This is a genomic window from Planococcus ruber, from assembly GCF_022819085.1.
GTDB lineage: Bacteria > Bacillota > Bacilli > Bacillales_A > Planococcaceae > Planococcus > Planococcus ruber.
The window spans coordinates 433,750-490,976 of the sequence record NZ_JALHAG010000001.1 but is presented as its reverse complement, the minus strand read 5'-3'; the positions used below and the strand labels follow the sequence as shown (position 1 = coordinate 490,976).

Annotated in this window: 61 protein-coding genes and 1 other RNA gene (2 of these 62 only partly in view); 5 read left to right on the top strand and 57 right to left on the bottom strand. The window is 46.3% G+C overall.

The annotated features are described in order from the left end of the window. From MTR82_RS02405 to MTR82_RS02355, 11 genes are all read right to left on the bottom strand, one after another. A protein-coding gene (locus tag MTR82_RS02405) for a dynamin family protein (RefSeq protein WP_246807562.1) crosses the window boundary here: on the bottom strand, window positions 1-1,178 show its start. Its footprint begins 2,404 nt before the window's first position; the window shows 1,178 of its 3,582 coding nt (coding positions 1-1,178); its start codon is at window positions 1,176-1,178; its stop codon lies off the left edge, out of view. Window positions 1,179-1,293: 115 nt separating this feature from the next. After that, a complete protein-coding gene (locus MTR82_RS02400) occupies window positions 1,294-2,052 on the bottom strand; it encodes an SDR family NAD(P)-dependent oxidoreductase (protein ID WP_246807561.1) in 759 nt (252 codons plus the stop codon). A 98-nt stretch (window positions 2,053-2,150) separates the two neighbouring features. Next, the gene (locus tag MTR82_RS02395) at window positions 2,151-3,656 is read right to left on the bottom strand and encodes a carboxypeptidase M32 (protein WP_246807560.1); all 1,506 of its coding nucleotides are present in this window, start codon (window positions 3,654-3,656) and stop codon (window positions 2,151-2,153) included. Between the two features lie 54 nt (window positions 3,657-3,710). Then, a complete protein-coding gene (locus MTR82_RS02390; protein ID WP_246807559.1) occupies window positions 3,711-5,618 on the bottom strand; it encodes an ATP-dependent DNA helicase in 1,908 nt (635 codons plus the stop codon). A 50-nt stretch (window positions 5,619-5,668) separates the two neighbouring features. Next, window positions 5,669-6,805, bottom strand: a complete 1,137-nt coding sequence (locus MTR82_RS02385; protein ID WP_052651438.1) for a THUMP domain-containing class I SAM-dependent RNA methyltransferase — start codon at window positions 6,803-6,805, stop codon at window positions 5,669-5,671. Continuing rightward, entirely contained in the window at window positions 6,802-8,550 is a 1,749-nt protein-coding gene (locus MTR82_RS02380; RefSeq protein ID WP_246807558.1) for a putative bifunctional diguanylate cyclase/phosphodiesterase, read from the bottom strand. The genes MTR82_RS02385 and MTR82_RS02380 overlap by 4 nt, the downstream gene beginning before the upstream one ends. Before the next feature lie 79 nt (window positions 8,551-8,629). Then, window positions 8,630-9,008: RNase P RNA component class B (gene rnpB / locus MTR82_RS02375), an RNA gene on the bottom strand. Between the two features lie 48 nt (window positions 9,009-9,056). Then, a complete protein-coding gene (gene gpsB / locus MTR82_RS02370; protein ID WP_052651436.1) occupies window positions 9,057-9,350 on the bottom strand; it encodes a cell division regulator GpsB in 294 nt (97 codons plus the stop codon). A 65-nt stretch (window positions 9,351-9,415) separates the two neighbouring features. After that, window positions 9,416-10,663, bottom strand: coding sequence for a ribonuclease H-like domain-containing protein (locus MTR82_RS02365; RefSeq protein WP_246807557.1), 1,248 nt, complete (start codon window positions 10,661-10,663; stop codon window positions 9,416-9,418). Between the two features lie 7 nt (window positions 10,664-10,670). Continuing rightward, a complete protein-coding gene (locus tag MTR82_RS02360; RefSeq protein ID WP_052651434.1) occupies window positions 10,671-12,941 on the bottom strand; it encodes a DEAD/DEAH box helicase in 2,271 nt (756 codons plus the stop codon). Continuing rightward, on the bottom strand, window positions 12,934-13,302 hold the full coding sequence (locus MTR82_RS02355) for a YppE family protein (RefSeq protein ID WP_246807556.1): 369 nt from the start codon (window positions 13,300-13,302) through the stop codon (window positions 12,934-12,936). Before MTR82_RS02355 ends, MTR82_RS02360 begins: the two co-directional genes overlap by 8 nt. A gap of 191 nt (window positions 13,303-13,493) precedes the next feature. On the opposite strand from MTR82_RS02355, the gene recU reads away from it, so the two are divergent. After that, window positions 13,494-14,090 (top strand): Holliday junction resolvase RecU, encoded by a 597-nt coding sequence (gene recU, locus MTR82_RS02350; RefSeq protein WP_246807555.1) that lies wholly within the window; start codon window positions 13,494-13,496, stop codon window positions 14,088-14,090. 32 nt (window positions 14,091-14,122) lie between these two features. Then, window positions 14,123-16,867 carry a penicillin-binding protein 1A gene (locus tag MTR82_RS02345; protein WP_246807554.1) on the top strand — a complete coding sequence of 915 codons (2,745 nt, stop codon included), beginning with the start codon at window positions 14,123-14,125 and terminating at the stop codon, window positions 16,865-16,867. Window positions 16,868-16,977: 110 nt separating this feature from the next. Here MTR82_RS02345 and MTR82_RS02340 read toward each other — a convergent pair whose 3' ends face one another. After that, window positions 16,978-17,442, bottom strand: a complete 465-nt coding sequence (locus MTR82_RS02340) for a lysozyme inhibitor LprI family protein (protein WP_246807553.1) — start codon at window positions 17,440-17,442, stop codon at window positions 16,978-16,980. A gap of 154 nt (window positions 17,443-17,596) precedes the next feature. On the opposite strand from MTR82_RS02340, the gene MTR82_RS02335 reads away from it, so the two are divergent. After that, complete coding sequence (locus MTR82_RS02335; RefSeq protein ID WP_246807552.1) at window positions 17,597-17,821, top strand: RNA polymerase sigma factor; 225 nt, start codon at window positions 17,597-17,599, stop codon at window positions 17,819-17,821. Window positions 17,822-17,915: 94 nt separating this feature from the next. Beyond that, the gene (locus MTR82_RS02330; protein ID WP_246807551.1) at window positions 17,916-18,284 is read left to right on the top strand and encodes a hypothetical protein; all 369 of its coding nucleotides are present in this window, start codon (window positions 17,916-17,918) and stop codon (window positions 18,282-18,284) included. A 221-nt stretch (window positions 18,285-18,505) separates the two neighbouring features. Here MTR82_RS02330 and MTR82_RS02325 read toward each other — a convergent pair whose 3' ends face one another. The 20 genes from MTR82_RS02325 to MTR82_RS02230 all read right to left on the bottom strand — a co-directional run bounded on the left by MTR82_RS02325 (window position 18,506) and on the right by MTR82_RS02230 (window position 36,499). Then, the gene (locus MTR82_RS02325; RefSeq protein WP_246807550.1) at window positions 18,506-19,087 is read right to left on the bottom strand and encodes a class I SAM-dependent methyltransferase; all 582 of its coding nucleotides are present in this window, start codon (window positions 19,085-19,087) and stop codon (window positions 18,506-18,508) included. Next, a complete protein-coding gene (locus tag MTR82_RS02320) occupies window positions 19,077-20,009 on the bottom strand; it encodes an NAD(P)/FAD-dependent oxidoreductase (RefSeq protein WP_246807549.1) in 933 nt (310 codons plus the stop codon). The genes MTR82_RS02325 and MTR82_RS02320 overlap by 11 nt, the downstream gene beginning before the upstream one ends. A gap of 4 nt (window positions 20,010-20,013) precedes the next feature. After that, complete coding sequence (locus tag MTR82_RS02315; protein WP_246807548.1) at window positions 20,014-20,427, bottom strand: Rrf2 family transcriptional regulator; 414 nt, start codon at window positions 20,425-20,427, stop codon at window positions 20,014-20,016. A 310-nt stretch (window positions 20,428-20,737) separates the two neighbouring features. Next, a complete protein-coding gene (locus MTR82_RS02310; protein WP_246807547.1) occupies window positions 20,738-22,114 on the bottom strand; it encodes a M1 family metallopeptidase in 1,377 nt (458 codons plus the stop codon). 142 nt (window positions 22,115-22,256) lie between these two features. After that, window positions 22,257-22,577 (bottom strand): YpoC family protein, encoded by a 321-nt coding sequence (locus MTR82_RS02305; RefSeq protein WP_246807546.1) that lies wholly within the window; start codon window positions 22,575-22,577, stop codon window positions 22,257-22,259. Next, window positions 22,552-23,232, bottom strand: coding sequence for an endonuclease III (gene nth, locus MTR82_RS02300; RefSeq protein ID WP_246807545.1), 681 nt, complete (start codon window positions 23,230-23,232; stop codon window positions 22,552-22,554). Before nth ends, MTR82_RS02305 begins: the two co-directional genes overlap by 26 nt. Window positions 23,233-23,245: 13 nt before the next feature. Next, window positions 23,246-23,947, bottom strand: coding sequence for a DnaD domain-containing protein (locus tag MTR82_RS02295; RefSeq protein ID WP_052651422.1), 702 nt, complete (start codon window positions 23,945-23,947; stop codon window positions 23,246-23,248). 63 nt (window positions 23,948-24,010) lie between these two features. Beyond that, entirely contained in the window at window positions 24,011-25,306 is a 1,296-nt protein-coding gene (gene asnS, locus MTR82_RS02290) for an asparagine--tRNA ligase (RefSeq protein ID WP_052651421.1), read from the bottom strand. 35 nt (window positions 25,307-25,341) lie between these two features. Continuing rightward, the gene (locus MTR82_RS02285; protein ID WP_279576953.1) at window positions 25,342-26,532 is read right to left on the bottom strand and encodes a pyridoxal phosphate-dependent aminotransferase; all 1,191 of its coding nucleotides are present in this window, start codon (window positions 26,530-26,532) and stop codon (window positions 25,342-25,344) included. Window positions 26,533-26,547: 15 nt separating this feature from the next. Beyond that, on the bottom strand, window positions 26,548-27,024 hold the full coding sequence (locus MTR82_RS02280; protein ID WP_246807544.1) for a cell wall elongation regulator TseB-like domain-containing protein: 477 nt from the start codon (window positions 27,022-27,024) through the stop codon (window positions 26,548-26,550). Window positions 27,025-27,032: 8 nt separating this feature from the next. Then, a complete protein-coding gene (locus MTR82_RS02275; protein ID WP_110925597.1) occupies window positions 27,033-27,203 on the bottom strand; it encodes a YpmA family protein in 171 nt (56 codons plus the stop codon). Between the two features lie 74 nt (window positions 27,204-27,277). Then, window positions 27,278-30,040, bottom strand: coding sequence for an ATP-dependent DNA helicase DinG (gene dinG / locus MTR82_RS02270; RefSeq protein WP_246807543.1), 2,763 nt, complete (start codon window positions 30,038-30,040; stop codon window positions 27,278-27,280). A gap of 192 nt (window positions 30,041-30,232) precedes the next feature. Continuing rightward, window positions 30,233-30,616 (bottom strand): aspartate 1-decarboxylase, encoded by a 384-nt coding sequence (gene panD / locus MTR82_RS02265; RefSeq protein WP_052651417.1) that lies wholly within the window; start codon window positions 30,614-30,616, stop codon window positions 30,233-30,235. Window positions 30,617-30,618: 2 nt separating this feature from the next. Beyond that, on the bottom strand, window positions 30,619-31,455 hold the full coding sequence (gene panC, locus MTR82_RS02260) for a pantoate--beta-alanine ligase (protein WP_246807542.1): 837 nt from the start codon (window positions 31,453-31,455) through the stop codon (window positions 30,619-30,621). Between the two features lie 246 nt (window positions 31,456-31,701). Beyond that, window positions 31,702-32,685 carry a biotin--[acetyl-CoA-carboxylase] ligase gene (locus MTR82_RS02255; protein WP_246807541.1) on the bottom strand — a complete coding sequence of 328 codons (984 nt, stop codon included), beginning with the start codon at window positions 32,683-32,685 and terminating at the stop codon, window positions 31,702-31,704. Beyond that, window positions 32,663-33,796, bottom strand: coding sequence for a CCA tRNA nucleotidyltransferase (locus MTR82_RS02250; protein ID WP_246807540.1), 1,134 nt, complete (start codon window positions 33,794-33,796; stop codon window positions 32,663-32,665). The genes MTR82_RS02255 and MTR82_RS02250 overlap by 23 nt, the downstream gene beginning before the upstream one ends. Beyond that, a complete protein-coding gene (gene bshA, locus MTR82_RS02245; RefSeq protein ID WP_110925699.1) occupies window positions 33,793-34,926 on the bottom strand; it encodes an N-acetyl-alpha-D-glucosaminyl L-malate synthase BshA in 1,134 nt (377 codons plus the stop codon). The genes MTR82_RS02250 and bshA overlap by 4 nt, the downstream gene beginning before the upstream one ends. Before the next feature lie 21 nt (window positions 34,927-34,947). Next, window positions 34,948-35,352, bottom strand: a complete 405-nt coding sequence (mgsA, locus tag MTR82_RS02240; protein WP_246807539.1) for a methylglyoxal synthase — start codon at window positions 35,350-35,352, stop codon at window positions 34,948-34,950. A gap of 14 nt (window positions 35,353-35,366) precedes the next feature. Then, complete coding sequence (gene dapB, locus MTR82_RS02235) at window positions 35,367-36,164, bottom strand: 4-hydroxy-tetrahydrodipicolinate reductase (RefSeq protein WP_246807538.1); 798 nt, start codon at window positions 36,162-36,164, stop codon at window positions 35,367-35,369. Continuing rightward, on the bottom strand, window positions 36,164-36,499 hold the full coding sequence (locus MTR82_RS02230; protein ID WP_052651410.1) for a nucleotide pyrophosphohydrolase: 336 nt from the start codon (window positions 36,497-36,499) through the stop codon (window positions 36,164-36,166). Before MTR82_RS02230 ends, dapB begins: the two co-directional genes overlap by 1 nt. A gap of 110 nt (window positions 36,500-36,609) precedes the next feature. On the opposite strand from MTR82_RS02230, the gene MTR82_RS02225 reads away from it, so the two are divergent. Continuing rightward, the gene (locus MTR82_RS02225; protein WP_052651409.1) at window positions 36,610-37,476 is read left to right on the top strand and encodes a YitT family protein; all 867 of its coding nucleotides are present in this window, start codon (window positions 36,610-36,612) and stop codon (window positions 37,474-37,476) included. A gap of 45 nt (window positions 37,477-37,521) precedes the next feature. Here MTR82_RS02225 and MTR82_RS02220 read toward each other — a convergent pair whose 3' ends face one another. From MTR82_RS02220 to fni, 25 genes are all read right to left on the bottom strand, one after another. Next, the gene (locus tag MTR82_RS02220) at window positions 37,522-38,196 is read right to left on the bottom strand and encodes a zinc metallopeptidase (protein ID WP_246807537.1); all 675 of its coding nucleotides are present in this window, start codon (window positions 38,194-38,196) and stop codon (window positions 37,522-37,524) included. 52 nt (window positions 38,197-38,248) lie between these two features. Next, entirely contained in the window at window positions 38,249-38,860 is a 612-nt protein-coding gene (gene lhaT, locus MTR82_RS02215; RefSeq protein WP_246807536.1) for a lipoprotein heptaprenylglyceryl N-acetyltransferase LhaT, read from the bottom strand. Window positions 38,861-38,920: 60 nt separating this feature from the next. Further along, window positions 38,921-39,700: a menaquinol-cytochrome c reductase cytochrome b/c subunit gene (locus MTR82_RS02210; RefSeq protein ID WP_052651407.1), complete on the bottom strand. Its 780-nt coding sequence runs from the start codon at window positions 39,698-39,700 to the stop codon at window positions 38,921-38,923. Window positions 39,701-39,738: 38 nt separating this feature from the next. Beyond that, on the bottom strand, window positions 39,739-40,413 hold the full coding sequence (gene qcrB, locus MTR82_RS02205) for a menaquinol-cytochrome c reductase cytochrome b subunit (RefSeq protein WP_052651406.1): 675 nt from the start codon (window positions 40,411-40,413) through the stop codon (window positions 39,739-39,741). Window positions 40,414-40,434: 21 nt separating this feature from the next. Continuing rightward, window positions 40,435-40,938 carry a QcrA and Rieske domain-containing protein gene (locus MTR82_RS02200; protein WP_052651405.1) on the bottom strand — a complete coding sequence of 168 codons (504 nt, stop codon included), beginning with the start codon at window positions 40,936-40,938 and terminating at the stop codon, window positions 40,435-40,437. A gap of 141 nt (window positions 40,939-41,079) precedes the next feature. After that, a complete protein-coding gene (locus MTR82_RS02195) occupies window positions 41,080-41,532 on the bottom strand; it encodes a DUF2487 family protein (protein ID WP_052651404.1) in 453 nt (150 codons plus the stop codon). A 5-nt stretch (window positions 41,533-41,537) separates the two neighbouring features. Continuing rightward, a complete protein-coding gene (locus MTR82_RS02190; RefSeq protein WP_246807535.1) occupies window positions 41,538-42,101 on the bottom strand; it encodes a ReoY family proteolytic degradation factor in 564 nt (187 codons plus the stop codon). 14 nt (window positions 42,102-42,115) lie between these two features. Continuing rightward, window positions 42,116-43,369, bottom strand: coding sequence for a tetratricopeptide repeat protein (locus MTR82_RS02185; protein ID WP_052651402.1), 1,254 nt, complete (start codon window positions 43,367-43,369; stop codon window positions 42,116-42,118). A gap of 87 nt (window positions 43,370-43,456) precedes the next feature. After that, entirely contained in the window at window positions 43,457-44,743 is a 1,287-nt protein-coding gene (gene aroA / locus MTR82_RS02180; protein WP_246807534.1) for a 3-phosphoshikimate 1-carboxyvinyltransferase, read from the bottom strand. 14 nt (window positions 44,744-44,757) lie between these two features. Beyond that, entirely contained in the window at window positions 44,758-45,846 is a 1,089-nt protein-coding gene (locus tag MTR82_RS02175; protein WP_052651400.1) for a prephenate dehydrogenase, read from the bottom strand. Further along, window positions 45,843-46,226: a chorismate mutase gene (gene aroH / locus MTR82_RS02170; RefSeq protein ID WP_052651399.1), complete on the bottom strand. Its 384-nt coding sequence runs from the start codon at window positions 46,224-46,226 to the stop codon at window positions 45,843-45,845. The genes MTR82_RS02175 and aroH overlap by 4 nt, the downstream gene beginning before the upstream one ends. Beyond that, a complete protein-coding gene (aroB, locus tag MTR82_RS02165) occupies window positions 46,223-47,299 on the bottom strand; it encodes a 3-dehydroquinate synthase (RefSeq protein ID WP_246807533.1) in 1,077 nt (358 codons plus the stop codon). The genes aroH and aroB overlap by 4 nt, the downstream gene beginning before the upstream one ends. Window positions 47,300-47,301: 2 nt before the next feature. Next, a complete protein-coding gene (aroC, locus tag MTR82_RS02160; protein WP_246807532.1) occupies window positions 47,302-48,474 on the bottom strand; it encodes a chorismate synthase in 1,173 nt (390 codons plus the stop codon). Window positions 48,475-48,647: 173 nt separating this feature from the next. Beyond that, complete coding sequence (ndk, locus tag MTR82_RS02155) at window positions 48,648-49,094, bottom strand: nucleoside-diphosphate kinase (protein ID WP_246807531.1); 447 nt, start codon at window positions 49,092-49,094, stop codon at window positions 48,648-48,650. An 85-nt stretch (window positions 49,095-49,179) separates the two neighbouring features. Further along, the gene (gene hepT / locus MTR82_RS02150) at window positions 49,180-50,154 is read right to left on the bottom strand and encodes a heptaprenyl diphosphate synthase component II (protein WP_052651395.1); all 975 of its coding nucleotides are present in this window, start codon (window positions 50,152-50,154) and stop codon (window positions 49,180-49,182) included. A 17-nt stretch (window positions 50,155-50,171) separates the two neighbouring features. After that, window positions 50,172-50,876 (bottom strand): demethylmenaquinone methyltransferase, encoded by a 705-nt coding sequence (locus MTR82_RS02145; RefSeq protein WP_052651394.1) that lies wholly within the window; start codon window positions 50,874-50,876, stop codon window positions 50,172-50,174. Window positions 50,877-50,881: 5 nt separating this feature from the next. Beyond that, window positions 50,882-51,658 (bottom strand): heptaprenyl diphosphate synthase component 1, encoded by a 777-nt coding sequence (locus tag MTR82_RS02140; protein WP_052651393.1) that lies wholly within the window; start codon window positions 51,656-51,658, stop codon window positions 50,882-50,884. A gap of 77 nt (window positions 51,659-51,735) precedes the next feature. Further along, window positions 51,736-51,957, bottom strand: coding sequence for a trp RNA-binding attenuation protein MtrB (gene mtrB, locus MTR82_RS02135; RefSeq protein WP_052654470.1), 222 nt, complete (start codon window positions 51,955-51,957; stop codon window positions 51,736-51,738). A 26-nt stretch (window positions 51,958-51,983) separates the two neighbouring features. Further along, complete coding sequence (gene folE / locus MTR82_RS02130; RefSeq protein WP_110925595.1) at window positions 51,984-52,568, bottom strand: GTP cyclohydrolase I FolE; 585 nt, start codon at window positions 52,566-52,568, stop codon at window positions 51,984-51,986. Between the two features lie 243 nt (window positions 52,569-52,811). Further along, window positions 52,812-53,084, bottom strand: a complete 273-nt coding sequence (locus MTR82_RS02125) for an HU family DNA-binding protein (RefSeq protein ID WP_052651392.1) — start codon at window positions 53,082-53,084, stop codon at window positions 52,812-52,814. Window positions 53,085-53,257: 173 nt separating this feature from the next. Further along, window positions 53,258-53,968, bottom strand: coding sequence for a hypothetical protein (locus tag MTR82_RS02120; protein WP_052654466.1), 711 nt, complete (start codon window positions 53,966-53,968; stop codon window positions 53,258-53,260). A 10-nt stretch (window positions 53,969-53,978) separates the two neighbouring features. Further along, window positions 53,979-54,182, bottom strand: coding sequence for a DUF2768 domain-containing protein (locus tag MTR82_RS02115; RefSeq protein ID WP_052651391.1), 204 nt, complete (start codon window positions 54,180-54,182; stop codon window positions 53,979-53,981). A 198-nt stretch (window positions 54,183-54,380) separates the two neighbouring features. Further along, a complete protein-coding gene (locus MTR82_RS02110; protein ID WP_246807530.1) occupies window positions 54,381-55,400 on the bottom strand; it encodes an NAD(P)H-dependent glycerol-3-phosphate dehydrogenase in 1,020 nt (339 codons plus the stop codon). 23 nt (window positions 55,401-55,423) lie between these two features. Continuing rightward, complete coding sequence (der, locus tag MTR82_RS02105; RefSeq protein WP_052651389.1) at window positions 55,424-56,734, bottom strand: ribosome biogenesis GTPase Der; 1,311 nt, start codon at window positions 56,732-56,734, stop codon at window positions 55,424-55,426. Between the two features lie 93 nt (window positions 56,735-56,827). Further along, window positions 56,828-57,227, bottom strand: the final stretch of a protein-coding gene (gene fni / locus MTR82_RS02100) for a type 2 isopentenyl-diphosphate Delta-isomerase (protein ID WP_246807529.1). The gene runs 656 nt beyond the window's last position; only the last 400 of its 1,056 coding nucleotides appear in the window; its start codon lies beyond the right edge, outside the window; its stop codon occupies window positions 56,828-56,830.

The window sequence follows — 57,227 nt, the reverse complement described above, 5'->3', positions numbered from 1 at the left end:
GTATCGAGCCTTTCCACCACTTCTCTTTTCCGAAGCGCCCGCTCTTCTTCCGTTTTTTTGCCGCTGAACAATAACCCTACTTTGAAACCGGGCTGGACGGACTCGACGTAATTCGTTAGGGCATTGCGCAGTTCATACGGCATAATATTGGCGTTATCCACCAATTCTTTTCGGTCTTTTTCGAATTTAGCCTGCCATTTTTCAAAATCCAGGACCGATCGCCGATTCGCCACTTTTCTGTTTTCCTGTTTAATTTCTTCGCGGTTTTCCCATTCGTCTTCAGCCAGCACGGAAGAAAAAGCTTGCAGCCGCTCCTGCTGTTCCTCTTCCAGGAAACGGAGATGCTCATCTTTCAATTGCTGCAAAGCGGCATCGGTGGCTTCTCCTACGTGGCCGTGCCATCCTGCCATCGCAGAAGCCACCAATCCTTTTACCTGCTCGAAATCATTGCTGGGAAATCCAAAGTCTTTTAATGAGGTAAAGAAAATTCCTTTCGGTTCGACTCCCCATGCCGCAAATGAATCATATACCGATTTTTTAAAGTCTTCAAAAGGCAATTCACTTGCCTGGTGCTTGTCGATCTGATTGACAATTAAGTAGAGCTCCGTGTATTTCTGGAGTTCCCGTGTAAAATTGAAATTCAGCTCAGATTGGACATGGTTGTAATCCATGACGTAAAAGACCATATCTGCAACGTGCAGGGCAGATTCCGTAGACAGGCGGTGCGCATCGTCTGTCGAGTCAACTCCTGGAGTATCCATTACGGTAATGCCTTCCGGAAGCACCGAGTCTTGATGGCCGATGTCGACTTGGGTCACATCCCCGCTCTTGCAGAATGCCTTGACTACGTCGAAATCGTAATTTTCCGGAAAATAAACCGGTTTCTCGTTTTTGCGGTTGACGATCGCAAAATCAGCATCTGCTTTTTGCACATTTACGATATTGGCACTTGTCGGGATCGGGCTCGATGGCAATAACGTTTCTCCTGTCAGTGCATTGATCATCGACGATTTTCCCGAAGAAAAATGTCCGGCAAATCCAATAATGAAATTATTCTTTAATATCTTCTTTGCAAACAATTCCGCTTTTGAGGCGCGTTCTGTGTCTTCGTTGTCTGCAAATATTTTATAGAGCCTTGCTGTTTCAATTAAATCTTTTTGATGGTCATGTGCTGTCATTTGATAACCCCTTCTTCAGATACTGCTCCTATCATAACATTTTTTTACGCCCAACGAAAAAAGGAGTTGGCCCGTAAGTCTCTATCCGACTTATGGGCCAACCCCTTCAGACGGCTTACGAAAATCCGTGTATGGACATGCCGCCGTCCACAAACAATGTTTGGCCGGTAATATAGCTTGCCGCATCCGAAGCCAGGAAAACGACCGGCGTCGCCACTTCCGGCAGTTCGCCTACCCGCTTCATCGGAGTGACCGCCAGGATGGAATTCAAGTAGTCTTCATCCGCCAATATTTTTTCCGTCAACGGCGTTTTAAAGTACCAAGGGCCAATCGCATTGACGCGAATGTTTTTCGGGCCCCATTCCATCGCCATCACTTTGGTCATCTGGATGATCGCCGCTTTGGAAGCTGCGTAAACGACGCCTGTTTTCAGCGCACGTTCCCCGCCGACCGAGCTGATATTGATGATCGAGCCACCGGATTCCATTTGTTTGGCAGCTTCTTGTGAAAACATGAAAACGCTGTGCGCATTCGTATCCATGATCTTCTGCCATTCGCTGTCTGTCGCTTCCATTAAAGAAGATCGGATGTTCATGCCCGCATTATTCACAAGCACATCAATTCTCCCGAAACGGTCCACTGTTTTTTCCACCGCTTGCTGAATTTGTTCCCTCGAAGTAATGTCCGCAACGACATAATCGGTCCGGCCGTTATTGATTTCCTGCTTCACAGCAATCAAATCAGCCTCTGTCCGCGCAACGAGCATCACGTTTGCTCCCGCTTCTGCCACTGCAATTGCAATCGCTTTCCCGATCCCTTTTCCTGCTCCTGTCACGATCGCAGTCTTGCCTTCTAAACTGAATGATTTTAACATAAAATCCCTCCTGTATTTATTATAATCAAAATTCTTCGGAAATGGCTGAAGGAAAATAAAAAGCCCAAAAGCAACTGCTTTTGGGCTCCTATCACTACTTAATTCAGCTGATAAATCTCCGAATATTTCTCTTCCAGGTAAGCGGCCAGATAATCGGCGTTCAACCCTTCCCCTGTTGCATCTTCCAGGATTTCCAACGGCTTTTTCGACATGCCGTATTGATGCACGTTTTCGGTCAGCCATTCGCGGATCGGCGTGATATTGCCTTTAGCCAGCAACTCGTCAAAATTCGGCAAACTTTTCAGCATCGCATTTTTAAATTGGGCGGCGTACATATAGCCAAGCGCATAGGACGGGAAGTAGCCGAAGCTTCCGCCTGCCCAGTGCACATCCTGCAGCACGCCTTCTGCGTCAGTTGACGGGCGTACGCCTAAATATTCTTCGTATTTGTCGTTCCAGAGCTTCGGCAAATCTTTCACGGCTAAATCCCCGTTGAACAACCCTTTTTCAAGCTCATAGCGGATCATGATATGCAACGCATACGTCAGTTCATCCGCTTCAATCCGGATCAAGGAAGGTTTCGATTCATTAATGGCCCGCACGTAATCTTCGAGGCTTACCGCTTCAAATTGCTTTGGAGCGTATTTTTTCAATAAATCATAATTGCTTGTCCAAAAGTTTTTGTTGCGGCCGATGAAGTTCTCAAAGAAAAGCGACTGGGATTCATGGATTCCCATCGAAGCCCCGTCTTCAATCGCAAGGCCGGAAAGATCCGCCCCCAGGTTCTGGTCATAAAGGGCATGCCCGCCTTCGTGGATCGTCCCAAAGACTGCCGTACGGAAATCCTGTTCGTCGTATTTCGTCGTTACCCGAACGTCGCGGCGGTTGATCGTTGTCATGAACGGGTGGACTGTTTCATCCAAGCGTCCGGCTTCAAAGTCATAGCCCAATTGCTTCAGGATTTCAATGCTGAGATCCCGCTGCGCTTGTTTTGGAAAATGCTCATATAGGAAGCCCGTTTCCGGTTTGTTTTCCGAAGCTGCAATTTTTTGCACCAACGGCACGATGCGGCTCCGCAGTTTGCCGAAAACTTCATCCAGAATGTCAGTCGTCATGCCCGGCTCATATTGGTCAAGCAATGTGTTATAGGCGCTGCCGTTCTTTTCGCCCCAATAGCCGATCATTTTCTTCGTCATCGAAACGAGCTCTTCTAAGTAAGGCTCGAATAACGAAAAATCAGCAGCAGCTTTTGCATCTTCCCAAACCGACTCCGCTTTGGACTGCAAGATGACGTATTTCTTATATTCTTCAGGCGGAATTTTTTTGCTAAGGTCGTATTCTTTGCGCGACTCTTCAACAGAGCGCTGCATCACGCGGCTCAAGCCAGCGAGATCCGCTTCCAAATCCGTCAATAATTGGCCGAATTCATCGGATGTGGATAACGCGAACAATTCGGAAGATAATGTGCCAATCGTTTCAGAACGGAGATCCGTCCCTTTTTTGGGCGCTCCTGTACGGAGGTCCCAATACAATAAGGAAAGCGCCTCATTGTAGGCCTGCATTCTGCTCACATGGTCTTTGTACTGTTTTTCAAGTGTCAACATAATCCCCCCACATCTTCTTTGCCTAATAATTGTATCATAAGCAGGAAGAAGGGATTAGAAATTTTCAGCCGGCACCGGCAGAATTCCCTGCCATAAATGTTCGACAGCCAGCTCTTCTTCATTCAGCAGCAAATGGATTTCCCCGTAATCGTTTGACGTACGGATCAAGCGGCCGATTCCTTGCTGGATGCGCAGCTGCATAAACGGCAAATCAATTTCTTCCAGCGGATTGGAGCTGAAATTGCGCTTCGCTTCAAATACCGGATCTTTCGGCGGGAACGGCAAATCGACGATAATTACTTTTGTCAATGCTTCACCCGGCAAATCAAGTCCTTCCCATAGATGATATGAACACAATACCTGGAATTTGCCTTCCTGGAATTCTTTGACGACCGTCGATAATTCCCGGTCTCCTTCAAATTCGATCGCATATTGATGGCTGAGCGGCAAGGATTGCTTGAATTGCTCCATATCGATTTTCGATTTGAAAAGCACCAATGTCTGGTCCCCTGTAGAAAATAGATCATATACGCGTTCAAACTTATCCTCTTGTTGAAGCGGATGCTTGACGATTTTCATCACTTCTTCGTATTCAAAAGGCGAAGGCACTGAAAACGACTGGAAATCATCAATGCCTAGGCTGTCTGCGATGTAGGTAAAATCCTTCTGAACTGACAGGGTCGCAGATGAGAAGATGATCGGCGTTTTTCCGTCGAACAGTTTTTCATCTAAAATGTCGGTCACGAGACGCGGCATGATGACCAAAGTTTCGATTTCATCTTTCACTTCCAGCCAGTTGACGGCATCGCCTTCTTCCACAAATAAGCGCATGGAGAACGTATAAAGCTCGAAATATTCTTCTGCGATTTTCAAATCGTATTCCGGAATCGTGTAAAGCTCACTTTCAAACACGAACTCCTCCATCAAGTCATCAATCAAAGCGATCAATTCTTTTCCTAAGGAAAGGAGCAGAGCCGTTTTGCGGATGCCTTGGCGATCTTCATCGCTTGGAATCGCACAGTTTCGAAGTTCCCGGAAAAACTCATTGTGCAAATCGATGGTCCGCTCGATCATATTTAACGTTTTTTCACGGACGCCGTCGACCATAATGCGTTCGGTCACATTGAGCAGCGTCATTTCCTGCACTTCATACGTTAACGCCCGCTGCGCTGCAAATTCCAGTAGATGCCCTTCATCCAATACAATCAATGAAGTTTCCGGCAGGAGCGGCGTTTGCCCTTCGCGGACGCGCGTTTCTTTCGTCCAAATATGCTCCATTAAAAAGTCGTGCGAGCAAATGACCAGATCGGTCGCCTGGCGATAATGGTTGCGGTGAATCGTCTGCCCGCATTTATTGCGCAATTCGCAGGCTGCACAGTTTTGAATTGGATGGTAATTGACTTGCTGCCATTCCTCATCCGTCACTTCGGGATAGCTTGACCGTTCGCCGTAAGGATAGGTGTTTTGCATCGAATACGTTTTATTGACAAATTCCGGAAGACTGAACTCGATATCATCCAAAAAGTCAGCGTCGCTGCGCTTTTGAGCCCCTTCAAGTCGCTGAAGGCATAGATATTGGTCTCTCGACTTCGCTAGCCTAACGTCCATTTTCAAATCGAATAAGGAGTTCAGGCGGTCGATGTCGCCGCCTTTTTTTACGAGCTGCTCGATCAATGTCTCGTCTGCACAAGAAATGAGTGCCGGTTTGCCGGTATAGCGGGCGTAAGCAATGGCAGGGAGCAGATACGCGAGCGTTTTCCCGGTTCCGACGCCTGCTTCTGCAAACAACACCGATTTTTCTTTTAAGGCCTGCTCAATTTGGAAAGCCATGAAAATCTGCTCGTCCCGGAGATCAAAGCCTTTATCCGGCAATTCATCATAAAAGATATCCCCGATCCAATCATTCAATGACTCAAAGAATGTCTTCTCTTTCGATAATGGAAATGGTATAGGTTGTCTCATATATTCTCCTCACAGATAAACGGAAGGGCATGAGCCCTTCCGTTATCCTGTCATTTATTTTTTGGACGTTCGCCCCAGAACTGGAATAGATCTGTGCGGATAAATCCGTTGAATAATTTTCTTTTCTTAGTGGCCGGCTGCCCGTATAGCGTTTCAAAACGAGGCATTGACGACAGCATGTAAACAGACCATGACGGGTATTTGGCAAAAATCCGGCCCATGTCACCGATCATCTCTTCGATTTCTTCAATTTCTCCGATCCGCTCCCCATATGGTGGGTTGCCGACGACTACTCCGTTTTCACCGTGCGCTGTGAAATCTTTCAGCTGGCGCTGCTGGAATTGGATTAAGTCGCCGAAGCCTGCTTCCAGTGCATTTGCTTCTGCGATTTTGACCATTCGATGGTCGATGTCTGTGCCTAAAATATCGAGCGGCTGATCATAATTCGCCAGTTCCTCCGCTTCGTTGCGCACTTCTTCCCACATTTCTTCCTTCATCCATGGCCAATGTTCGCTGTCAAATTCGCGGTTATAGCCGGGTGCGATATTTTGTCCGATCATCGCTGCTTCAATCGCGATCGTTCCAGAACCGCAGAACGGATCGATAAACGGACGGTCCGGCGTCCACCGAGACAATTTCACAAGAGCAGCAGCCAAAGTTTCTTTAAGAGGCGCTTCCCCTTGGTCCAGCCGGTAGCCGCGCTTGTGGAGGCCAGCTCCGCTTGTGTCGATCGAAAGCTGCACTTTGTCTTTCAAAATGGAAACTTCAATTTTAAAGCGCGGACCCGATTCGTCCAGGAACGAATTGCGGTGATACGCCTTTTTTAGCCGTTCAACAATCGCCTTTTTCACAATGGACTGGCAGTCCGGTACACTGTAAAGTTTTGATTTCACCGATTTCCCTTGCACCGGGAAATTGGCATCAACCGGCAGGAATTTCTCCCATTCAATCGCTTTCGTGCGTTCGAACAATTCATCAAATGTATAGGCACTGAATTCACCCGCGATGATTTTTACCCGGTCAGCAGTACGCAGCCAAAGATTGGCTTTGGCGATATCGCGTTCTTCGCCTTCGAAGAACACTTTTCCGTTATCGGTTTTTGTTTCGTATCCTAATTCTTTTACTTCATCTGCTACAATCGATTCGAGCCCCATTGCAGCTGTAGCCAGTAATTTAAATGTGGTCATATTGACGCCCTTTCCTGTTGCTTGATATTCCAAATTTCGATAAATGCGGGCAATTCTTCTACCGCCATCGCCTTGCTGTAAATATAGCCTTGAATCATATCACAGCCGAGTTCTTCCAGCAGCTCCACTTGCTCAGTCGTTTCCACACCTTCAGCAACCACCGTCAGACGGAGGCTATGGGCCAAATTGATAATGGCATCCACGACGAATTCATTTTCTTTGATCGAGACAATCTCTTTCACAAAGCTGCCGTCCACTTTCAATTGATCAATCGGAAAGCGACTTAAATAGCTTAGCGACGAGTAGCCTGTCCCAAAATCATCGACGGCTATCGAAAACCCAAGGTCCCGCAATTCATGCAGTTTCACCGTAGTTTCTACAACATTTTCCATAATGGTATGTTCAGTCAATTCGAGTTCAAAAAAACTCGGTCGGCAATTCATTTTTTCAAAAATCGCCTTTAGCGAAGCGACGAAATTGGCCTGCTGAAAATGCAGGCTGGAAATATTGATCGAAATCGGGACATTTAAGCTGTTTTTAGAGTTCAGCTCAACAAAGTCCCGGCAAACTGATTCAATAATCGCTTCGCTTAGTGAAATAATCAGCCCGGTTTCTTCTGCAAACGGGATGAATTCAGCGGGCGACACCACGCCAAGCTTTTCGCTTTCCCAGCGGATCAGCGATTCGAAACCCGTCACTTGTTGTGTGCTGATATCGACTTTCGGCTGATAATGCATGTTGAACGAACGGTTTTCAATCGCTTTCCGCAACTCTGCTTCCATCAAAACGAGCCGTTTCGATGCCGTTTTCAGATCTTCGAAATAAAAACAATATTGATTGCGTCCATTCTGTTTCGCAAAGTACATCGCCTTATCGGCTTTTCTCAGCATGTCATCGAGTGTCATGCCGTCAATCGGATATAGGCTGATGCCGATGCTTGTCGAAATGTAAATTTCTTCTCCTGCCAGCTGGAAAGGCGTTTCCAGCACTTCAATGATTTTTTCCGCCATGTTGGCAGCTTCTCTCGGATGCTTGATGGCTGTCAAAGCTACGACAAATTCATCTCCGCCATAGCGCGCCAGAATGTCTTTGTTTTTCAGTAGGCCTTTGATGCGTTCTGCTACATTCATGAGCAGCAGATCGCCCATATCGTGTCCAAGAGAATCATTGATTTGCTTGAAGCGGTCCAGATCCAAAAACAGGAGAGCGTGGCTAAGTTCATATTTTTTCGAGGTTTTTATCAATTGCTGCATGCGTTCTGTAAAATCATAGCGATTCGAAGCGCCTGTCAGCGAATCCGTCAAAGCCATTTTCTTCAGTTCGTCTTCGGAAGATTTCCGGTCCGTCAGATCAGAGAAAATTCCGCAATAATTCCGGACCATGCCTTTGTCGTCAGTAATTGCGGTAATGTTCAGCCATTCCGGATAGATTTCGCCATTTTTTCGGCGATTCCATATTTCTCCGCTCCATTCGCCATCCGTATTCATTTTCGCCCACATCTTTTGATAAAAATCTTGTGCGTGAATACCCGATTGCAGAACTTTAGGAGAGAGCCCCAAAACTTCTTCCCGGTCGTATCCCGTCACAAGTTCAAAAGCCGGGTTGACATGCACGATTCTTTTTTGGAGGTCTGTCACCATTATGCCTTCAGACACTTTCGTAAAGACTTTCTCAGGCAAATCTTTTGGAAACTTCGAAATTGAAATTGCAGAGTTCTTGATGAAAGCTTGCTCGACCAAAACCATACACCACGATTCTAATAGTATAAGAAGAAAAGCTCCCCTTCCGGAGAGCTTTTAATAAGCAATTTAAAGCCAAAAGAAATTCTATAAGCCATGTTTTGTCTTCCACGTACTCGAACGGTTTGACCCTCGTACTAGTGGACGGCAACCATCTATCTGCAAACTGAACGCTTGCCTCTTCCTCAGTTCAATTCCTTTAGAAAAGTGCCCCTACCATAATTTGGGTTTCTCACTCGCGGGGTTTACCTCGTTCCACCTGCATAATTTCTTATGCAGCTCCGTCACTGTGGCACCTTCAGGGTATTTCGGCCATATCCGAAGACTTAGGCGTTCTACCCGCCGTCAGCTGTTAAGCTGCCTTAGCTTATTGTTTCGCTAAGCGCGATCACTACGGCCATCGCAGGTCCGTGTGAGCATGGACTTTCCTCTCCGGATAGGATCCGGAGCGATTGCCAGAATTTCAAATGGCTTTACTAGTATACGTTATTCCGGGAAAGATTACAATGAAATTACTCGTTATTCAATTTGTTGCCAAAAACATGGTTCTCCAAATGAGACAGCCGGCGAAGGATGTCAAAATTCGTCGTTCCGGGTGCTGGAGTCGCCTGTTTGCGCGGCATATCTTCCAATTCTGCTTTTAAGCGTTTGTTTTCATTTTGCAGTTGTTCGATTTTTTTTGCGAAAATTTCATAGTCTTGAATGATTTCATCCAGGAAATGATCGACTTCGTCTTGGTTATAACCGCGCATTCCAGTTTTAAAATCTTTTTCTAAGATATCTTTAGCTGTAAATTTATTGTCCATTTTAATCGTCCTTCCGTAAAAAGCCTGCCATACGCTAAGTATAGCATAAGGCAGGTTATAGGTCTTTATATCTTCTTCACTTCAGAACGTTTTTTTCGAATTTTTTCTTCGAGGCGGGCTTGTCTTTTCACAATATCACTCACAAGGGAAAGCCGCACTTGCGTGTGTTCGCTAGCTTCCTTTGCAAATCCGGCCATGATTGCCGCTTGCTTCAAATCTTTCAGCTGATGCTCATATAATTTCGAAGCATGGATCCAGGCTTCTACTTCGACCGTCCCTCTTAGATGCGGCGCCGCTTCCTTGAATAAGCGGAGGGCCTCTTTGTGCAAACCGGCCCTTTTTTTCTGGATTGCCAGCAGGTACCGTGCCATCGCAGCAGAACTCCCGCGCTCCAGGGCAACATGCTCCAAATAAGCCGCACTTTGGTCATACTGCTTTAAGTCTGCGTACCATTTGCCGATATTGGTATAGGCACCGCTCGTTTCCGTCTCCAAATCTTCCATCAACAGATCCGATGACAGGACATATAAAGAAACCAACGACAAAATATCCAATTCATTATGGAAAAGAACTTTTGCAAGCCCATCCGGATAGCCGCTTTTCACAGCATCCAAATAAATCGGCGGAATCAGATAGCCCGGCACATCGCCTTCCCTCGCAAAGCCCAATTTCTCTTCTTCGATTGTGCTCAGTTTCAATCGTTCCAATTCATTTCTCCAAATCCGTTTCGTGCCATGGAACAGGTCGATCTGGACCGGCGTCGGCAGCTTCGGCAAAATCTGGCGATGCATCGTCCAGCGCGACATCAGCTGCGGCCAGTCAAAACTTTTCCCGTTATAGGAAAAAATGATTGGCTGCTCTTCTTTCCATAGGCCTGTTTCATAAAGAAAAGCCGCTTCATTGGAAGGGTCGGGCATGATGTATTGAACCATTTCGAAACTGCTTTCATGTTTGACCAGCAAACCGATCAGGAAAATATAGGCGCCTGTTCCGCTGAGTCCGGTTGTCTCCGTATCAAAAAATACAATTTTATCATCCGTCTTCAATTTAAACGGATGATCGAAGGAAACTTCTTGCCATGCTGCCAGCACACGGTCGAGTTCGTTGAGCTTCACTTTCCCGTGCCTGGTGTCCAAAGGGTAGGTGATCTTTTTTTCATAAACAAATCCGAATTTATTTTCTTTCAGCTCGAGTCCGATGCTCTTCCATTTTTCTTCGTGCACCGGACGCTCATTTGCTTTCGGCTGTTTCTTTTTCACGGGCTGCTTTTTCAGCATGCCTTTCATCTGAAGTAGTTTGCTTTCAAATGACATTCGCTGCTCACCTCTCTTTGCGGAGCTCGCTCAGTAAATCGATGACGTGGCTTTTCATGCTGATCGCCGCTTCCTGGGCTCCGATGCATGCCGGACAGCCGTCAAGGCAAGGGCATTCTTCCACATGCTGCTGCGCTTTGTCGAGCAGGGGCTGCCAGAGATCGTAGATGCGTTCACTGATGCCAATGCCGCCGGGGTAGGAATCATGGATAAAAAATGACGGCATGCCGTTATGCGGCGATTTTACTTGCGGCACAACATGGACATCTCTCCGGTCGCATTGGACAAAGATCGGGATGAACGATTCAATCGCATAAGCGGCGCCTGTCATCGTATCCGATAGCTCAGAGTCTGAAAAATCTTCCGGCTTTTCGAAGCTTAGCCATGTCGAAGAAGTGTGCAACTCTTCTGCTGGCAGCGAAATCGGGCCGGAACCGATGTTGTCGTGGCTGTCGAACCGGATCTTCTTGAAAATCGTCGGCATCGCAAGAACGGCTATATCCCCAAACTGGACATCTGATGTATTCAGCTTGCGCGTCTTGTCTTCGCTCATCACTTTCAGTTCGACCGCTAAATTCGCATCGGTAAAATAATCCACATCCACTTCGCGTACGTACGCTTTCTTTTCTTCCCAATCCAAAATTTCCACTTGAAATTGGGTTCCTTGATGAAGGTAAATTGCTTCTTCATGCAGCAAAGTCATGGCGCTGAAGCGGTCCATTTCCCCGATGACTTTCGTGTTCGCCGGAATCGATTGGTCGATGATGACCACGTTTTCCTGAGAAGCCGACCGCAGTGAAATGTCATGTGCAGGAAAACGGTCGCTCATCCAATGCCAACGGTCAGAAGTCCGGACAAGCACCCCTTCTTCCTGCAAATATTCCAGCAATTCCTGGACGTCAAATTCCCCGTACTGATCGTCCGTTGAAAACGGCAATTCAAAAGAAGCGCATTTCAAATGATCCATAAGTATGATGATATTCTCCGGGTGGATTCTCGCTTCTTCCGGCGTCTGGTCCAGCAGATATTCCGGATGGTTGATGATGTATTGGTCGAGCGCCGTGGATTGCGCCACATAGACCACCAACGATTCATCCTGCCTTCTTCCTGCCCGGCCCGCTTGCTGCCAAGCGCTTGCGATATTTCCCGGATAACCGGTCATGATGCACGCTTGAAGCTGCCCGATGTCTACTCCGAGTTCAAGCGCATTCGTTGAGACAACACATTTGATCGTCCCGTCGCGCAGCCCTTTTTCGATGGCTCTCCGCTCCGTCGGCAAATAGCCGCCCCGGTAGCCTTTAATGGATTCGTCCTGAAGCTTCGTTTTCGTGATGGCTTTTAAGTAGGTGACGAGCATTTCCACCCGCACCCGGCTCTTTGCAAAAACGATCGTCTGGATATTCTGTTTGACGAGATGCGTCGCCAAGTCCCGGACTTCAAGCACCGCACTTCTTCTCACGCCGAATGTCGGATGGATGATGGGCGGGTTGTAGAAAACGATGTGCTTTTTGCCGGACGGCGCTCCGTTCTGGTCAATCAAAACATGCTCGGTGTTTGTCAGATTCTCCGCCAGTTCTTTCGGATTTGCTATCGTTGCCGATGTGCAGATAAACACCGGATCGCTGCCGTAGAATGCACAGATGCGCTTTAAGCGCCGTATCACATGTGCTACATGCGTGCCGAATACCCCTTTATACGTATGAAGTTCGTCTATGACTATATAATGAAGGTTTTCGAATAATGAAACCCATTTTGTATGATGGGGCAAGATAGCGGAATGAAGCATATCCGGATTCGTGATGACAATTTGGCCCGCTTTTCTGACTTTCGTCCGTATCGCCGGTGCCGTATCGCCGTCGTACGTATACGACAAAATATCCTGCTCCATCTTTTCGATCAAATCATGAAGATCGCTTTTTTGATCCTGCGCAAGCGCTTTTGTCGGGAATAGATAGAGCGCGCGTGCCCCTGGATCGCTTAAAATTTTGTGGATCACCGGCAAATGGTAGCAATACGATTTGCCGGAAGCCGTCGGTGTCACGGCGGTAAACGATTTGCCACTCACAGCGAGGTCAAACGCTTCGCGTTGATGGGTATATAATTTATCCACCCCTTTTTTCTTAAGCGCTTGTTTTAAGCTATCGTGCATTCCTTCTGGAAATTCTGCATACATCGCCGGCTTTTCCTCTTTCGTATGCCAATGGACGATGCGTTCCATCATATCGGGTTCCGTTTTCCACTCTTCCATCAGTTCGGGAAGTTTTTTTCGTTTAATCATCGCTTTCGCTCTTTTCGTCTATCGCCCGGATGAATGTCTGCAAAGTATACTGGGCAGCCTGTATTGTTTGGATAAAGCGCTTTTTGCTGGTATCTTTGTAAAAGCTTTGGACAAAAAATTGCGTCATTCCTTCAGCAGCCGTATCGATCTGCGGTTTGTGCACATGCTTTGGCCGCTGCTGCTGTATATAGAGCAGCGACTCCCGCTGCCATTCATTTATCAGTTCATGCCAATGATCGGCATATGGTTTCACATCATTGTAAAAATCCGGTTCGGCATCGCGCTCGCGCATGTCAAAAAACCGGTCCTGGCATTTCCCGCATTCATCGAATAGCGTGGAAGAAAGTTCTCTTACTGTCATAAATCTGCCACCTCCGTTGCCAATAGTTTATCATATTCCTAATAGGCAGACGAATATTATCGAACAGACATTCTTTTCAGTTGGCATTTGGAAGCCATTCCGCTATTATAAGTCTAGCAATTTTTGAAACCTTTCCACAACGGCGTCGTCTAAATCCGTGTGATATGATAGATGGAGTGAGGTGTATCACGATGGCAATAAATTATCCAAACGGAAAAAAGTTCATTCCTTCGAAAGAAAAGCCCGTTGCCAAAAAGAAAAAGGATTTTTCTTTCAGCAACCGGGGTAAGACATTAGAGGATGAATTGAACGAAACGAATGATTATTATTTGCAAATGGGTCTAGCCGTCATCCATAAAAAGCCGGTGCCAGTCCAAATCGTAAAAGTGGAATATCCGTCGAGGAGTGCAGCGGTTATTCGAGAGGCTTATTTCAGAGCCCCTTCTACCACTGACTACAATGGTGTATGGAACGGCAAATACATTGATTTCGAAGCAAAGGAAACTGAAAATAAAACCTCCTTTCCTTTGAAAAACATCCATGACCACCAAATTCATCATATGGCCCAAGTCGTTAAACAAAAGGGTGTGGCCTTCATGATCATCCGTTTTTCTTCCTTGGAACGCTATTTCATCATCCGCTTTGAAGATCTCGAAGTTTTTTGGAACCGGATGATAATGGGCGGAAGAAAGTCCATCGCCTTGAATGAATTGGAAGCAACTGCAATAGAAGTGAAGCCAGGCGCTTTCCCGCGCTTAGACTACCTGCCTATTCTGCAAAATCTTTAAATGCAAGCATTTACGAAAGTGAGGAACCGATTGTGAGCGAAAAACCAGTTTCGCGTGAACAACGCAGAAAAGCACTCGAACAACAAAAGAAAACAGCACGGAAAAAGCCGGGCCAGAAGAAAAAGAAAGCCTCTTCCGGCGCAAGCTGGATCAAACGGATTGTTTTGGCCGTCGTCTTGATCGGCGTCGTCGGATTGCTGTCCGGACTCGGATTATTCGCATATTACGCGAGCAGCGCCCCGGATCTCGATGAAGAATTGCTGCGGGATCCGATCAGCCCTAAATTTTTAGCCGCTGACGGCAAAACGGAAATACCATTTATGACCGTGGAAGACCGGACCTACGTCAATTACGAAGACATTCCAAAAGAAATGGAAGCCGCCATTCTGGCTACTGAAGATAACCGTTTCTATGAACACTCCGGAATTGATGTTATCCGTTTAGGCGGAGCGGTCTTAGCAAATATCACCGGCGGTTTCGGGTCGCAAGGTGCCAGTACCATTACCCAGCAAGTGATCAAAAACTCGTTTTTATCCAACGAAAAAACGTTAAAGCGAAAAGCCCAGGAAGCGTACCTTGCCTATAAACTGGAACAGGAGTACACGAAAGAAGAAATTTTTGAAATGTATTTCAACAAAATCCTGATGTCCGGCAATACGTACGGCTTCGGCACTGCGGCAGAACATTTTTACGGCAAACCCCTTTCTGAATTAGGATTGCCTGAAATGGCCCTGCTTGCCGGCATGCCGCAAAGCCCGAACAATTACAACCCTTTCAACCATCCGGAAGCTGCCGAAAAGCGCCGAAACATCGTGCTTAGCTTGATGGAACAGCACGAGAAAATTACCACTGCCCAAAAAGAAGAAGCCCAAGCGGCACCGATTACGGAATTGCTGCTGGCTGAAGAAAACCGCCCGAAAGCGCCAACGGGAGAATACACGGCGTTCATGGAAATGGTGCAAAGCGAATTGGAATCTTTGAGCGGCGATTACTCGCTTGATGAAGGATTGACCATCTATACAACGCTTGAACCGGATGTCCAAAAAGCAGTCAATGAAACGATGTCGTCTGATTTGTTCTTTGATGACAAAGTCGAATCCGCGATGACGATCGTCGATACCCAAACAGGGGCAATCCGAGCTATCGGAGCTGGCCGCGACTATTCCGGCGATGTCCGCATCAATTACGCAACATCCCGCGACCGCGTTGTCGGATCGACGATCAAACCGTTGGTGGCTTATGGCCCGGCAATCGAATACTTGGATTGGTCGACCGGCCAGCCGATCGTCGATGAACCTTACTCTTATGAAGGCGGTCAGCAAGTCCGCAACGTCGACGGCAATTTCCTTGGCGGAATGACGATCCGCGAAGCGCTTTACCGCTCACGCAACATCCCGGCGGTGAAAACTTTGAAAGAAGTCGGCGCTGAAGACGCCAAAGATTTCGTCCGCAAACTTGGACTGGATATCGATGTTTTTGAATCGACTGCCCTAGGATCTACTGGCATTTCGACAGTCGATCTAGCCGGTGCATTTGCAGCATTCGGAAATGACGGCATCTACACTAAACCGCATACGATCACGAAACTGGTGTTCCGCGACGGCACAACCGAAGAAGTGGTAAAACCGGAATCGGTTCCGGCAATGAAAGACAGCACCGCTTACATGGTCACAGATATGCTACGCGATGTTGTCGACTTGAATGTGCCGGGTGCAACCGGCAAAGAAGCGGCTCTTAGCGGATTAGACCTTGCCGGCAAAACCGGTACATCCAATTACACACAAGAAGACTTAGCGAAATATGGACTTGACTCTTCTTCCGCACCGGACGTGTGGTTTGCAGGTTATACAAGCAAATATTCCGTTTCGGTATGGAGCGGCTACCCTACTCGTGAAATTGGAATCGATACCGCTTCAAACGAGCGTTTATTGGCGCAGCGGTTGTTCGCGAACGCCATGTCGAAAATTTCTTCGAGCGCCGATACGGATAATTTCAAAAAGCCGGAATCCGTGGTCGAGCTGGAAATTGAAGCAGGAAGTTCACCATTGCGATTGGCCAGTGCGTTTACACCTTATAATTTAAGATCTACTGAATTGTTCGTACGCGGCACAGAGCCGACGAAAGTATCCGAAGAATTCGTCCAGGAAGAATTGGATGCCCCGTCCGGCCTCCGCGCTTCTGTAGACGGCCAAACGGCGAATCTGACTTGGAATTACGATATTACGGAAGGCGTCGCATTCGAAGTCGCTGTTGAAGTGGATGGCAATAGTTCCGTATTGACCACAACCGGCGACCGGGCTTATTCCTTCAGCGGCTTGGAAGAAGGCAAAACTTATACGTTCCGCGTTACAGCGGTCAGCGATGACCTCCGAAGCGACCCTGCCTCTGTCGCAGTAGAAGTCGCAGGAGCTCCTGAAGAGGAAATCGAGGAAGAGCCGGTTGAAGAAGAGGAACCGGTTGAAGAGCCTGAGGAGCCAGTAGAAACGCCGGAAGATGAAAATCCGGACGGCAATGACAATGGCAATAGCGATAATGGCAATAGCGATAATGGCAATTCAAACGATAACGGCAACAATAATGGCAATGGCCAAAATAATGGCGATAATGGAAACAATGGAAACGGCGGGAATAATGGCAACGGAAATAGCGGCAATGGCGGCGGCAATGGCAATGGCGAAACGCCTCCTCCACCACCTGAAGACAGTGAAGGCGAAGGCGATGCCAATCCAGCCTCTGTTCCAGATGCAACCCCACCGGAAGAAAATGACCAGCCATAAAAATCAAATCAAAAAGACCGGCCCATCTGATTACCAGATGGGCCGGTCTTTTATTATTGCACAATTCATCGGTACGCATTCAACTTATGTAAATCATTTTAAAAAACGCCTCAAATTGCATCTTCTTTTAAGTACGTATTTACAAGGAAAAAACATCTTTCTTTCGTCAATTCGCGCACTGAAATCCAATCCAATTGTTTAAGCCGCAGCTCTTCCATTTCTTCTGAACTCAATTGGCTTCGAATTACGCTGTATATTTCATTTAAGGCTTTGTCCCATCGTCTGAGCGATTCTGCCTCACCTGCCTTCAATGCAGCGGTCGAACCATTCTTATACGAATTTTCGAGTTTTGCAAGGGCCAGATCGATTCGTTCCAGTTCCAGCAAATAATAAGCTTTCGGGTTTTCCTCCACGGTTTCCCGCTCCATCGATTGATTTTCCGGAAGCGAAGGCGCGGACTCCTCTTCTGCCAACTCCGCTGTTTCTGCCGGCGGCTCTTCTTCGCTTGGCACAGCTTCTTTTCCAATAGTGGTGCAGCCGCTCAGCAATCCTGCAGCGACAAACAGATAAATCATTTTTTCATAACGGCCTCCAACAATACATCATTCCTTTAGTACTGCTTATTCCTAATGAATCAAATATATACAGTTTCCATCAATTTAGCAATTCCATAAAAAACGATACTTTTTTTCTCATCATCGTCTATTATGTACACGGGGAGTAAAATGTATGGAAGAAGAAATTGAACAACTATACCTGGATCACAGCGACCGGGTGTACCGCTATATTTTTCTGCTGATCAGACAGAAAGAAAATGCAGAAGATTTAACGCAAGAAACATTTTATAAAGCGTTTAAAAACTTAAAGTCATTCAACCACCAATCCTCTGTTTCCACTTGGCTATTGAAAATTGCGCGAAATGTTACGTATGATTTTTTGAGAAGAAAAAGATGATCCGTTTTTTCAGCATGGAAAACGAAGAGGATCATGCTAGCAGCCTTCCCGCTCTTGAAGAAATGGTTGCGCAAAAAGAACAAACGAGCGAATATTGGGGAAAGGCTCCGCATCTAGCGAAGATTCTGAAGCCGTTTATCTTTATGAATTTCTTGAAAAAACGTATGGACCTTATTTCACAGCAAGCGGTTTTGATCAGTTCGTGCCTTACGCTTATTTCTACCATTTGGGCGAGGAGTCTTCTTCTTACCAATTCCGGCTAGGAGCCGTTGAAATCGAAAAAACCCAGGACGCACCGTCCCAATATGAGCTTGAATTTCAAGTTGAATTTACAAATAGCTTCGGCGTTTCCGAGAGCTTCCCGATGACGGGCATGGCTAAATTTGGAGATGGCGGGAAACTTCAGAACATTGAATTTGAAGATCCACAAGGCTTGAGTGTAACGATATTAGAGAACATCTGAAATTTTCCCGCCGTATTCAAGTGTTTTTCTGCTTCTTGCAAGCAGCCGTAAGCTTGGCGTAACGAGCTGCTCAATCGGTCGAGGCATTTCAGCCAGGTAAATTTGGCAGAACAAGAAGTGCAGCTAGCTTTTACAAAACCGCCCTCCATTGTAAAGGCGGTTTTTCAAGCATCATAAAATCTATTAAAGGTTCGTAATGTCTATAATAGAACCAAATTTTTTTATTGGTTTTCGGCAATCATCAAGTAGAGGTCATCCGTCAGAAATTGTTTTTTGATGATTCTCATCCCACTGCCTTCCAGTTTTCTTTCCAATTCTGCATATGTGATGCGAGGAGCTTTTTCATTTGCTGCTCTTTTTGGTTCAAGCTCAAGGCAGACAAGAGAACCGCCTATTTTCAAAACGTTCCTGAATTGCTGCAAGGTCTCCTCTAGCGGATGTATCTCATGAAGCACTAAAGACGCTACGATATGATCAATCGAAGCATTCGGCAACGGGATGCGATTGCTCTCCCCCTGAATGAGCTGGATATTCGGGATTTGCTGCTCCTCGGCTTTGGTGCGGATCATTTCAAGCATCGCGCCATCGATATCGAGCGCATAAACCGTCCCTTCCAGCTTTTTAGCGAGCGGCAGCGTGAAATAGCCGGTTCCGGCTCCGAAATCCAGCACGTTGTCTGTTTTCCGTAGCGGCATCCGGTCCAACAATTGAGCCGGCGAAAACTCAGCCCTTCTAGCCGCACTTTCCAAATAAGCGACTTTTCCATTATGATGATGCGTGTGCTTTGCAAAATTATTTTCCATTAATGCCATCTCCTTCTTTTTCAGCGTACTTTTCTTCTATAAAATCAGCATTTACGCTGAAAGCTGCCTGGCTGCCCTCCGAAGCGGCAATCATCAATTGTGCCGGTCCCTCGGTCGCTGAATCTCCACAGGCAAAAACACCTTCAATTGTCGTGCGTTTCGAAGCATCTACTTTGATTCCCCCACGGTCATTTAATTCGCAGCCAAGTATTTGTCCGATCGAAGAAGCTTGCTGCCAATCAGGCGTGATGAATCCGCCTGTCCGCTGAACTTTTTCTCCTCCGGCAAATTCGATTTCTTCCAGCTTGCCTGATGTTCCGTGCAACGATTTGATTTTTTCATCCCGGATGGTGATGCCCCGGCTGTTCAAGATCCTTCTTTCTTCACCTGTCAGCATCGCTTTTCCGTTTGTGCAAACGATGAGGTCACTCGACCAATTCGAAACGAGCTTCGCCATATGGAAAGCCCATTGATTTTCAGAAATGACAGCAAGCGGCTGATCTTTCAGTTCCCATCCGTCACAATAGGGGCAGCTGAATAGGCTTGTTCCGTAAAACTCTTCTATCCGTTCTACAGCCGGCAGAATTTCCTTCATTCCTGTTGCCAATATCAGCTTACGGGATTGAAAACCGTCTCCGTTTTCCGTTGTTAGTTGAAATAGCCCATTTACCTTTTTGACTTCCTTAACGCGCTGCTTTTCAATCTGTATACTTGGATAACGGCCCAATTCGTGCTGGGCAATTCGTTTCAATTCCTGCGGATCGATGCCATCTCTCGTCAAAAAGCCATGGGCTTCATCCGTCACACTATTTCTAGGCTTGTTGTCATCAAAAAGAATAGCTTTTCTGCGGGACCGGCCAAGGATCAGCGATGCACTCAACCCGGCCGGCCCTCCTCCAACGACTGCGCAATCCAATATCATCTCATCATCTCCTCTGTGCTTTTTTATGCTGCTCAACTTCCTTTATAAGATCCGACAAGCGTTTTCCCTGTAGCTCCCGTTTCATATTTTCTTCCGCTTGCCGCATCGTTTTCTCAATCAGACAGCCTTCATGATGGATCGTGCAATCAAACAAATTCGCCTCTCCTTCAATTGCTTTGATCACATCATAAAAAGAAGGGTCGTTTTGATTTCTTGCCAGCTTGTACCCGCCTTTTGCGCCGGGAGCCGATTCAATCAGCCCAGCTTTTGTCAGCTTGGTCAAAATCTTCGAAAGGTACGTTGGCGACAGCTTCTGCATTTCTGCCAATTCCTGCACCCCTACCGCATTTTCATTAGGCTCCCGCATTAAATGGAGCATCGTATGGAGCGCATAATTGGTAGCATTTGAATACTTCATTCCTGATCCCTCCGATTGATAAAAGATATTAAAGACTCTTGTTGTCTTTAATTAAAATAACACTTCCGTTTAGAATTGTCAAAGCCGTTCTTTTCGTTTTTGTAGATTATGTGTCTAATTGGAAGCATAAGTATTTCGATAAAACTGAATCCCCCGTGGACTTGTCTTGCCAGGGAACTCTTCGTCGTCGGATCGATTGCTTTTAACGGCAGATTTATCCTACGGCGTCCGCAGCAACGTTAAAATCCATAGTACGAAAAAGACGACTGGAATACTTTTCCGGTCGTCTTTTACTATCATCTTATATTTTTTATTTCAGCCAGCTGTCCAGAAACTCACTTTGATCTTCTTCGAAGTACCCCTCAAAAAATTGTTTGAATGCTCCGCTGTCGACTTGCTCGTATTGAAATTCGTTATAATAGGCCGATAAAAACTCAAATGCCGCTTCCGCTCCTCCGTTTGCTTCAAAAAACTCCTTGAGAAGCATCGGGATTTTGCCATAAATAGTGGAATAATAAGCCGTCTCCTCAAAATCGTCCAATGGAATATTGGCGTATCTTTCTGTCGGATAGGCCTCTTCTGCAAACGCAGCATCGCGAAATCCGCTGTCAGCATCCCCGTTCTGATCGCTGATGTACAGTGCGCTGGTGAACTCCGTCAGGCTTTCATCAAGCCAAGCCTCCCTGAAAGGGTCATTGCCCACGAGGAAATAAAACCATTGATGGGCTATTTCATGGATCAGCACCGACTCCATCGCTTCTCGCTCTGACGCCACTTCAATAACGTTCGGATATTCCATATAGCCGTCATTTGCGATAATATCCAATTCCCGGTTCGGATTATCGCCAATCCGTTCTTCAAAGTAACTATAGGCGTCCGCCGCCATTTCCGCCGTCGTCTCAAGGATTTCCGAGCCAGTTGGCACAAACACCCGCAGCTCTGTGTCATCGGCTTGGATCGTTTCTGTTTCCCATTCCTCCGGATCCAGGAGGGCCATATAGAAATCCTTGATGTTTTCGCCTTCTACTGTGCCGGAATCGGCTGGGGCAATTTGGCCGTCTTCTGCAGAAGTGGCGACCAAATATTCTTCCGGCATCCGGTAGCTCACTTTATACTTTCCATATCCCGTATCATAGGATTCCCCTTTTGGATCATAATCTTCGATCACCCAGCCATCTTTATAAATCCCAAGCATCGGGTACCAATGGGCCAAATAATAATTATTTTCCACTTGAGATAACCGCATGCCGTACTCTGGCAGACGCATTCTGTAATTGATTTCCACTTCGGCGGTCGATTGCGGTCCCAGGCTTTCTTCCAAATCTACCAGCAATTCGTTGTTGTCTAATTGATAGTCCGCTTTTTCTCCATTAACTGAAACCGAAGAAATCTTAAGCGCTGCATCCCCGTATTCATAGAATGGGGTCTCTGCTGAATTCATCGCATGGGGCACCAAATAAAAGCCGACATCCTTTAAAGATTTTTCAGATGAATTGGCCACAGTGATCGCGGCATTGACATTGATTGTGTCTTTTTTGTCCATCACCAGTTTCAGTTCATAGTCAGCACCAATCTTTTCAGGCTTTCCTTGTTTATGGCAGCCGCTTAGGCACCATCCATTGGCTGCAAACAACAGCATACTTCCTGCAACTATAATAGCTGCTGCAACTCCTATCCATTTCTTCATGCCATTTCTCCATTCGTCTCTATTGCTCCATTCAGTCTATCATGAACGATTCAAAATCGGACCATTCAATCTTAATATTTCCCACAAGTAAATATCGAATCATCTAAAAAAGACCTGCTGAATTTTCAGCAGGCCTTCCATTTTAGGACCCGTTTTTCAATCGAATCCTCTTCGAAGCTATTTTCTTATTCATTTCAGAAAACAATTCATCCAGTTGCCGAAAAGCGGCATAATTGTTTGGCCGCTGTTCGATAAACTGGATCCGTTCTTTGCCATTCATCGGGATGACTTCGCCGTTGCAATGGGCAAGCAACTCTTTCAACAGGTCCAATCCTTGCAGCATCAACGGAGCTGTCCCGCTGCTGCGCTTTTGGTGCAGGCTTGAAAGTTCTTCGGCTAAGGCAGCCCATTGGTCGAAATACGGCGAAACGGATTCTTTAGTTAACTTCTGTGATAATTTCACGCTTGACCAATCCTTTGTTTTCCCGTTTCTTCCCTTCTCTGCAGCGTTCGAACAACGGGCAGATATGGCAGCCGGGGTTTTGGGATTTGCAATGGTAGCGGCCAAAAAAGATGATTTGATGATGGGTTTTCGACCAATCTTCGGCGGGCGTCTTTTTCATGATCGTTTCTTCCACTTGAAGCGGGTTGTCTTTCCAACGGTTCAGTCCCAGCCTTTTCGCGACGCGTTCGACATGGGTATCGACCGCTAATGCGGGTATGCCAAAAGCAACCGACACGACCACATTGGCCGTTTTGCGACCGACTCCCGGCAGCGTCATCAGCAAGTCTCGGTCTGGCGGAACTTCACTCCCGTACTCATCGATGAGGATCCGGCTGAGGGCTTGGATATTTTTCGCCTTGTTCCGGAAAAGGCCGATGGAGCGGATGTCCTGTTGAAGCTCTTCTAACGGAACGGCTGCATAATCTTCCGGCGTTTCGTATTTCTGAAAAAGCGTCGCTGTGACTTTATTGACCAGCTTATCGGTGCACTGGGCAGACAAAAGCGTCGCAATCAGGAGATCGAACGGATTCCGGTGAATCAATTCGCAATGCGCATCCGGGAACATCCGATCCATTTCTTCCAGGCAAAGGAGCCATTCTTTTTTCGTCATCAATTGCATTCACCTACTAATTCCGTTCCTCCAACCAATTGTAGAATTGAACTTTTTTGGTGGTGCTGGCTGCTGGCTGAAGCTGGATATTTTTCTCTCTGAATGATGTTGCATGGCGTGACACTTCCATCGACGTTTTGATGTTTTTCTTTTTCCATTCAAACAGAATGCGGTCCACATAGCGAAGGCTGATCTTTTGGGAAATGACCGCTTCTTTTAACGCCATGCGGATAATCGCAGGGCTATGGCCGTCCTGGTCCATCCACATCGAAATCGTTTCAATTTCCATCGGCGAAAGAAAGCGGCCGAATTCCTGTTCAAACAACTGGAATACTTCGCCTTCCAATGCCTTTTGGGAAAGTTCTTTTTCTTCCTGTTTTTCTTTATAGACGCAGTCCAATAAACGTTCCCATAGAGGCTGCAAGGAAATATGCTCCGTAATCAATTCTTTGTCATTGTCCTGTTCAATGGCTAAATAGCCTTGCTGCATCAACTTTTGAATCATTGTGGTTACGTGGTTTTGAGAAGTCATCATGCGGCTGCCAATTTCATCCGGCGTCGGAAATGGATTTCCGGCTTCCAGAAAAGCATGGACATGCATGATAAGCATGGCTTCCTCATCCGTGATTTTCAATTCTTTATAGAATCGAAAAAAAAGCTGGGAAATGGCAACATTTCCCTGCTCGATCCAAGTTTGCAGTCGATCCGGCTGTTTCATATCCCAACCACCTTTCTATTCTGTTTCATTCGCTCAACTTCTTTTTTATAGGCTATAAACGCATTACGGATAAAGACGGTTCAACAAACGTGGGAATGGAATCGATTCTCTGACATGTTCCGCTCCACTGATCCAAGCCACTGTCCGTTCAAGGCCTAATCCGAAACCGGAATGCGGAACAGCACCGTATTTGCTTAACTCCAAATACCAGGCATAGGCTTTTTCATCAAGCCCGTGCTCTTCAATGCGCTGCTTCATCAACTCGAAATCGTAAATGCGTTCCGATCCGCCAATGATTTCTCCGTAGCCTTCCGGTGCAATAAGGTCTGCACAAAGCACGACGTCATCGCGTTCCGGATGCGGCTGCATATAGAATGGCTTGATGCCGATTGGGTAGTTGATAATGAATACCGGCATATCATAGCTTTCAGCAATCGCAGTTTCGTGCGGTGCTCCGAAATCATCTCCCCATTTGATGTCATCATGGCCGTTTTCATTCAACCATTTAATGGCGTCATCGTAAGTGATGCGCGGGAATGGCGCTTTTATGTTTTCAAGTTTCGATGTGTCGCGGCCAAGGCGCTCCAATTCGAGTTTGCAGTTTTTCAAGACGGACTGGACAAGATGCGCGACAAATTGTTCTTGGACTTCCAAGCTTTCCGCATGTTCTACGAAAGCCATTTCCGGCTCGATCATCCAGAATTCAATCAGGTGGCGGCGTGTTTTTGATTTTTCAGCCCGGAACGTCGGGCCGAATGAAAATACTTTGCCAAGTGCCATAGCGGCCGCTTCCATGTAAAGCTGGCCGGATTGTGAAAGGTACGCGTCTTCATCAAAATACTTCGTTGCAAAAAGCTCAGAAGTTCCTTCCGGTGCAGATCCCGTTAAAATCGGGGGATCCACTTTTACAAATCCGTTGTCATTGAAAAATTCATACGTAGCACGGATGATTTCGTTGCGGATCTTCATGATCGCATGCTGTTTGCGCGAACGAAGCCATAAATGGCGGTTGTCCATCAAGAATTCCGTGCCGTGCTCTTTTGGCGTAATCGGGAAATCTTTCGCTTCGTGAAGAACTTCAATGCCTGTTACAGCAAGTTCATAGCCGAAAGATGAGCGTGTGTCTTCTTTCACTTCACCTGTTACGTAAAGCGAAGTTTCTTGAGTCAACCCTTTTGCCGTCGCAAAAAGCTCTTCCCCGACTTCTTCTTTTACGACAACCGCTTGAACGAATCCGGATCCGTCGCGCAATTGAAGAAAAGCAATTTTTCCGCTTGAGCGTTTGTTCGCGACCCAAGCGCCTACTTTAACTGTTTGTCCATTATATTGAGCCATCTCGGCAATTGTAATCTTTTTCATCATAGCCTCCAAAAAATTAAGTCAATAGTTGTCTTTTAATCGTTCCATTTGGATTGGACAAATTCGTGAATGCGCCCAACCGCTTTTTCAAGCGCCTCAAGCGACGTCGCATATGAAAGGCGGATAGTAGAGTGCGAGCCAAAACCGGACCCGGGTATCACCGCTACGTTCGCTTCAGTCAATAGCGCTGTCGCAAAATCATCGACTGAAGAATAGCCCGTCTTTTGCGCCGCTTCCGAAACATCCGGCAAGAGGTAGAATGCACCTTGTGGACGCAGCACCTTAAACCCTGGAATAGCTGCCACTTTAGGGAAAATCGTGTCCAAACGGCTTTCAAAAGCGCTCCGCATTTCTTCCACAGGTTCTTGCGTCCCGTTATATGCTTCAATTGCTGCGTATTGGGAAGTCGTCGTCGGGTTTGATGTCGAATGGCTGGCAAGGTCTGTCATCGCTTTGATGATAGCCGCATCGCCTGCTGCATAGCCGATGCGCCATCCGGTCATCGAATGTGATTTCGATACGCCGTTGATGATGATTGTCCGATTTTTTGCATCCTCTGACAACTCGGCTACAGATGTATGGCTCGCTTCTCCGTAAATGAGCTTTTCATAAATTTCATCCGAAACGATTAAAATATCGAATTCACGGCATACTTCCGCCAATTCCGCGAGTTCTTCTTTCGAGTAAATCATGCCCGTCGGATTGCTCGGCGTATTCAAAATGATGGCTTTTGTCCGGTCTGTAATCGCTTCTCGCAGCTGCTGGGCCGTAATTTTATATTCCTGGCTGGCTGTAGCTTCTATGTATACAGGAACACCTTGAGCCAATTTCACCTGTTCCGGGTAGCTGACCCAGTAAGGTATCGGAATGATCACTTCATCGCCTTCGTTCAGCAATACCTGAAACAAAGTATAAAGCACGTGTTTTGCACCAATGCCGACCATGATTTCATTCGGCTGATAGCTTAATTGCTGGTCGCGCTGAAGTTTATCGATGATCGCCTTTTTCAAAGCCGGGAGTCCGCCGGAAGGTGTATATTTCGTTTTCCCTTCCTTCATGGACGCATAGGCCGCCGCTAAAATATTTTCAGGAGTGTTGTAATCCGGTTCTCCGGCCCCTAGTCCGATCACATCAATGCCTTTGGCTTTCAGCTCATTCGCTTTTGCTGTGATCGCAAGAGTAGTTGAAGGCGTTAACGTCTGTACACGATTTGCTAAGTTAATCAAAGTTGTTCAGCCCTTTCACAAATTCAAAATCTTCTTCCACTGTTTTCCATCACTTGCCATGATATAAATATAGTTTAACTGGTCTTCTTTATCTTTATAAGCGACTTCCCATACAGCTCCGTCTTTTTCCATCCCGAGCCGTGTATGCAGGAATTCTTTGACTTCCGCTTCTTTAGCCACTGCTTTTCTGGCTTGTTTGGCGGTCATTGCCTCATCAAGCGGGGCAATTTTCACTTCCCCTTCGCCAGTCGGTACAAAAATGGCATTCAATTTGCCTTTGGCGTCCGTTCCGATTACCGTAACAGCAGTTTGTTTGTTGGCATAGATATAAGCCTGTTTTACTTCTGCCAGCAAATTCTCATCTTTGACCCGTTCAATCGCCCGCTGTTCCGCATCGGAATACGGCTTGTTGCCGGCTACGATGACAATTATCATCAAAGCGACAGCCAAAAAAGATAAAAACCCAAGTATAAACGTAACCCATTGCTTCATTTGATCACCTAAGTCTTATAAATTGTAAAGATCGCTTGTTCCGGATCTTCCTTGTCCAATGCAAGTCCAAACATCAGATCGTTGTGTTTTAATGTTCGGTTCAAGGCATCCACCACTTTATACAAATCCGGCTGGTATTTCACATTTACGGTGGAGAGCACTTCTATTTTCGATTCCATGCAAAGCGACCTTCCTTTCATTTTGTCTGCTGTGTTAAGGGATAGAGTTTGGGCTCTATTCGCTGCACTTTATTTCATTGCTTATTATACCAATGTTCAATATCCGTTACCATCTTTTCTAAAGACACTTTCGAGACTTTCACTTTCGGCAAAGCATTCAAAAATTCTTTTCCGTACGACTTCGTTTCAATTCGACGGTCCAGGACGATGAACATTCCCTGATCGTTTTTTGAACGGATCAAACGCCCAAAACCTTGGCGCAGCCGCAAAACTGCTTCCGGCAATGCGTAATGCATAAACGGATTGATGCCTTCTCTGGAAATCATTTCGGATTTCGCTTTAAAGATGGGCTCATCCGGAGATGTGAACGGCAAGCGAACAACAACGACTGCCCGCAGCGCATCCCCCGGCACATCTACGCCTTCCCAGAAACTGTTCGTCCCAAACAGCACGGATTTCTGGAAGCGCTGGAATGATTTCAGGAGCCTCATCCGGCTGCCGGAAGAAATGCCTTGCGCAAACAGCATATATTCATCGAGAAGCCCCGTGTCTTGGATCAAGTCCACCGTTTTCCGCAGCATGTCTTGAGATGTGAATAAAACAAAACAGCGCCCTTCCGTGACAAGCACGGTCTGAATCACCGCATCGGCTACCGATTCGATGTACTCAACTTGCGAAACTTGTTGAATATCCGGCATATCTTCTACGACAAAAACCCGGGCTCCTTGATAAAACTCTTTTGGCGGTTCGAATTTCGTAATCGGCACATCAAATGGAATGCCAAGCTGATTGACAATAAAGCGTTCGTTTGACGGCACGCTCATCGTTCCGGACAGCCAAACGACCGCTTTTTCCCCGCGTACCGGCGCAATGATGCGCTGAACGATCGAAGTCACTTCGAAAGGCTGCTTGTAGAACGAAAGACTGGTCGGCAGGCTTCTCAAATCGCCTTCAATCCAGCTGACTTCATCTTCCAAGGGGAACACAAAGATTTCACTGAATTCGACCGCTTTAACCATTAGCTCTTCCGTCCAATAGCGCCAGTCCGTAATCGTCAAGCGGTCCTGGATGGTCGTTTCTGTCAGACGCTCGGCTTTTTGGAGAATCAATTGTGACAAATCGATCCACTCATTCAAAAAACGCAGCATATCCATAAAACGATCCTTCTCGTAAGGAAGTTCCGAGAGCAACGAAGCGCATTTCTTATGCCGGCTCCCTTGGAACCGGTTCTGGAAAGCGGCCGTCAGCGATTGGGCCAGCTCGTCGAATATCGCTGTGAATTTATTGAACAGCGCTTCTAAATGAAGCATTTCCGGAACACTGGAAAATCCGCTCGTTTCTGCCGCTTGGTAAAGTTCGTAGAATAATTGCTGGTCGTCGTACGTTCCCAATTGGCCGAAAATGTATTTCCACTGTGTGTAAACAAACGTTTTTTCGTATTGGGAGACGGCTGCCTGCACCACTTGATGCGCTTCATCCCAAATATAGGCATCCACGTTTTCCAAAATGCCTTGGTTTGTCGCCCGCTGGTTCAAAAGGAACGCATGGTTCGTGACGATGACGTGAGCGTTTTTGGAACGTACCAGTGCATATTCATAAAAATCGACCGCTTTTTCTTCCCGGGACAATTTCCGCAGATGCGATCGGCGAATTTTATCCAAGACAAACTGTCCGCCGCTGGAAGCGTTCAACTCATTCAAATCGCCGGTTTCGGTTGAAGTCAGCCACACCAGCACTTGCATGATGGTGAATGTTTCATCGTAGGATTCGTCTTCACCCTGCAGCAATTCGGTAAAACGTCCCAAATCAATATAATGGCTTAAGCCCTTGATAAGTGAAATGCGTACCGGGCCTCCGACAAGCTGCTCTACAATTCCGCCTTCTTTTTGGACCAACTGGTCTTGCAGATGCGTCGTATACGTACTGATCAGCACTTGTTTTCCGGTCTTTATGGAGTGGTTCACTGCCGGCAATAAATAGCCGATTGTTTTTCCCATCCCAGTGGACGCTTCAATGACCAATTCTTTTTTGTGATGGAGCGCCGATTGGATCGAGGCCATCATATCAAACTGGCTTTGCCTCCGTTCAAAATTCGGGAAAGCCGTTTCCAGGCGCTCTTCCCAGTCAAACACCGCTGAATAGGCTTCTCCAGTGCGCACCGATTGATCCGCGCGGACTTTTAGCGGAACGCCTTTAAAGTTTCCAAACGCTTCACGCTGCCCATTTCGTTTCTTCTGGGTCATTTCGAAAAAGAGCCGGGATAGGTCGGATTTCAATTGAAACGAGCGCCTATGCAGGAGCGCCAACGTTTCATACGGCAGCTGCTCCATGTCTTTTTTCGCCTGCAAATACAAAAGCGCTGTCGCCATGGCATCGTCGTCCGCGCGATGGGCGCTTTCGAGCGGAATGCCAAGCTCCGAAGTGATGTCTTGCAGCTTATAGCTGAATGACGTCGGATACATCAATCGGGCGAGTTCCACTGTATCCATCGTCAATCCTTGCCAAGCGGACAATCCGCTGCGCTTGAATTCCGCTTGCAGAAACGGCAGATCGAAATTCGTATTGTGTGCAATGAAAACCGCATCGCGCATTTTTTCAAAAATAGCGGCTGCATGCACTTCGAACGGAAGCGCTCCCGCTACATCATGCTCTGTAATATTCGTTAAATCCTGAATGAACAATGGAATTTTTCTTTCCGGATTGATAAATTCAGTATATGTATCCACAATTTGATCGTTTTCAATCGTTACCATCGCTATTTGAATGATCCGGTCTCCTTTAGTAGGGGAATGGCCTGTAGTTTCAATATCGACAACGACATATTTTTGGGTGTTCATCACAAGCCTTCTTTCTCGGGTGATTCTCTCTTCAAAAATTGTAACATATCCGGGTGCGTTCCGTCTTACGGACCGGCTAATTCAATCGATATTCCCCTTACAGTGGAGTACGCAAAATCAGAAAAAGCCAGAGGGGAAAAGCGGTGCTCTTCCCCTCTGGCTTTAAATTTCTTTAGACGAAGCCCCGCTTGCTTACATGACGGTAGCTTCAGGTTCGTAATGGATGATTTCCCGGATTTTATTGTCTGCATCCATGATGGCCACGGTCGGTTTATGGCTTCGCGCATTTTCATCCATGACATAGCCGTAAGTCAAAATGATGACGATGTCGCCTTTTTGCACAAGGCGGGCTGCCGCTCCGTTCACACAGATTACGCCGCTTCCCCGTTCGCCGGCAATGATATACGTTTCAAAGCGCGCGCCATTATTATTGTTGACGACATGCACTTTTTCATTCGGCAGCATGCCGACTTCATCCAGCAGATCCTGGTCGATCGTAATGCTCCCTACATAGTTCAAGTCTGCTTGCGTAACAGTCGCGCGGTGAATTTTCGAATTCAACATCATTCGTAACATGTTCAGTTCCCCTTTGGATTAAAGATAAGATTGTCGATCAAACGTGCTTTTTCAAATTGGACAGCCAGGGCAAGTATGGCTTCTCCTTCAACAGCTGAAGCCAAGGCCGGATATGATAAAAACTCAATATAATCGATTTTGCCGGATGTATGCGCCTGAAGATAAGAAGAGACAACCGCTTTCGGGTCCTCGCCTGTTAAAGCGGCCTGTTTCCCGGCCTGCAGCGCTTTATGCAAATGAGGCGCTTCGCTGCGTTCGGTTTCACTCAAATAGACATTTCTCGAACTTTTGGCCAGTCCATCTTCTTCCCTCACCGTTTCGCCCCGGCGAATTTCAATCGGGAAATTAAAGTCTGAGACGAGCGATTCGATAATGGCCAATTGCTGGGCATCTTTTTGGCCGAAATATGCCCGGTCTGCTTCGGTTAAATGAAATAATTTCGTAACCACTTTCAACACGCCGTCAAAATGGCCTAATCGAGTTGCTCCGCACATTTTCTCAGCTAGTTTCCCCGCCGAAAATGAAATCGATGATTCTTTTGGATACATTTCTTCAACCGATGGGGCAAAAATGATATCCGTTCCGGCAGAAGCGGCCAACTGCTGATCGCGCTCCAAATCTCTTGGATAGCGGTCGAAATCTTCGTTCGGTCCAAACTGAGCCGGATTGACGAAGATGCTCATGACGGCTGAATCATTTTCCGCTTTTGCTTTCTCGACGAGCGACATATGCCCTTCATGCAAAAAGCCCATGGTGGGAATAAGTCCGATGGAACGCCCTTCTTTTTTTTGAGCGCGGACCCATTCTTTCAATTCCGTGATGGTGTTGATTGTACGCAAAACTTTTTCTCTCCTCTCGGGAAGAAAACCATATAAAAAGCCCTTCCATCAAAAAAAGACAGAAGGACAGTAAATTCGTGTGTGGTTTCCTCCGTCCCTGTCATATAAGTAGATCAAGGCAGATGTCGGCTATCAAATTGTATTTACTGCAAAAGTGACATAGATTTCAGGTGCAGTTCGCAAGCGATACTGCCCGTTGATCCAACTAAAAATACTATAGCAGAAATGCCCGTAAAACAAAACCATTCAGTTTGTCATTTCGATATCCGCCGAATAGATGCCATGCAGTTTTCCATCCGCTGTGCGAAGCTGGAGCACGCCGTCTTCCGTGATGCCTTCTGCAATGCCCGTCAACGTTTCTTTAGCCATTCGCGCACGCACTGTTTTGCCAATCGTTGATGAATAACTTTCCCACAAAATTTTCAACATGCCGAATCCCGCTTCAATATAGAGATCCGTATAAATTTCAAGATGAGAAAGAAGCGACCGCACCAATTCTTGCCGGTTCACCGGCTTTCCGCTTTCGATGCTCAACGACGTCGCAATATCCTGCAATTCTTCCGGAAAATCCTGGAGCGATTGATTGACGTTCAGCCCGATTCCGATAATCAACGCTTGAATCCCGTCTGCGTCCGACTGCAATTCCGTTAATATCCCTGTGCTTTTTTTGCCTTTGATCAAAATGTCATTGGGCCATTTGATTTCCGGTTTCAAGTCGGTCACTTCTTCAATCGCCCGCACCACTGCAACAGCTGCAACCAATGTGAATTGAGGCGCTTTTTGCGGAACGACATCCGGGCGCAGGACGACACTCATCCATATGCCTTTTTTCGCAGCAGAATCCCATTTTCGCGCAAGTCTGCCCCGACCGGCTGTCTGCTCTTCTGTCAGCACAATCGTCCCATCAGGCGTGCCTTCTTGCGCCAATTGATGCGCGATAATTTGAGTGGAAGGACATGATTCCACGTAATGGATCGTTTGCCCGAGCTTCTTCGTGTGAAGCCCTGCCCCGATCGCTGTGGCATCGAGCGTATCCGGTGCAGAAGTTAAATAATAGCCTTTTTTCTTGATGGACTCGATGCCGTACCCTTGCTCCGCGAGTTCTTTAATATGTTTCCAAATCGCTGTCCTTGAGACACCGAATTCATCAGCAAGCTGCTGTCCTGAAACCGGTTCGCCTTGGGCTTTTATCAAACGCTCTGCTAATTTATTGGTGATGGCGGTATTCATGCATGAACCATTCCTTTATGAGTTCTCTATCGTTGGCCAACTCCCCGAAGACGATCATCCGCTCGATCTTTGCGATCCACTCTTTGATCCAGGGGCCTTGCTTTTGGCTGCTCCACTTCATTAAATCGGAGCCGTTTACTGCCATTTCCGCTTTGCTGCGGATTGGAAGCGCGGATTTTTTCCCGGCGATTTCCACTTTCCTTCCGTTTAGAAGAGCAGCAATCGCTAATTGGGCATTTGTATAACTGTAAAAAACCCACTCATTCCATTCCGGAAGGCGAGCGGCTTCTAATGCCCTTTTAATGGTCTGTTTTTCTTCATTGGAGAATCGGTACGGCAAAATTGCTTCGATTTCTTGTGCATGCTCGAATAGCATAAATGCCCAGCCGGCAGCTGCCGTTTCGAACACCTGGAATTTTGCCCAGTCGGCTTTGAACAAATAGCCGGAAGGCAAGTGTTCTGCTAATCCGGTATCCGTTAAATAAGCGAAACTTCGGCTAGCTTTCTTATGGAGCATCATCTTATCAATCTCGCTTTTGATGCGCTCAATGGCGATTGATTTGATCAGGTGTGCCTGGTGCCCGATCGATGCCAATGTTGACGGATCGATTTGAAAATCCAATTGGCCGGAAAAGCGGATCGCCCGAAGCATGCGGAGCGCATCTTCCTGGAACCGTTCATCCGGATTGCCTACAGCCCGGATCAACCCTTTTGCCAAATCCTGTGCTCCGCCAAAAGGGTCTGTAATGGCCATGTCTTTATCCATCGCCATGGCATTAATGGTAAAATCCCGTCTTTTCAAATCCTCTTCCAGCGATTGGACAAATTCTACCGAGTCGGGCCGCCGGTGATCGGAATACGAACCTTCCGTCCGGTACGTTGTCACTTCAATCCCGCTTCCGTCTTTTAAAACAAGGACGGTGCCATGCGCAATCCCCGTGTCGACTGTCCGTTCAAACAAGGACTTGACCTGCTCCGGTGAAGCATTGGTCGCCACGTCGATATCATGCGGCTTCTTTTCAAGCAAATAATCCCGAACAGCACCGCCGACCATGTAGGCTTCAAATCCGGCGCCTTCGAGCTGCTCAATCACTTTGATCGCTGTTTTCATGACCGTTTCCTTCTATCTAATAAACTCTCGTAAATTTTTTCGTATTGCTGCAGAATCTGTTTCGAATGGAAACGTTCTTTAACTGTCGCGAGCGCCGCCGACTTCATCTCCTTGTGCATCCTTTCATCCTTCAGCATACCGATGATAAAATCTGCAGCCTGGTCCGTATTTCCTAATTCTACCAAAAATCCATTTTCTCCATGATTGATGATTTCAGGAATTCCGCCGATCGATGAACCGATGCAAGGGACTCCACATGCCATCGCTTCCAAAAGGACAAGGCCGAACGCTTCTTTTTCGGACAGCAATAATTTGGCATCGCTTAAACTATACAATTCCGAAAGATTGTCCCGCTTCCCTAAGAATAAAACCTGTTTTTCAAGGTTTAGCTCTCTTACCTGCTGGACAATCCTGCCCATTTCCGGTCCATCTCCAACCAAGAGCAGCCGCGTATCAAGCTCCTGATTGACTTTAGCAAATGTGTCAACGACATCCATGACCCGTTTCACCTTCCGGAAGTTGGACACATGGATCAGAACTTTTGCATCCTCGCTCAATCCCAAATCCGCTTTTAGCCCGCTAGAATCTTTTGGGCTATACTCCCTTTCATCGACAAAGTTATAGATGGTTTGAATCTCTTTTTCCGGATTGATCATTTCATATGTCTGGTTTTTTAATGAATCCGAAACAGCCGTCACGACATCGGATTTCTCGATGCCATAACGGATCGCTTCCTTCAATGAAGAGTCCGTGCCAAGCACCGTAATATCCGTCCCATGCAAAGTGGTCACGATTCCGATATCAGACCCCGCCATGTCCCGTCCGAGAATCGCGCATACCGCATGCGGAATTGCATAATGGACATGCATCAAATCCAGATTCTCATTTTTGATCACTTCTGCAATTTTCGTAGCTAAAGCGATGTCATAAGGGGCATATTGAAATACGGAGTAGCTATTGACATCGACTTGGTGACTATATATATTTGCATCCATCCCATTCAGGCGGAATGGCGTACTGGAGGTGATAAAGTGGATTTCATGCCCATGTTCTGCAAGCATTTTCCCGAGCTCGGTCGCCACGACGCCAGAACCTCCTACAGTCGGGTAGCAAGTAATCCCGATTTTCATTTTACGCACCACAATCTCCCCCTAATTTTTCCGCTCTTTGATGAGGCGCCAATCGACGAACCCCTCTTTTAGGCCTTGCAGCAAAACTTCTGCCGTGCCCATATTCGTAGCAAGCGGAACATTGTAAACATCGCACAAACGGATCAATGCCGTAACATCCGGTTCATGCGGCTGCGCAGTCAACGGATCCCGGAAAAAAATCACCATGTCCATATCGTCTTTTGCAATCATGGCACCGATCTGCTGATCTCCGCCTAGCGGGCCTGACTGGAACCGGATGACATCCAGCCCTGTTCCATCCATTATGCGTTTGCCCGTCGTGCCAGTTGCATACAAATCATGTGCCGCTAAAATCGGCTTATAGGCTGTAACAAATGAAATTAAGTCGTCTTTCTTCCGGTCATGCGCAATTAAAGCGATTTTCATAACATCTTCCCCTTTTAAATGATATGTTCCAATCCGTAGATCAATTCTTCTTTTTCCATTACTGTCTCGATCGAAAGCACCACGCCTGACATAAACGAGCCGCGATTAAAAGAATCGTGCCGGATTGTCAGCAATTGCCCTTCTCCTCCAAGCAATACTTGCTGATGGGCGACCAGGCCAGGCAATCTGACGCTATGGATCCGCATGCCGTCGTAATCCGCTCCTCTGGCGCCTCGCAATGTTTCTTTTTCTTTCGGGTGCCCTTGCCCGTGCACCGGCCGCTGGTTGGAAATCAAGTGCGCCGTCTTCATCGCTGTGCCTGACGGGGCATCCAATTTCTGGTCATGGTGCATTTCAATAATCTCGATATCGGGCAGGTATTTGGCCGCCTGTTCGGCAAATTTCATCATGAGAACCGCACCGACTGCAAAATTTGGGGCAATGATGCAGCCAAGTTTCGCTTCTTTCGCCATTTGGGCCAATTCGTTCAATTCTTCATCCGAGAAACCGGTAGTGCCGACTACCGGACGAATGTTCAATTGCAGCGCTGTTTTCGTATGTTCATAGACAGATTCCGGGGAAGTCAGATCCACTAGCACATCCGGCTTTGTTTCAGCATGCAATTTTTTCAGATCCAGATAAACAGGGACTTGATACGATTCTGGAAATAGCGAAGTCTCTGCCAAACTAGCACCGATTTCTTTGTAATCCAAAACAGCTACCAATTCCAGGTTTTCATTTCTCATCACTGTATGTACGGCTTCTTGGCCCATCTTCCCGCGTGCTCCCGCGATTGCTACTCGAATTGCCATTATGCTTCTTCCTTTCTCGTCCACCGGTCTTTATCCCGGGTATTGAATTTCTCCATAACACCGTCATGCGCTTTCGCCAAATCGATATCCAATGAATTCGCCATGCAGATTAAGACGAATAACAAATCGCCCATTTCCATTTCAATGGAATTCTGCTCTTCGGTCGACTTCTTTTTCTTTGGGCCGAATTGGTGCATCACTTCACGCGATAACTCTCCGAGCTCTTCAGTCAGCCGCGCCATCAATTCCATTGGGGTAAAGTACCCTTCTTTGAATTGTCCGATATATTGATCCACATCTTGCTGCAATTGTTTCATCGATTTATCACCGTTCATCTCATCACGCTCCTCATCTCATCGTAAAGAAAACTGGAGTTGTTGTCAAAATCAGAATAATAAACGATAATACAGAAGTTGAGTTTTTTAAAAGGAGCTGGTTCGGTGTCATGAAAGGTCTGCAGCTGAAAAATATATTTTTCATTTTGCTTGGTGCAGCTATTTATAGTTTCGGTTTTGTCCACTTCAATATCCAAAATGAATTGGGTGAAGGCGGATTTGCAGGAATCACGTTGATTCTCTTTTTCCTTTTCAATTGGGATCCCGCATTAATGAACTTATTATTAAACATTCCGTTGTTTTTTATCGGCTGGAAACTGCTAGGAAGAAAAGTTTTCCTTTATACCATTATAGGAACGGTAGCCGTGTCCGTTTTCCTGAAAATCTTTTTGGTCTATGAAATCCAGATCGATTTGCACAGTGATCTGTTCTTGGCGACTTTGTTTGCCGGGGTGTTTGTCGGCGTGGGCCTCGGAATCATTTTCCGCTACGGAGGGACTACAGGCGGAGTGGATATCATTGCCCGCTTGGTTCAAAAATACAGCGGCTGGAGCATGGGAAAAACAATGTTCCTGTTTGATGCCTGCGTCATCGTCCTGTCCCGTTTGACGTTCCTCGATAACCGGACGATGATGTACACATTGGTTGCTGTTTTTGTCGGAGCACGCGTTATCGACTTTGTACAGGAAGGCGCTTATTCCGGGCGCGGAGCCATGATCATTTCAAATTCGCAGGAAGAAATCGCCATGCGCATTGCGAACGAAATGGACCGAGGCATCACGATCCTGCGCGGCTATGGCCACTTCACGAAAGAAGAACGGGAAGTGCTCTATTGCGTCGTCGCAAAAAACGAAATTGTCCGGCTCAAAAACATTATCAACAGCGTCGATCCCCATGCATTTGTTTCCTTGACGGAAGTCCATGATGTGATGGGGGAAGGGTTTACGCTGGATGAACAAAAACAGCCCATCGGCTAAACAAAAAAGGAGTTGCCCCAAATAAGGGGCAACTCCTTTTGTCTTTTAAGATCTGTTCATGTTTGTGTAAATCAGCAGCAACCGTGCAAGTTCCATTACAGCAACTGCAGTCGCTGCGACATACGTCATGGCAGCAGCGCTCAATACTTTTTTCGCATGGCGTTCTTCATCGTTGCGGATGATGTTATGCTCCAACAATTGGTCCATCGCCCGGCTGGATGCGTTGAATTCCACCGGCAACGTGATCAATTGGAACAAGACCCCGGCAGCTAAAAGAATGATTCCGATCAGCAAACCGCCGCTCCAATAAGTAAACAAACCGATCATGATGAAAACCCATGACATGTTCGAAGAAATATTGACAATCGGCACTAACCGGTGGCGCAATCTCAAGAAGGAATAATCTTCCGCATCCTGGATGGCATGCCCGACTTCATGCGCGGCAACTGCCGTTCCCGCTACAGAAGCGTCATGATAGTTATGGCTGCTAAGCGCAACGACTTTTGTCAGTGGATTGTAATGGTCGCTTAACATTCCGCGGCTTTCAACGACTTGCACATCTGTTAGGCCGTTGCGGTCCAATATCGTGCGTGCCACTTGAGCGCCGGTGATTCCGGAAGTTGACCGTATTTTCGAATATTTACCGTAGGTCCGCTTTAATTTAAACTGAGCCCACATTGGAATAATCAGCAAAATTATAAAATAGACGATAAAACCCATCTAAGTTCCACACCTCTCTTTTATTCCTCTCCTCTTATTTTACAAGGATTGGTCAGGCATGGTCAACTGATACGCCGCGTGGTTTGTTGAGATGGGCAATGAAAAATGCAAAAGCGATGCACGCAATGGACAGCCAGAATGTAAAGTAGCCAATCTGAGCACTATAGGCAGCTAAACTGCGGTAAATGGGCATTTGGCCGAAGACATAATCAATGACATCATTATGCAGCGTCCAAATAGCCGCAATGGAAACGGATAGCCAGCCAAAACGATAGTGGTCCATGTACAACACGGCCTGAAGCGCCATAGCAAAGTGAGAACCGATCAGCATCCACCCCATCCAGCCGATCGAACCCGTCTCTATTAATGTGAGCAAGTTCATCACGACTGCCCACAAACCGTATTTAATCAGCGTGACAACCGCTAGCGCTTCTATTAAGCCGTTTCTTTTGCCGATCAGCCAAAGGCCCAAGACAATGGTAAAGAATAGGCTCGCGGTCGGACTGTCCGGCACAAAAATCAGGAATTTGGGTTCAGTAATATCCAATTGCCATTTATACCAGATAAAGCCGTAGACGGTGCCGCCTAAGTTGATTAGAAATACTAAGAACAAAAATGGCCGGAACATCAGCCACGCAGAAATTTTTTGCATAAACGATATCATCTGGTTCACCCCTTCAGATAGAAAAAAAGAGCCGGTTTCCCGGCTCTTTTCGTGCTTTAATTATTCGCTTAGGCCATCGATAAATTCAGACATGACTTTAAGGTCTTCTTCTGAACCTTCCCAAGACGGCGGCATTTTTTGTTCGCCATCTTCTTCAATACCATTTACAGCGATTTCAGCGATTTCTTCTGCTGTGTGCTCTGTATTTGTTAGAGCTGGACCAACAGCACCTTCTAGATTATCGCCGTGGCAACTGATGCAAGCGGCGCCTGAGTAAATTTCATACCCTGGGTCGGCTGTATCGATTTCCACTTCTTCCACGATTTGCCCTTGTGCTTCAGCAGCTTCCCAGTCATGGTTCGCAACAGATTCCCAAGTAAGGAAAACGATTGAAGCGACTGCAAGAAGCATAAAGCCAGTTGGAAGCGGACGTTTAGAAGGGCGTCTTTCTGGACCTGGATCCAAGAACGGAGCAAGCGCAAGCGCACCAAATGCAAGACCTGGAACGATGATGGCACCTACAATGTTGAATGGACCAGATGCAAATTCATATTTTAATAATTGGTATAAGAATAAGAAATACCAGTCTGGCAATGGAATATAGCCTGTATCTGTCGGATCTGCTTTACCTTCCAAAGGAGAAGGGTGAGCGACAGTCAAAAGCAAGAAACCAATTAAGAAGACAGCACCAATCATCCATTCTTTCAAAAGGAAGTTTGGCCAGAACGCTTCTGTTTTGCCAGGATATTCGGAGTAATCTTTGGGAACGTTCGGCATACGATGCTGTAAGCCTTTAATACGGGAGTCCCCAACGAATTTCATCCCTTTTCCGCGATGCATAGTGTCCCCTCCTTAAATAAATCCTTGTGGCCGCTATCTTATAGCGGGCCAGAAATACCTTGTCTTCTGATCATGATAAAATGCGCTGCAAGCAACCCAAGCAAAGCAGCTGGCAAGAAGAATACATGAATCGCGAAGAATCGTGTCAAAGTTTGCGCTCCAAGGATTGTTGAATCCCCTGCAAGCAATACTTTGATCGACTCACCGATTAACGGAACAGAAGCGGCAATCTGAATACCTACTTTTGTTGCAAACAATGCTTTCATATCCCATGGAAGCAAGTAACCAGTGAAACTTAATCCTAGGATTACACCAAATAGCATAACGCCTACGATCCAGTTCAATTCACGAGGTTTTTTATAAGAACCCGTAAAGAATACTCGTAGTGTATGTAGGAAAATCATAACAACTACAAGAGAAGCTCCCCAGTGGTGCATCCCGCGCACAATTTCTCCAAAAGCAACTTCGTTTTGAAGATAATAAACCGATTCCCAAGCATTTTCAATATCTGGTACGTAGTACATTGTCAAGAACATACCAGATAGAATTTGAATTACTGTAATGAAGAACGTAAGTCCTCCGAAACAGTAAACGAATGCTGAAAAGTGGTGTGCGGGGTTAACATGTTCCGGTACTTCATGGTCAGCGATATCGCGCCAGATAGGCGTAATATCCAATCGCTCATCAACCCAATCATATAACTTGTTTAGCACTGGTGTCGTACCCCCTAACTATTAAACTATTGTGTTCGCTTTTACTGCACCTAGAGCCACAAAACCGTCTCTTTCTTCAACTTCGAATTCATCGAGCGGTCCAAGCGGCGGTGTTCCAGCGACGTTTTGACCGTTTTTCTCATAGCGCCCTGCGTGGCATGGGCAGAAGAATTGGGTCGGGTGTTCCGGGTCGGCTGCCCAGTTTACTGTGCATCCTAAGTGTTTGCAGACTGGTGAAAGGGCAACAAGTTTATCTCCCTCTTTATACACCCACGCTGAACTAGTTACTTCAGATGTATACCATGCATCTACTTGTTCATAAGCGAAGTCGACGCGTACAGGTTCTTCTGATAAATCAGCTACTGCTGTGTCAGTCAATATGAAATCTCCAGCATCGTGCTGTTGGAGAATTGGGTCAACTGCAAAACGAACCATCGGCATTAGCATCCCTGCTGCCATGAATCCGCCTACACCTGTTAACGTATAGCCCAAAAATTGACGTCGTGATACACGATTATTACTCATCCTTATCCCCCCTCTAACATTCAAGGTCAGTCCAATGGACATACTCATTTCAAATATAATTACTAGGACAACCTAATGATATATCAATCAAATGTTAAGGTCAATATCGCAATGGAGCGAATATGACAGTTTGTGAACATTTCATGAAGGCTTTGACCATTCTTTCAAGAAAACCGGCAATACTTGGCGCAGTTGGTCTTCCATGACCGATAGTTTGAACGATTGATCCATATTCTCGGTTGGAATTGCCGGAAGCCAGATGACATTTGGCGCCTCTTCGATAGCCCGCCATTCGGGATCGGTTGTCACGTAAAATACATGTTTGAATGCAGTCTTGCTCAGCTCGCCGGAAATTTCTCCTGCGATGCGTGCGCGATCCGCCATTTTGCTATAGGAAAGCGGTGGAAAAAGCAGCACACGCCCTTTAAATTGTTTTTCTAATAGATTGGTCAATGATTGCAAATAGTCGGACGCACTGGCGCTCGGCTTTAAACCGCCTGCGCTAAGATCCAACTGAACCAAAGGCACAACAGCAGTATCGACATATTCCTGTTGCTGTACGTATTGATCCACATCTTTACCTGTAAAATGCATAAAGCTTATTCACTCTCCATTTTCTTTAAAGTCTTCACTGAATGAAGCAAGGCAGACAATTCAAAAAAACGTTCCCGGTCATTTGCATCCAATGCTTCATCAATTTGCTGGAGGATTTTCTCCTCTTGAAATGTTGACATGCTTTCTTCGAGCACTTGTTCCGCTAACAAGCGGTCTTGATCGATGATGGCTTCATTTTTCGGCATATACGGATTTTCCTCAAGCACTGACAGATAGAGTGGCGAAGGCGGCCGGTTCGGAAAATTCAGTTGCACATACAAATCGTCATCCGGATTCAGCCGCAAATCATGGAACGATTTCTCAGCATCCGCCGTCATCAAGTTGCCTTTATAGAAACGGAAAGGAATTTCATCGGATTCCGTCGAAGACATCACCATCGCACGCGGGCAATAATGGGCTTCTTCCACAAAATGCGTCTTTTCCAGAAGCTCTTCGTTGCTCAGCATATAATTCAGGATCCAGATGCATTCCCTTCTCTTCATCTTGTAAGACTGCAAAAACCATTTGACGAATTGCTTTTTCTCCCCAATCGAGACATAAGCGGTCATAGGCCGGCCTCCTTTCATTCGAATGACTGCTGCCAGTCAAACCATTCAGGGTTTTCAGGTTCAAGAACCTGCAGCTCTTTAATGATTTCGAGAGCGCGTTCCCTTTTCCCTTCTTCAATTAAAAAGCGGGCGAATTTCTCAAGGAAGTTCGGATCATCCTGAAAAGCAGGATAAGCTTTTTCGTAATATGCCGCCGCTTGCTCAAATTGTTCTGTCCGTTCGTAGGATTCAGCAAGCATTGGATAGATTCCGGCCCAGTCATCTTCATTGGCGATGACGTTTTCAGCGAGCTCTAATACTTCCTCATCCATTTCTTCTGCATGGAAATAGGATACCAATGTATAAATGGCTTCCATATATTCCGGATCCAGCGCGATGGCTTCCCGCAAATATTGCACGCCGTCTTCAGTGTGCCCCAGCTTCATCGCCAGTTTCCCTGCAAATAAATAAAGCTCTTTGCCGAACTCGTCCCGGGCAATCCCTTCCAGAACCGCTTTATAGGCTGCTTCGTAGTCTTCGGCCAAATTGTAGCTTTGCGCCCGCAGCAAATAAGCGGAGAAGTAATCCGGATCGATTTCCAGCAGTTCATTCAGCTGGCGCACGGCCCGTTCATATTGCTTCGTCTGGAACGCAGCGAAAGCCGCCCGGTACAAGACATCCGGCTGTACTTGCTGCTTCAAAGCGGCGTCGTAATGGGGCAGCGCTTCTTCGTACGCTGCGCCAGCGCTGTAAACTTCGGCAAGCCTCTCCGACAAGTCGACCCCTTCAATTTCCACTTGCTGGTCTTTTAAATCCTGATAAATCTTCGCTGATTCTAAATATCTGCCCGAATCCAGCAATAATTCCGCTTTTGCCTGCATGAGCAGAGGCTCATCCGGCAGCAAGTCGATTGCCTCGTTTAGCCGGTTTTCTGCAGCCTCCAGCAGCCCTTGCAGCTGGAAAAGATCGGCAAGCGTCACAAGTGCTTGCGGATACAATTCATCATCTTTTGAAACTTCCATCAAACTATTCAGCGCTTCATCTTCCCGGTCGATTTCGATCAGGAGATTAGCGCGGTCAATTTTAAGCTGCCCTTCTTCCGGAAAAATGTACTGAAGGTGCTCGAGCACTTTTATCGCTTCTTCTACATAGCCGATTTCAGCCAGCCATTCGGCCAATCCATATTGCTCATCCGGATCTCCGCTGAGCAGATACGCTTCCAGTAAATTATTGACGGAATCAGGATCTCCCAGTTCAACCGCTTTTCGAATCTCTTCTATACTTGCCATACAATCACCTATTCTTTTCAGTTTCATATTTCCATCCTACACGAAAGTTTGTTCGAATCATAATAAAAAAACTCTCCCTAAGGAGAGTTATTGGAGCAAAGAATTCATCTCTTCGACAAAATTTGGAAACGATACAGCGATGCAATCGGGGTCGTCAATTTCCACTTCACCATCCGCAATCATTGCGGCTACAGCCGCCATCATGCCGAGCCGGTGATCACCATAGGATTTCACGGAAGCTCCGTGCAATTTGCTTGGCCCGTTGATGATCATGCCGTCTTCTGTAGCGGCAATATCTGCACCCATTTTAGACAGCTCGGCAACAACGGCTGAAATGCGGTCGGTTTCTTTTACCCGAAGTTCCTCAGCGTCTTTAATGACCGTCCGGCCTTCTGCTTGTGTCGCAATCAAGGCAATCAAAGGGATTTCGTCAATCAGGCGCGGGATCAAATCGCCGCCGATTTCAATCCCTTTCAAGCGGGATGAGCGAATCGTCAGGTCTGCAGCCGGTTCGCCAGCTGTTTCAAGCTCTTCGACGTCAAAGTCCGCACCCATCTGTTCAATCACATCGAGAATTCCTGTCCGTGTCGGATTGATTCCGACATTCGTCAATTTCACGGTGCTTTTTTCCGTGATTAACGCGGCTCCGATCATAAATGCCGCTGACGAAATATCGCCTGGAACTTCAACATGTGCGGCTGTCAGCTTTTGTCCGCCTTCTAATTCTATGCGGCCTTCCGCTGTCCGGTTGATGCTCGCTCCGAAATGCTCCAGCATGATTTCTGTATGGTCGCGGGTCGGCATCGGTTCAATGACCACCGTTTTGCCTTCCGCTTTTAACGCTGCCAGCAAAATTGCTGATTTGACTTGAGCACTTGCGACTGGCAGGGTGTATTCGATTGCTTTTAGCTGGGTCCCTTGGATAGCTAAAGGTGTAAACTGCCCGTCCTGGCGCCCTCTTATATCCGCACCCATCTCGCGCAGCGGGTTGATGATCCGCTTCATTGGCCGTTTCGCAATCGATGCATCCCCTGCTACGACGGAATGGAACGATGAACTGGCGAGCAGCCCCATCATTAAACGGGTCGTAGTTCCTGAATTGCCGGTATCCAGCACTTCCGCAGGTTCCTTCCAAGACGCTTCTCCTCCGCTTCTGATGCTGACCGATTTGCCGTCCAGTTCAATTTCCACTCCCATCTTCCGGAAGCAACTGATCGTGCTTAAGCAGTCATCTCCAAGCAAAAATCCTTCGACTGTCGTTGTACCTTCTGCAATCGATCCAAACATGATGGCGCGATGAGAAATGGATTTATCGCCTGGTACTTGAATTTCACCTTTTAATGACGGTTTTGAAAAAGTTAACGTCAATGCCACAATGCCGCCTCCTTCTAAGAAATGTAAGAATCATAAGATGTTCTTCTATTAAAACAAGCCCGTGCCTTTTCCCGGTCTTCCGGCGTCTGGAAGCTGATGACGAGAATCCCGAAGACATCTTCACGGGTTTCGATAATCCGAAGATTGACAATGCTGATCTGCTCTTCAGCCAAATAGCCTGTCATTTCAGAAAGGATCCCAGGGATATCCGGAATGTCGATATACAAATCATAGGCGCTGTATAAGGCGCCATGCCCCGCAATTGGCAATTCGTCGCGGACTGATTTTGCTTCCTGGAAATAATCTTGAATGGCGGTTTCTTCGTTCTGGACCAGCAATTCCCGAAGCTCCGCCATTTCCGCCATCCAGTTATCCATCTGCTGAACGATCATCGCATTGTTTTGCGTGGTGATATCCCGCCACATTTCCGGATTCGATGAAGCGATCCTCGTAATGTCGCGGAAACCGCCTGCAGCCAATTGACGTGCAAAAGGATAGTCTTCTTCCTTCGCTAATTGGTGCACAAGCGACGCTGCGATCAAATGCGGGAAATGGCTCACAATAGCGGTCATATGGTCGTGGTCTGCTGCTGCCAAAACTTCAATTTTCGCTTTCGTAACCGAAAGGAGTTCTTTCAAAAACGCAAGCTGTTCCGCTCCAGCCTCATCATTCGGCGTCAGCACATAAAAAGCATTTTCAAACAGCACTTCCTTCGCTGCTTCCACTCCGCTTTTATGAGATCCCGCCATAGGATGTCCGCCAATGAAAGTGCAGTCAAGATTTTTCGCAGCTTCCATGATCGTTTTTTTCGTACTGCCGGTATCCGTCAAGATCACGCCATTTTTCAAATCCCAATACTTGCTCTGCTCCATCAATTTCAAGGTTGTCGCCACCGGAGTGGCAAAAATGATTACATCCGCTTCCTTCGCTGCTATTTCCACGGATGGCGGAGAACTATGGATAATTCCCATCTTGTATGCTTTCCTAGCAGTCAGGGCATCCGCATCGTATCCAGAGATATGCGCATCCGGATGCCGCTGGAGCGCTTTTGCCAATGATCCGCCAATCAATCCAAGGCCGATGATGAGGACATGAACGTTCATTTCGCTTCCACCTGGCTTTTTTTCAGCAAATCTGGGCGGAGCTTAACAGCATCATTTAAATAAATGTGCTGAATTTCCTTTTGTGCGACTTCTGTATTTACATGCATCATGACGCGGATACATAACGGAAGACTTCCTGGAACATCCATTTCATGCGTGCACATGACGGGAACATAGGTCCAATTTTCAAGGGTCCGTACAGCTTTTGCGGGAAAAGCGGAGGAGATGTCAGTAGTTGTTGAAATAATGACCGATGCTACAGCATCCGGGTCGATTCGGTTTTCCTTGGCCATCTCTGTGACAAGTTTTTTTGTTTCCAGTAAAATTTCGTCAGGCTGATCTGCTGAAACCGTGATGGCTCCTCGAATTCCACGAATCATTTAATCACTTCTCCAATCTTCAAACGTAATTCTTCATAGCTGTTTGCAGCGGCTTGCTCTTCAATTTTTTCCATTTGAGGCTGCGCGATTTGGCGAAGCATGACAAAATTTAAATCGCCTTTCGATGCCTTTTTGTCTTTTTTCATATAAGGCAACAATTCGCCAAACGAAATCTCCACTACCTTTTCAAACGGATAGCCGTGATGGTAGCCCCATTCCAAAAACGGGTTTAATCGATCATTGCTGGAAAGGTTAAGGGCATAAGCCATGCCAAGGACGACCGCTTCCCCGTGAGTAATATTTCCGTAGCCAAGATGGGCTTCAAGCGCATGGGCTAACGTATGGCCAAAGTTCAAAAATTTCCGCATGCCATTTTCAAATTCATCTTCTTCTACAATAGCCGCTTTGACCGCAATGCCTTTTTCAAGATGTCCCATTAATTCGGGATCGCTCATTGCTTGAAACGACTCAACCGCCAATAATTCGTCCAGCCACTGTTCATTTGAAATGAACGCATGTTTGATCACTTCTGCCATTCCCGACCGCCACTCATGGTCCGGCAGGGTTTTCAGCAGCTGGATATCGTAAAGCACCGCTTCCGGTTGATAAAAAGTGCCAATCATATTTTTTCCTAATGCATGGTTAATGGCCGTTTTCCCGCCAACTGCGCTGTCATGGGCCAGAATTGTCGTCGGCACTTGAATATAAGGAATGCCTCGCATAAAAGTGGATGCAACAAAACCCGCAAGGTCTCCAGTAGCACCACCGCCAAAAGCAAGGATCAAGGTTTTTCTAGAACAGCCTGCTGCTAGCAGAAAGCTATGGCAGTCCATAAAAGTTTCAATCGATTTAGCTTGTTCTCCTGACGGCACGTTAAATACGTCAACTTTATAAGATTTCAAATACGGCAACAAATGGCCCAAATGCAAGGAAGCCACTTTTTCATCTGCAATGACCACAATACGGTCAGCTGAGTCAAACAGTTCCTTGTATTCGGAATTAAATAGTCCAAAAACATCTGTTCCAATATGTACGCTATAAGGCCGTCCGGCTTCTACTCGAATGGTTGGCATCTTCAGAACCCCTTCGTATAGTCCAAGTAATTCTGCACATTTTCTTTCAGCCTTGGCAGTTGGTCGGCATCGAATTGTTCAAGCAAAGCATTTGCCGCTTCCCACGCCACGACATGCTCCGCCACGATCGATGCAGCCGGCACTGCACAGCTGTCAGAACGTTCGATGCTTGCCTGGAATGGTTCTTTCGTTTCGATATCAATGCTCTGCAGCGGTTTGTATAAAGTCGGAATCGGTTTCATGACGCCTCTCACGATAATCGGCATGCCTGTCGTCATTCCGCCTTCAAAGCCGCCCAAATTATTTGTTTTGCGCGTATAGCCGTATTCCTCTGACCAAAGAATTTCATCATGCACTTGGCTCCCAGGTTTTCTCGCCATTTCAAATCCAAGGCCGAACTCTACGCCTTTAAATGCATTGATGCTCATAACCGAAGCGGCAATCTTGGCATCCAGTTTCCGGTCATAATGCACGTAGCTGCCAATTCCCGCAGGCATCCCTTCAATAATGACTTCCACCGTACCGCCAATTGAATCGCCATTCTTTTTTGTTTCATCGATTAAATCGGTCATTTGTTTGGTGACAGATGGATCCGCGCAATAAACCGCATCGTTTTCCACGATTTGCCGGATTTCTGCTGCCGATTTTCCAATATAGCTTTCGGGGTTGGTTTTTATGCCGCCAATTTCTGTTACATGAGATACAATTTCGATTCCTAATTGTGAAAGCAGTTGTTTTGCTACTGCACCAACAGCTACGCGAACGGTAGTTTCTCTTGCTGATGAGCGTTCCAGCACATTCCGAAGATCCCGGTGGCCATATTTCATGCCTCCATTCAAATCTGCGTGCCCAGGGCGCGGACGTGAAATTTGGCGCTTTATTTCATCATTTTCATCTATTGGTTCAATGCCCATAATGTTCGTCCAATGTTTCCAATCATCATTCTTAACGACAAGAGCGACCGGAGAACCCAACGTTTTTCCGTGGCGCACGCCTGATACGATTTCCACGGTATCCTTTTCTATTTGCATGCGTCTTCCGCGACCATGGCCGCCTTGACGCCTTTTCAATTCTTTATTGATCATTTCTGCCGTTAAAGGCATTTGTGCCGGCAGCCCCTCAATAATAGCCGTAAGCTGTGGCCCATGTGATTCTCCTGCTGTTAAATAACGCATCTGCACTTTCTCCCTTCAACGCACTAAAGTATTTATGTACCACTATAACATATTGCATTTCCTCAATTCTATCTTAAATTTAGATAAAACTAAACTGTCCAAAAATTATTAGGCCAAAAACAAAAATAAGCAAAAAAAAAAAGCAGCATAAGCTGCTTTTTTCAGAAGCTGGATTAGTTCACCCAGTTGTTCATTGTTTTTTCGTAAGTTACCAATTCTTCTTCTTTGAAGAACAAGCCGATTTCACGTTCAGCGCTCTCAGCAGAGTCAGAACCGTGAATCATGTTTTTGCCGACAGTTACAGCGAAGTCTCCACGGATTGTTCCTGGAGCTGCATCTTTAGGGTTAGTCGCGCCCATCATTTGGCGTGCAGTCAAAATAACGTTTTCGCCTTCCCATACCATTGCAAAGACAGGGCCTGAAGTGATGAAGTCAACTAGTTCGCCGAAGAACGGACGCTCTTTATGCTCACCGTAATGCTGTTCAGCCAATTCAGTTGGGATCTGCATCAATTTAGCGCCTATCAAGTGATAACCTTTTTTCTCAAAACGTGCTACGATTTCGCCGATTACATTGCGTTGTACTCCGTCTGGTTTAACCATCAAGAAAGTTTTTTCCATTATGAACACTCCTCTATTAAAAGCTCAGGCATTTTTGCCCACCTTAAAAAATACTATCAGTTTGAACCTATTTGTCAACTCTGTTCTAAAACTTTCTCTTGCCAATAAAAAATGCAATTTTGCGCATCGTTTTGCTGGCCGAGCTTTTAGGCAGATAGGACAATTCTTCTAATGCTTTCTCCAAATATTTCTCGCTGATTTTCTTCGCTTCTTCAATAGCGGAGCTGTTGCGAATCGTTTTAACAATCGTCAGCCTCTCTTCATCCGTCATATCCTTTTGAAGATTATTTTTCAAAAGTTCATAGATTGCCTGATCTTTTCGTGCGCATAAAACCGGCAAGGTCATATTGCCCTGCATAAAATCGCTTCCGGCCGGTTTGCCAAGCTCCTCATCTGAAGAAGTGAAGTCCAAAATATCATCGATAATCTGGAAGGACATGCCGATAAAATAACCGAATCTTCTCAAGTGGGCAGCCGTTTTCAAATCCGCTCCCGAAACCAAGGCCCCGAGTTCACAGCTGGAAGAAATGAGCAACGCTGTTTTCCGCTTGATTCGGCGCAAGTAATCACGCAAATTCTGATCCAGTTTGTATTTGTCTTCAATCTGGATGATTTCGCCGCGGCATACTTCAATCATCGTCTTTGACAAGATTTGATGAAGTTTTGGATCTTCAATTTCAGTAATGTACTCCAACGCCCGGGCTAAAATGAAATCGCCCGTATACATCGCGACACTATTATTCCATTCCGCTTTGACGGTCGGTTTGCCTCTTCGAAGCTCTGAATCATCAATTACATCATCGTGCACGAGCGAAGCCATATGGATCAGCTCTAAAGGAACAGCGACCCGCTTCATCACATCAATATTGTAATTTCCAAATTTGCCTGCAAGCAAAACAAAAACAGGTCGGATTCGTTTTCCTCCAGCCTGCAATAGATGAAGAGAAGCATCATTTAGTAAGGGAGATTCGGAATCCACTGCCTGTTCTAATTCTTTTTCGATCATATCCAATTCCGGTTTAATATCGGAATAGAGCAATTTCAACTTCACCTTTTCCACTAAATAACCTTCTCCCACTAATTTACTTTTTTCATTCCTAAATGAAGAGCTGCTGCTCCTCCGGTATAGGGCTTATACTTCACATTTACAAACCCTACTTGAGTGAATAATTTTGCCAAAGGCTTCATGCCTGGAAAATCTTTAGCCGACTCCTGCAGCCACGAATATTCTTTATAGCTTTTAGCGAATAATTTGCCGAATACCGGCATAATAAATCTGAAATAAAATCTGAAAACAGGCTTAAACAATAAATTATTCGGCTGAGAAGTCTCAAGGCAAGCAATCACGCCGCCAGGCTTCAATACACGATGCATTTCAGAAAGGACTTGCCGGTAATCCGGTACATTCCGCAAGCCGAAACCGATCGTGGCAAAATCAAATGAATTATCAGGAAAAGGCAAAGACATCGCATTGCCCTGGATCATTTTCACTTGAGGGAGGTGCTTTGTTTTTTCAATCCCTACGTTCAACATGTTTTGGCTAAAATCCAGCCCCACGACGCGCCCTTGTTCGCCGGTCGCTTCTGCATGGGCAATGGTCCAGTCCCCTGTGCCGCAGCAAACATCAATAACTGATGAGCCTTTCGGCACTTGAAGCTTTTGCATGGTATCTTTACGCCATTTGCTATGTTGCTGAAAACTGATGACAGAATTCATGTGATCATAATTGCCGGAAATTTTTTCGAAAACTTCATGGACTTTCTGTTCTTTTGTTTTTTGCATATCAGTCATCCTTCTCGGGTTAGCTGCTCAGCTCTATGCTGGTGCGGGGTTATTTTATGGAGCATGAAATTCTTCAATTCATAATCAAACTTAGCATCTCGTATTAATTCAAGCACTTGATCATGCAGAACGTCCAATTTCTTCAGAAGCCATGCCTCGGGATCAGCAGGATACCGGAGTGATTTGTTTAGCAATTGAAGAATGCGGCTTTGTCCGCCTTCTTTTAAGCATTTCAATTCATTTTCGTATCTGACGTAGCTCAGCATGGCTTTTGCCAGCTTCGTATATTCGTGATAGCCGTAAAAGTTGTAGAATGCTTCAATCAGTTCAATTTCATTTTTTTGAATTAATTCGTCGACGAGTTGAATCGGGCGCTCTACCTGGTCGTAGAAAGAAGCCTTTCTCTCGCTCACACTGATAATCGCCGAAGCCAAATGCTTGATCATCGTCAAGTTTTCCATGTTTGAAAGCATTTGATAATAGATTCCGCTATAAAAATCGCCAGCCAATACGGTCAGCTGCTGTTTTTTCGAAGCCAGAATATCTTCTTTCACTTGGTCATGGGCATGCAATGCCGCATAGACAATAGATACGGTCTTAGCCGTCTGTTCTATGTCTGCAGACCATTGCTTTCCGTCTAAAAATGGCAGCAGCAAGAAAAACAAACGCTCCCGCTCGACGGATGGACCTTCCGTATGTTTTTCGAGAGTCCGCTGTTTTACAGCTTTTAGGACTTCGATTTCCAAGGAAGTAATTTTCGAATGTATTTGTTGTTCATTCATACTGCTTGCTCCATTCATGATTTAGCCATACTTGACTATTATATCACAGGCAAAGCCTAGCCTTCACCCAAATGACCCTATTTTTTCGTTTCGCTTTCGATCACGCCGTGAGCCGTTTGAATTTCTGCTTTCCCACGAATTTTCATCGCTGAAGTGTGTTCCGTAAATTGTGCAATCATCACTTCGCCTTTGTCCAGTTTTTCTGTATGATGGAATTTCGTATCATTTCCCCGTGTCAATCCGATCACGTTTACGCCGTCTTCCTGGGCACGGATCACAATGTATTCTGGTTGAGCCATTTCCACACCTGCTTTTTCTTTAATTTTCAATTCATATTAATGTAAGTCATCACTTCGGCCCGTTTCACGTCATCCGCTTCAAAAATTCCTCTTGAAACAGCCGTAACGGTTTTTGCACCAGGCTTTTTAATGCCCCGCATCGTCATGCACATATGCTCAGCTTCAATCATTACATAGACGCCATGCGGATTCAATGTCTCCATTAAAGAATCTGCAACGGTTGAAGTGATGCGTTCTTGCAGCTGCGGGCGCTTTGCGACGGTTTCAACGGCTCTCGCTAATTTGCTCAACCCCGTCACGACCCCGTCCCTTGGGATATAAGCAATATGCGCTTTTCCGAAGAACGGAACTAAATGGTGCTCACATGTCGAGTAAAAAGGAATGTCCTTTACCAGGACAAGCTCTTCATGCCCCTCATGAAAAACCGTTTTAAAATACTCTTTCGGGTCTTCCTTTAATCCTGAAAAAATTTCAGCATACATTTTAGCGACGCGCTTCGGAGTATCCAGCAATCCTTCGCGTCCCGGGTCTTCCCCTACCGCTTCCAAAATCATGGTTACCGCTTTTTCAATTTTATCTAAGTCCACTTTTTGCGAATCTAAATCGATCACTCTGTTTCCTCCTGTTTAAACGGATTCAGTCTACCCGTTAGCAGCTTCGTTGTTTTAGTTGTTTGATCAGGCCTCAAGCCTGTTTTTTAGTTTTATCATTTGCGGAACCTTATACAGCGGCTGCGCTTTTCTCACATGAATCGTAGCATATACGTTCGGGATTCGCAAAAATGTATGCTTAAAAAAAGAATGGCTTTTGTGTGGTTTGTCACACAAAAGCCATTCTATGTACTGCACTGTAGATTATTTCACTGCGTCTTTAAGCGCTTTACCTGGTTTAAATGCAGGTACTTTGCTAGCTGCGATTTCGATCTCAGCACCAGTTTGCGGGTTGCGTCCTTTGCGAGCTGCGCGTTCGCGTACTTCAAAGTTACCGAATCCAATCAATTGGACTTTGTCACCTTTAGTTAGAGCGTCTTGAATCGCTTCAAATGCAGCGTCAACTGCTTTCGCAGCGTCTTTACGAGAAAGCTCAGCTGCTTCAGCAACAGAGTTCACTAATTCTGTTTTGTTCATGCCATTCACCTCCTCTCAAAGGGGATGCAAACCTTCAATCCTGTAAAAAGAGTATCATATCGAAAATCGCATAGCAACAACTAATAGAGCGCTTTAGCAATAAAACAGTAAAATACTGACAAAATATTCTAAATGCAGCTCTTTTTTAGCAGAAATCCCGTGAAATCAATAAATTATTCATTGTTGAAGATCGGTTCCATATCTTCGTCAACGGTGTAGGGAAGCGAATAGGCAGGGACAATCGGGCTGTCGTCATACAATAAGAACCGGATATCTTGGCCTTCTTCGATCGTTCCTTCATATTCCTGCAATTCCGTATATAGATCCATGGAATAGTCAACGTAGACATCGCCTTTTCCGGTAACTACAAGAGGCAAATTGCGGCCGCTATATGGGCTTACCGCCATTTGTTCTTCCTTGAACCCCATAGCCGTATAGTTTAATCGGTAAACATTGTCGGCAATAATTTCAGCGATGGGCGCTCGCCCGCCGTTGGCACTTTTTCGGATGTTGATCGACCGGATCGTTTCAGCCATTTGCAAATCTACCAATTTCACTGTCGGGTTTTCTTCAACATCCATCAATACATACTGAAAAATACCGCCTGTTTCAAAAGCATTGGAAGGTATTTCAGATAAATATTTCGGAACGATTTTCGAGAAATCAATCGGATATTTGATGAACTGATCCACGTCCATGTCTCTTGTCTTAATCGGCAGCAATCCGCCGCTTTCCTCTTGGTACTGATTGATGGCATTTTGCACGGAATTGACCTGTTCCTCGTATGGGATCTGATTTTCAGCCCGTTCACTTTCAGGATACATACAGCCGCTCAGCAATACTGCCAGAACCGTAAACATGATGAGCATTGAAATCTTTTTCATTTTCATCACCTCAAGCGCCGCCTGTCGGCCCGCTGAATATAATAAATACCATAATAAAGAAGCCTAAAATCAGCAAAATATATGCGATCAATGCGAAAATAAATTTTAAAAAGCCATTATTTAGCTTATATCTGCTTAAATAAATCATTCCCATGGAGATCATTAAAAAAGCAATTCCTGCAAAAGAGACCCACATCTTGTCTAAAGAACTCATAATTGCCCGCCTTTCGTTCAGTTTCAGTCCATAGTATAGCATAAGAAATGCGCAGGTGCCCCGCCATATTTGACGGGCTTGGGACAATTTCCGCAGCCAATAAACCCTGCTTATTTCTCTATGCTGCAAATGCTTTGCAGATTCTCTGCAACAAAAAAAGAAGAGTCCGCAAACTGGCAGCTCTTCTTTTTTTACTTCTTACAGCAAGTTGATTAAATCTTCCATCTCATTCTTTTTCATTCTGCCCATAAGTTTTTCAGCGGCTTCATTGGTCGACTCTTCTTCAAACAGCACGGCATAGAGAGCCGCGGTGATCGGCATCGGGACGTCGTAGGCTTTCGCCAGCTGAAACGCCGCCTTCGTCGTCCGGATCCCTTCTACCACCATCCCCATCTCTTCCAAGACTTCTTCAATGGTCTTGCCTTTGCCGAGCATATTGCCAGCCCGCCAGTTCCGGGAATGGGGGCTCGTACAGGTCACGATCAAATCGCCGACGCCGGATAGTCCGGAGAACGTCAATGGGGTAGCTCCCATCTTCACTCCAAGGCGTGCGATTTCAGCAAGGCCGCGGGTCATTAAAGCAGCTTTGGCGTTATCGCCGTACCCCAGGCCGTCCGTTATTCCAACAGCGAGAGCAATGATGTTCTTCAAAGCTCCGCCGATTTCGACGCCGATGACGTCGGTATTCGTATAGACGCGGAAGTATTGGTTCATAAACAGATCTTGCACAAATTCAGCGGACGCCGTATTTTCGCAGGCTGCGGTCACGGTTGTCGGATGTTCAAGCACTACTTCTTCTGCATGGCTTGGGCCTGACAGAACCACCACATCTTCCACCCACTGTTCCGGAATTTCTTCACGGATCATTTCGCTGATGCGTTTTAACGAATCGGGTTCAATGCCTTTTGAGACATGGACAAATAAAACCTTTTCGGTTAAATTTTCTTTAATTTTTGCGCAAACTTCTCTGATTGCTTTTGTAGGAACTGCCAAGACCAAAACTTTTGAATGGCGGACAGTTTCTGCCAAGTCGCTCGTTGCCTTTAACCGTTCCGGCAGTTTGATCCCTTTTAAATACTTCTCATTCGAATGTTCGTTGATTTCATCTGCTTGCTCGGCACGATGGGTCCAAAGCAGGACGTCATGGCCATTTTGCGCAAGGACAAAACTTAACGCGGTTCCCCAGCTTCCCGCACCATATACAGATACTTTTTCCATCTTATCGCACCACCTTTAAACAATTATGTCCGAGCACGTGTAATCAGCCGGAGCGGTGTTCCTTCGAAATCAAAACTTTCACGGATCCGGTTTTGCAGGAAACGTTCATAGCTGAAGTGCATCAATTCAGGTTCATTGACAAACACGACAAATGTCGGCGGCTGGATCGCCACTTGCGTTGCATAATAAAGGCGCAAGCGTCGGCCTTTGTCAGAAGGTGCCGGGTTCATAGCCACTGCATCTTCGATGACTTCATTCAAAATGCTTGATTGGATGCGGCGTGAGTGGTTGTCATTGACTTTGTTGACGACTTCCAAAATATTATGGACGCGTTTTCCGCTGATTGCTGAGACAAACATGATCGGTGCATAATCCAAGAATAGGAAATGTTCACGGATTTTGCGTGTCATAACATTCATCGTTTTTTCGTCTTTTTCAATCGCATCCCATTTGTTGACAATGATGACAATCGCTTTTCCTGCTTCATGCGCATAGCCGGCAATTTTCTTGTCTTGCTCCTGGATGCCTTCTTCGGCATTTAATACGACCAAAACAACGTCGGAGCGTTCAATTGCCCGCAGCGCGCGAAGCACACTGTATTTCTCTGTTGTTTCGTAGACTTTCCCTTTTTTGCGCATTCCCGCTGTATCAATGATGACATACGGCTGGTCTTCATACGTATACTGTGTATCCACAGCGTCACGCGTTGTTCCCGCGACATCGCTGACGATGACCCGCTCTTCTCCTAAAAATGCGTTGACGAGCGATGATTTCCCGACGTTCGGACGTCCGATCAATGAGAATTTAATCACATCTTCCGGATAGTCCTCTTCATCTTCTTTCGGGAAGTTTTTCGCCACTTCATCCAGCAAGTCCCCAAGCCCAAGTCCATGTGAACCGGAAATCGGGAATGGTTCGCCTGCTCCCAATGTGTAAAAATCATAAATCATGTGGCGCATATCAGGATTGTCGATTTTATTGACAGCCAAAATGACTGGCTTCTTCGTGCGGTATAAAATTTTAGCCACTTGTTCATCTTGGACCGTGACGCCATCGCGGCCGTTCACGAGGAAGATGATGACATCCGCCTCATCCATTGCGATTTCCGCTTGCTGGCGGATCTGCTCCAAAAACGGTTCGTCCCGCAGGTCGATTCCGCCTGTATCGATGATATTGAATTCATGTGTCAGCCAATCTGCCGAACTATAGATGCGGTCGCGTGTTACTCCTGGAATATCTTCCACTATAGATACGCGTTCCCCGACAATCCGATTAAAGATTGTCGATTTCCCGACGTTCGGCCGGCCAACGATTGCTACTACCGGTTTTGACATAATTAGTTCATCCTTCCACTTCTGATATGCCTATTATACACGAAAAAGGTGATGGCATCTTGTAAATGTCCATCACCTTAAAAGGTGTAATATTCAGTTTTTCGTCCGCCTTGCAAAAGATTTGGGATCCAATCCCCGAATTTCAAGGTAATGATAAAGTTCTCCTGAAATAATTATCGGACATTTCTCCAAATCACTCAACTTTTTCGCCCCTAAAGCGGTCATCATCATTCTAAGGTCTTCCAGCAGCAGTTGAATTTCTTCTATTAGACTGGCTTCCCCTTTAAGGTAGGCCGTCTTCAGAAAAGATCCGGCCAGACCCGCAGCGGATGCGCCAAGCGCAAAAGCCTTGACCATCTCTTGGGCATTGCGGATGCCGCCCGATGCCAATATCGTTTTCGAAAAGACCGATTTTGCTTCCACAATCGCTGCTGCCGTTGGTACGCCCCAATCCTGAAAATACGATAATTTGCGCTGGCGCCGCTCATTTTCA

What these genes read in the sequence shown, in the direction of transcription:
- MTR82_RS02140 (WP_052651393.1), bottom strand. Translation starts at nt 51,658, where the DNA reads ATGAATGAACAACAAATACATTCGAAAATTACTTCCTTGGAAATCGAA.
- lhaT (WP_246807536.1), bottom strand. Translation starts at nt 38,860, where the DNA reads ATGATATCGTTTATGCAAAAAATTTCTGCGTGGCTGATGTTCCGGCCA.
- MTR82_RS02210 (WP_052651407.1), bottom strand. Translation starts at nt 39,700, where the DNA reads ATGCATCGCGGAAAAGGGATGAAATTCGTTGGGGACTCCCGTATTAAA.
- MTR82_RS02340 (WP_246807553.1), bottom strand. Translation starts at nt 17,442, where the DNA reads ATGATTTATCTGTTTGTCGCTGCAGGATTGCTGAGCGGCTGCACCACT.
- aroH (WP_052651399.1), bottom strand. Translation starts at nt 46,226, where the DNA reads ATGATTCGTGGAATTCGAGGAGCCATCACGGTTTCAGCAGATCAGCCT.
- dapB (WP_246807538.1), bottom strand. Translation starts at nt 36,164, where the DNA reads ATGGCAATTCGAGTAGCAATCGCGGGAGCACGCGGGAAGATGGGCCAA.
- MTR82_RS02315 (WP_246807548.1), bottom strand. Translation starts at nt 20,427, where the DNA reads ATGAAGTATTCAAATGCTACCAATTATGCGCTCCATACGATGCTCCAT.
- MTR82_RS02365 (WP_246807557.1), bottom strand. Translation starts at nt 10,663, where the DNA reads ATGTCATTTGAAAGCAAACTACTTCAGATGAAAGGCATGCTGAAAAAG.
- MTR82_RS02390 (WP_246807559.1), bottom strand. Translation starts at nt 5,618, where the DNA reads ATGAGACAACCTATACCATTTCCATTATCGAAAGAGAAGACATTCTTT.
- aroC (WP_246807532.1), bottom strand. Translation starts at nt 48,474, where the DNA reads ATGCGTTATTTAACAGCAGGAGAATCACATGGGCCACAGCTTACGGCT.
- mgsA (WP_246807539.1), bottom strand. Translation starts at nt 35,352, where the DNA reads ATGAAAATCGCTTTAATTGCGCATGACCGGAAGAAAGACGACTTAATT.
- MTR82_RS02225 (WP_052651409.1), top strand. Translation starts at nt 36,610, where the DNA reads ATGAAAGGTCTGCAGCTGAAAAATATATTTTTCATTTTGCTTGGTGCA.
- MTR82_RS02320 (WP_246807549.1), bottom strand. Translation starts at nt 20,009, where the DNA reads ATGATATTGGATTGCGCAGTCGTTGGAGGAGGGCCGGCCGGGTTGAGT.
- MTR82_RS02360 (WP_052651434.1), bottom strand. Translation starts at nt 12,941, where the DNA reads ATGATTAAACGAAAAAAACTTCCCGAACTGATGGAAGAGTGGAAAACG.
- MTR82_RS02125 (WP_052651392.1), bottom strand. Translation starts at nt 53,084, where the DNA reads ATGAACAAAACAGAATTAGTGAACTCTGTTGCTGAAGCAGCTGAGCTT.
- MTR82_RS02275 (WP_110925597.1), bottom strand. Translation starts at nt 27,203, where the DNA reads ATGGAATCGAAAATAGAAGTGCTCTCCACCGTAAATGTGAAATACCAG.
- MTR82_RS02115 (WP_052651391.1), bottom strand. Translation starts at nt 54,182, where the DNA reads ATGAGTTCTTTAGACAAGATGTGGGTCTCTTTTGCAGGAATTGCTTTT.
- MTR82_RS02175 (WP_052651400.1), bottom strand. Translation starts at nt 45,846, where the DNA reads ATGAACGTTCATGTCCTCATCATCGGCCTTGGATTGATTGGCGGATCA.
- MTR82_RS02195 (WP_052651404.1), bottom strand. Translation starts at nt 41,532, where the DNA reads ATGCATTTTACAGGTAAAGATGTGGATCAATACGTACAGCAACAGGAA.
- der (WP_052651389.1), bottom strand. Translation starts at nt 56,734, where the DNA reads ATGTCAAAACCGGTAGTAGCAATCGTTGGCCGGCCGAACGTCGGGAAA.
- MTR82_RS02280 (WP_246807544.1), bottom strand. Translation starts at nt 27,024, where the DNA reads ATGAAGCAATGGGTTACGTTTATACTTGGGTTTTTATCTTTTTTGGCT.
- bshA (WP_110925699.1), bottom strand. Translation starts at nt 34,926, where the DNA reads ATGAAAATCGGGATTACTTGCTACCCGACTGTAGGAGGTTCTGGCGTC.
- MTR82_RS02120 (WP_052654466.1), bottom strand. Translation starts at nt 53,968, where the DNA reads ATGAAAAAGATTTCAATGCTCATCATGTTTACGGTTCTGGCAGTATTG.
- panD (WP_052651417.1), bottom strand. Translation starts at nt 30,616, where the DNA reads ATGTTACGAATGATGTTGAATTCGAAAATTCACCGCGCGACTGTTACG.
- MTR82_RS02230 (WP_052651410.1), bottom strand. Translation starts at nt 36,499, where the DNA reads ATGAACGGTGATAAATCGATGAAACAATTGCAGCAAGATGTGGATCAA.
- MTR82_RS02355 (WP_246807556.1), bottom strand. Translation starts at nt 13,302, where the DNA reads ATGACAGTAAGAGAACTTTCTTCCACGCTATTCGATGAATGCGGGAAA.
- MTR82_RS02325 (WP_246807550.1), bottom strand. Translation starts at nt 19,087, where the DNA reads ATGGAAAATAATTTTGCAAAGCACACGCATCATCATAATGGAAAAGTC.
- MTR82_RS02400 (WP_246807561.1), bottom strand. Translation starts at nt 2,052, where the DNA reads ATGTTAAAATCATTCAGTTTAGAAGGCAAGACTGCGATCGTGACAGGA.
- MTR82_RS02190 (WP_246807535.1), bottom strand. Translation starts at nt 42,101, where the DNA reads ATGACCGCTTATGTCTCGATTGGGGAGAAAAAGCAATTCGTCAAATGG.
- MTR82_RS02220 (WP_246807537.1), bottom strand. Translation starts at nt 38,196, where the DNA reads ATGGGTTTTATCGTCTATTTTATAATTTTGCTGATTATTCCAATGTGG.
- MTR82_RS02335 (WP_246807552.1), top strand. Translation starts at nt 17,597, where the DNA reads ATGGAAGAAGAAATTGAACAACTATACCTGGATCACAGCGACCGGGTG.
- aroB (WP_246807533.1), bottom strand. Translation starts at nt 47,299, where the DNA reads ATGCCAACCATTCGAGTAGAAGCCGGACGGCCTTATAGCGTACATATT.
- gpsB (WP_052651436.1), bottom strand. Translation starts at nt 9,350, where the DNA reads ATGGACAATAAATTTACAGCTAAAGATATCTTAGAAAAAGATTTTAAA.
- mtrB (WP_052654470.1), bottom strand. Translation starts at nt 51,957, where the DNA reads ATGGCTCAACCAGAATACATTGTGATCCGTGCCCAGGAAGACGGCGTA.
- MTR82_RS02145 (WP_052651394.1), bottom strand. Translation starts at nt 50,876, where the DNA reads ATGCAAAAAACAAAAGAACAGAAAGTCCATGAAGTTTTCGAAAAAATT.
- MTR82_RS02385 (WP_052651438.1), bottom strand. Translation starts at nt 6,805, where the DNA reads ATGACCACATTTAAATTACTGGCTACAGCTGCAATGGGGCTCGAATCG.
- dinG (WP_246807543.1), bottom strand. Translation starts at nt 30,040, where the DNA reads ATGAACACCCAAAAATATGTCGTTGTCGATATTGAAACTACAGGCCAT.
- MTR82_RS02110 (WP_246807530.1), bottom strand. Translation starts at nt 55,400, where the DNA reads ATGGAAAAAGTATCTGTATATGGTGCGGGAAGCTGGGGAACCGCGTTA.
- asnS (WP_052651421.1), bottom strand. Translation starts at nt 25,306, where the DNA reads ATGAAAAAGATTACAATTGCCGAGATGGCTCAATATAATGGACAAACA.
- MTR82_RS02185 (WP_052651402.1), bottom strand. Translation starts at nt 43,369, where the DNA reads ATGGCAAGTATAGAAGAGATTCGAAAAGCGGTTGAACTGGGAGATCCT.
- MTR82_RS02310 (WP_246807547.1), bottom strand. Translation starts at nt 22,114, where the DNA reads ATGAAGAAATGGATAGGAGTTGCAGCAGCTATTATAGTTGCAGGAAGT.
- MTR82_RS02255 (WP_246807541.1), bottom strand. Translation starts at nt 32,685, where the DNA reads ATGAATACCGCCATCACCAATAAATTAGCAGAGCGTTTGATAAAAGCC.
- MTR82_RS02200 (WP_052651405.1), bottom strand. Translation starts at nt 40,938, where the DNA reads ATGAGTAATAATCGTGTATCACGACGTCAATTTTTGGGCTATACGTTA.
- MTR82_RS02250 (WP_246807540.1), bottom strand. Translation starts at nt 33,796, where the DNA reads ATGAAAACAGCGATCAAAGTGATTGAGCAGCTCGAAGGCGCCGGATTT.
- MTR82_RS02380 (WP_246807558.1), bottom strand. Translation starts at nt 8,550, where the DNA reads ATGGTTTTGGTCGAGCAAGCTTTCATCAAGAACTCTGCAATTTCAATT.
- recU (WP_246807555.1), top strand. Translation starts at nt 13,494, where the DNA reads ATGGCAATAAATTATCCAAACGGAAAAAAGTTCATTCCTTCGAAAGAA.
- MTR82_RS02395 (WP_246807560.1), bottom strand. Translation starts at nt 3,656, where the DNA reads ATGTTGACACTTGAAAAACAGTACAAAGACCATGTGAGCAGAATGCAG.
- ndk (WP_246807531.1), bottom strand. Translation starts at nt 49,094, where the DNA reads ATGGAAAAAACTTTCTTGATGGTTAAACCAGACGGAGTACAACGCAAT.
- MTR82_RS02295 (WP_052651422.1), bottom strand. Translation starts at nt 23,947, where the DNA reads ATGAAACAGCCGGATCGACTGCAAACTTGGATCGAGCAGGGAAATGTT.